This window comes from Bradyrhizobium sp. LB14.3, from assembly GCF_040547985.1.
GTDB lineage: Bacteria > Pseudomonadota > Alphaproteobacteria > Rhizobiales > Xanthobacteraceae > Bradyrhizobium.
The window spans coordinates 1-56336 of the sequence record NZ_JBEPQT010000028.1; the positions used below are offsets into that span (position 1 = coordinate 1).

Genomic DNA, 56336 nt, shown 5'->3' on the forward strand with positions numbered 1-56336 from the left:
AAAGACCCAGCGGTCGGGACGAAAAGCTGGCAGCAATCAAACAAAAAGCGGAACATCCGCCTTGACACACCAAATCCCCATGTGAGCAATCCAGAAATGCATCCGCGGAAACAGTCTGGATTGCTTCGACGCAAGGGCTCCTCGCAATGACGAATTGGAGAGAGGCGGGCCCTCACTCCGGTGCCGCCCCCACCGGCGGGCCGCCGGGCGGCCGGTGCAGGTATGTCAGCGAAACGTAGGCGCCGGCCCAGGAGCCGATCGCCGCGAAAGCCACATAGAAAGCGTTTTCGGTGTAGCTGATCACGGCGTAGGAGGAGAGCATGTACCAGACCGCGCTCCAGTTCGCCGCGGGCACGCGCTTGCGCGCGATCACGGCCGAGGTGAACATGACATAGACCGCGTCGGTGGCGGCCGTTGCGATGAACACGGCGCCTGCGGTGAGGGGATCGATGGCGGCCATTGCATTTCCTTCCGGGATAGTGAGAAGTTCGCAAAACTAAAGGGAGAGAAGCGGCTATGCAAAGCCCCGCCAACATTCTCAGGGATATCTGGATCTCCGTCGGCGGCGATATGGCCGCGCTCGAACGCGTGCGGCTGACCGGCGAGGAGCCGCAAATCCCGTCCTCGTTTCGCGTCGCCGTCGCTGGACAAACCACGATCGCCGCCGCCGGCCTCGCCGCCGCGGAAATCTGGAGATTGCGCAGCGGCGAGGTGCAGGATGTCACCATCGACATGCGCCACGCTGTCGCCGAATGCCGCTCCGAGCGCTATTTACGCGTCGACGACAAGCCGCCGCCACCCGCCTGGGACGCCATTGCCGGCGTCTACAGGACCGGCGACAACCGCTTCGTTCGCTGTCACACCAATTTCCCGCATCATCGCGACGCCGTCTGCAAGGTGCTCGGCTGCGAACCCGAACGCGAGAAGGTGCAGGCCGTGCTGATGCAATGGAAGGGCGAAGATTTTGAAACTGCGGCCTATGCTGCGGGCGGCGTCGTTGCCCTCATGCGCTCCTACGACGAATGGTCGGCGCTGCCGCAGGCCCGCGCGCTCGCCGAATTGCCGCTGGTCTCGATCGAGAAGATCGGCGAGGCTCCGCCAAAGCCGTGGCCGCAAGGACAGTCGAACGGCGATCGTCCGCTCGCAGGCCTACGCGTGCTCGACCTCTCCCGCGTCATCGCGGGCCCCGTGGCCGGCCGCACGCTCGCCGCGCACGGCGCGGATGTTCTGCTCGTATCAGGCCCCGAGCTGCCGGCCATCCCGTGGCTCACCATCGACACCGGCCGCGGCAAGCTCACCACCTTCATCGAGTTGAAGAGCGAGACGGGCAGGGCGCAGATGCGCGCGCTGTTGAAGGACGCAGACATCTTCTCGCAAGGCTATCGCCCGCGCGCGCTTGCGGCTCTCGGCTTTACGCCGGAGGACGCAGCGAAAATCAATCCCGGCATCGTCTACGTGACGCTGTCGGCCTATGGCCATTCCGGTCCCTGGGCAGAGCGGCGCGGCTTCGATTCGCTGGTGCAGACCACGACCGGCTTCAACCATGCCGAGGGACAGGCCGCCGGCCTCGACGGGCCGAAGGAATTGCCGGCACAGATGCTCGATCACGCCACCGGTTATCTGATGGCGTTCGGCGCGATGATGGCTAGGGCGCGCCAGGCCCGCGAAGGCGGTAGCTGGCACGTGCGCGTGTCGCTGGCGCAGACCGGGCGCTGGCTGTGGAATCTCGGACGGCTCGAAGGCGGCCTGAACACCCCGGATATTTTGGGCGAGGCCGTACATGCTGCATTCATCGAGAGCATGCCATCTGGTTTCGGCACGTTGAAGGCGGTGCGTCATTCAGCACTGCTGTCGAAGACGCCCGCGCAATGGAGCCGTCCGGCGATGCCGCTTGGCAGTCATCCGGCACAATGGCCGGCACGAAACTGACACCGAGCTTACTTGGACCTGACGCGTTGCAGAATTTTAACGCAAACCGAAAGGCGCGCCGCGTTTTTTAGGTTGTTTGAAATCACAATTCGGCACTATTAGCGCGACCGATGAGGCAGGCATCCGCCGGTATCATCGCAGACATGACCGGGCCCCATGGTAGTTGGAAATACCAAGCGATTGCAGGTGCTTACAAAACAGCGGGTGATCACATCCGTAGTTTTACTAGCTCTTGCCGGTGCCGGGGCCTACGGCTTCCTCTATGCGGGAGCCAAGGACAAGAGCCACTCCGAGATCTCCAGCCAGTCGCGCAGGAATGCGCAGAACTTCACACCGACGCCGTCGGAATGGGCGACGCTGACGATCGAGCCGGTCAAGGCCAAGACCTTCCGGGCCGAATATGTCACCGAGGGCAAGGTCGCGGTCGACGAGGACCGTTCGACGCCGGTGTTCTCGCCCTATGCGGGGCGGGTGACCAAGCTGCTCGCCAAACCGGGCGAGATGCTGAAGCAAGGTCAACCGCTGTTCACAATCGAAGCCGCCGACACCGTGCAGGCCCAGAACGATTTCATCGCGGCGATGACTTCGCAGAACAAGGCGAAGTCGGCGATCGATCTTGCCGACATCCAGTTCAAGCGCGCCAAGGACCTCTACGAGGGGCATGCCATCCCGCTGAAGGACTATCAGCAGGCTGAAGCGACCCAGGTTCAGGCGCAGAACGACATGCGCTCCTCGGCGACGGCGCTGGAGGCCGCGCGCAACAAGCTGCGCATCCTCGGCTTCACCGACGAGACCATCAAGACGTTCCAGGACAAGGGCGTCATCAATCCGGAAGTCACGATCCATTCGCCGATCGCGGGCACGGTCGTGCAGCGTAAGATCGGTCCCGGCCAGTACGTCAATTCCGGCGCCAGCGATCCGGTGTTCGTCGTCGGCGATCTCTCCACGGTCTGGCTCACCGCCTTCGTGCGCGAGAGTGACGCGGCTGCCGTGTGCATCGGGCAGGACATCACCGTCAACGTGATGGCGCTGCCGGGTCGTCCGCTGACTGCGAAAATCAACTACGTCGCCGCCGCGATCGACGCCAACACCCGCCGTCTGCTGGTCCGCGCCACCATCGACAACAAGGACGGCCTACTCAAGCCGGAGATGTTCGCCAACGTCACGATCTATTCGGCCGGCGACCGCGCCGCGCCGGCGGTACCGAAGCAGGCCTTGATCTATGAAGCCGACAAGGTCCGCCTCTGGGTTGCACGCGAGGACAAGTCGGTCGAGCTGCGTGAGATCAAGATCGGGCTCATTAATGGCAACCTCGTCGAGGTCACCAGCAATCTGAAGCCCGGCGAGCAGGTCGTCACCAAAGGCAGCCTGTTCATCGACCGCGCGGCGTCCGGCAGCTGATCGACGACCCAAGAAAAATTGAAGACCTGAATGGATCGCCTCGTCGCCCTTGCCGTCAATCGACGCTTCCTGATGGTCGGCATGTTCGTCGCCGTGCTCTTCGGTGGCCTCATTGCGTTCAACCAGCTCAACATCGAGGCCTACCCCGATCCGACCCCGCCGATGGTCGACATCGTGACGCAGAGCCCGGGCCTGTCGGCGGAGGAGATCGAACGCTACATCACGATTCCGATCGAGACCCAGGTCGCCGGTCTGAAGAACCTGACGACCATTCGCACCATCTCGCTCTACGGCCTCTCCGACGTCAAACTGCAATTTTCCTTCGCCTACACCTATGACGAGGCGTTGCAGCAGGTCTTGAACCGCCTGGCGCAGCTCGCGCCACTACCCGGCAACGTGCAGCCGCAGATCTCGCCGCTCAGCCCAATTGGCGAAATCTTCCGCTACCGTCTCGTCGGTCCGCCGAATTACAGCGTGCTCGACCTCAAGACCATCCAGGACTGGATACTCCAGCGCCGCTTTCGTGCCGTGCCTGGTGTGATTGACGTCACCGGCTGGGGCGGCAAGAGCAAGACCTACGAGCTCCAGGTCGACTTCAACAAGCTGGTCGCCAACGGCCTGACGCTGCCGCAATTGCTTCAGGCGGTCGGCAATTCCAACGTCAATGTCGGCGGCAACACCGTCAATATCGGTCAGCAATCGGCCGTGGTGCGCGGCGTCGGCCTGATTCGCTCGATCGACGACCTCGCCAACACCATGGTGGCGCAGACCAACGGCAACCCGGTGCTGGTCAAGGACGTCGCCACCGTCACCGTCGGCCAGAAGCCTCGTCTCGGCATTGCCGGCCTCGACGATTCCGACGACATCGTGCAAGGCATCGTCCTGATGCGCCGCGGCGAGCAGAGCTCGCCAACCATCAAGCGCGTCCACCAGCTCGTTCAAACCATCAACGACTCCAGCATCCTGCCGCCGGGCGTGCGCATCGAGCGCATCTACGACCGCGGGGATCTGATTGAGCTCACCACCCACACCGTGCTGCACAACATGGTGGTCGGCATTCTGCTGATCGTGCTGCTGCAGTGGATCTTCCTCGGCGATCTCCGCAGTGCGCTGATCGTCGGCGCCACGATTCCGTTCGCGTTGTTCTTTGCCGTGATCATCCTGGTGCTGCGCGGGGAATCGGCGAACCTGCTGTCGGTCGGTGCGATCGATTTCGGCCTGATCGTCGATGCTACCGTCATCATGGTGGAGGCGATCTTCCGGCGCCTGACGCAGACGACACCGATGTCGGAATCCGAGCAGATGTCGTCCGAGACGCTGTTCGGCATGAAAAGCCACGCCATCCTCAGCGCGGCGGCCGACGTCTCACGTTCGATCTTCTTTGCCGCGGCGATCATCATCGCGGCCTTCCTGCCGCTGTTCACGCTCTCCGGCGTCGAGGGCAACATCTTCGGGCCGATGGCGCGCACCTATGCCTACGCGCTTGCAGGCGGCCTCCTTGCGACGTTCACGGTGACGCCAGCGCTGTCCGCGATCATCCTGCCGGCTCATGTCAGGGAGACCGAGACCAGGGTGATGCGGATCCTGCATCGGCTCTACATGCCATTGCTGAATTGGGCGGTCGCCAACCGCGGCATCATGCTCGGTGGCGCGCTCGGCCTCGTGCTGATGACGGTTGCGCTCAGCCGGTTGCTCGGCCTCGAATTCCTGCCCAAGCTGGAAGAGGGTAATCTCTGGATCCGTGCGACGCTGCCGCCGACCATCTCGCTCCAGGAAGGCAACTCCTACGTCAACGAGATGCGCAAGGTGATCCGCGCGCGGCCTGAAGTGGAATCCGTGGTGTCGCAGCACGGCCGCCCCGATGACGGCACCGATGCCGCCGGCTTCTTCAACGCCGAGTTCTTCGCGCCGCTCAAGCCGGCCAGCCAATGGCCCGGCACCCGCGACAAGGAAGAGCTGACCGCGCAACTGCTCAAGCAGCTCGACGATCGTTTCCCCGGCGTCGAGTTCAATTTCTCGCAATATCTCCAGGACAACGTCTCCGAAGCCGTCTCGGGCGTGAAGGGCGAGAACTCGATCAAGCTGTTCGGCAGCGATCTCCAGGCGCTGACCGACACCGCCAACAAGATCAAGTCGGTGCTGGCCACCGTGCAGGGGGTCACCGACCTTGCGGTGTTCACCTCACTCGGGCAGCCGACCATCCAGATCGACATCAACCGTGCCAAGGCTGCGCGCTATGGCCTTGCACCGGGCGACATCAACGCCACCATCAAGGTCGCGATCGGCGGCGACACCGCCGGCGACATCTACGAGGCCGGAAGCGACCGCCACTTTCCGATCATCGTTCGCCTTGCGCCGGAATTCCGCAGGAGCGCCGAAGCGATTCAGAATTTGCGGATCGGCGCCCCCGGGCCGAACGGCACCGTCACGCAGATACCCCTGAGCGAGGTCGCCACCATCAGCCTCGTCTCGGGCGCGGCCTACATTTATCGCGAACAGCAGGAACGCTATCTGCCGATCAAGTTCTCGGTGCGTGAGCGCGACCTCGGCAGCGCGATCCGCGAGGCGCAGCAGAAGATCGCCGATCAGGTGCAGCTGCCGCCCGGCGCGCACATGGACTGGGTCGGCGAATTCGGCAATCTCCAGGACGCGATCCGGCGATTGTCGATCGTGGTGCCGATCTCGCTCGCGCTGATCGGCGTCCTGCTCTGGTTCAATTTCGGCTCGATGACCGACACGCTACTCGCCATGAGCGTGATCCCGATGGCGATCTTCGGCGGCGTGCTCGGTCTCTTGATCACCGGCACCGCCTTCAGTGTCTCCGCGGCGATCGGCTTCATCGCGCTGTTCGGCATCGCCGTGATGGACGGCATCATCATCCTGTCGCAGTTCAACCAGTTGATCGACGAAGGCATGGACCGCATGAGCGCGGTGATCCGCACCGGCGAATTGCAGCTCCGACCCGTGCTGATGACCTGCGTGGTCGCGGGCGTCGGTCTGCTGCCGGCTGCGCTGTCTGGAGGCATCGGCTCGCAGGTGCAGAAGCCGCTCGCGGTCGTCGTCGTCACTGGCATGATGCTGGCGCCGATCGTGATCCTGGTGACGCTGCCGGTGCTGATCTCCTTCTTCTCCCGCCGCGCACGCTGACCCGTTCGAGCTGGAATCGCGTTCCGCTTCGCGGCCATGTCCGCGCGGCGAAGTCTCAACCAGTCTGGCGAATCAAAATCCGTAGAGCCGCGCCGGATTGTCGACCAGGATTTTCTTGCGCACATCCGCATCCGGTGCCCACACCGGAAGCTGATTGAGGAGACGCCCGTCGTCGATCTGGTAGAGCGGCGCGACGTCGGTTGGCTTGCGTCCCTCGACGCGGCTCGAATCCGGATGCGGCCAGTCGGTGCCCCAGACGATGCGGTCCGCGTTCGCGGTGATCAGCGCCTGCGCGAACGGCACAATGTCCTTGTAATCCGGCGCGAGCGTTGACGAGCGATAGGCGCCCGAAATCTTGACATAGGCCTTCCCCGACTTCACCAGCGCGACGAGATCGGAGAAGCCCGGCTGCTCCAGGCCGCGCGAGGCTTCGAGGCCGCCGAAATGGTCGAACACGACAGGCACCGGCGCCGTCTCGACGAGGTCCTTAATCGCCGAGATCATCGGCAGCGTGGTGTAAAGCTGCACGTGCCAGCCGCGCGCCTTCATGCGCTCGACGGCGGCGGTGAAGCGCGGTCGGCCGACATTGGGGTCGTTGACGCCGCCGGTCGCGAGATTGAGGCGGACGCCGCGGAAGCCGTCCTGATGCATCGCGTCCAGCGCGCTCTCCGGCGTCTTGTCGTCGATCACGGCGACGCCGCGAGCATTGGCGCCGCGTGCTTTCATGCCGAACAGGGTCGACGAATTGTCGGTTCCGTAGACACTTGGGGTGACAATCACCACGCGTTCCATATTCAGCGACTTGTGCAGCGCGGCCATCTCCTCCGGAGATGCCAGCTCGGGCGTGTAGACACGCCCAGCGAAGAACGGAAACTTTTCGGGATCTCCGTGGATGTGGGTGTGGCAGTCGCAGGCATGCAGCGGAACGTCGAAGTTAACCGGCGTCGCGGGCTGTGCCGCACGGGCGTGGGCTTTGTTGGACATGGCAACTCCGGCGGCAAGGGAGGCAAGCAGGACGCTACGTCGGCTGAGCATGGTTTCTCTCCCCGCTTCGTCATTTGGAGGTAGTGACACTATCACATCAGTCCGGAAGCTGCTCCGCTTCGCTGCATAGCTGCTCGACGAGGCCCGCAAGCGGGCGTGAGCCGTCAACGCGCACCACCGGGGAGGGCAAGCCCGCGAGCCACGCTTCATCCTTTGCAAGACTGCGGCCTTCGCGATCTCCGGCTTCGTAGTGCGATGCCCATTCGACAAAAGATTCAGTCTCATCATGGCGCCAGCCGCCTGGCGCGACGGCGTCAGCGCCGAAATGGGCGGCCTCGCGGGCGCGCAATCGCGTCAGCCGAATCTCGCGCGGCGTGCTCACGAAGACGACCAGATCGAAAAGCGGGACAAGCTCCTCGCCCCAGCCGGTGACGGTTCCGCTCAGCACCCAATCGAGACGCGGCAGAAACATTTCACGCATCAGGCGCAGACGCTCGGCGGCGGGGCGCGTGGTCTGGTAGGACGGCGCGGTCGGCAGCCAGAAATAATCATCGCTGTCGTGATGCGGCAGCGCAAGCCGGCCGGCGAGCGCGCGGCCGATCGTCGTCACGCCGGAGCCTGAAGCTCCCATCAGATGGATGCGGCGGCTCTTCATCGGCACCAACCCAGACGATTTGGAATTATTGCCCAGACGGCGTGCGCAGGCCGTGCCAGGCGTCGCGGACCTGTTGGTAGTGCACCTCGGGCAGATAGTCCGGCGTGTTCAGGCTCAAGGTCTTGACATCGAGATGGCCGACGGCGCTGAGCAGCGTGTAGGAGGCGATCACGCGATCGCGGCTGGCGCCGATCAGGCGGGCCTTGGCCTGGATCAAATCGGCCTGCGAGTTCAGCACGTCGACCGTCGTGCGCTGTCCGCCGGCGGCCTCGCGCTGCACGCCCTGGAGTGCGACGGTTGCCGCCTTCACCTCGGACTCGGAAGCGGACACCGCGATCTTGGCGCCTTCGTTGGCAACCCAGGCGCTGGTCGCCGCGGTGCGCGCCTGGTTGCGCACCTGATCGAGCACGAGCCGGCTCTGCGCCGTGATCTCCTTGGCCTGCCGGGTCTGCGCAGCAGCCTGGCCGCCGTCGTAGATCGGCGCAGTGACGTTGGCGACGATCGAGGCCTGGTCCTCGGCGAAGGTGCCGAGCGTCGGGTCGTTGTTGCGGCTCCGGCTGGCGCTGCCCTGGATGCTCGCGCTCGGCAGCAGCGCACCTTCTGCGACGCGGATGTTGGTGGAGGCGACATCGACATCGAAGCCCGCCGCCATCACCGCCGGGTGCTGACGGATAGCCATCATCAGCGAGTCTTCGCGGCTCTTCGGCAGATAGCGGTCGACGACTTCGGCGGCTCGAAGCTGCGACGGTGCATTGCCGATCACCTGCGCGTAGATCGCCTGGCTCACCGCCAGCGCGACTTCGGCGGCGTTGAGATCGGAAAGCCCGCGGTTGAGCCGCGCCTCGGCCTGGGCGCTGTCGGTCGGCGTGACATCGCCGGCGTTGAGGCGGCGCTGGGTGACGGCGAGCGTTTCGCGCAGGAACGAGACGTTGGAGCGCTGCGCCTCGACCAGCGACTGGTTGGCGAGCACGTTGGTGTAGGCGGTGACCGCGTCGAGCAGCACGCCCTGGCCGACATTGCGCAGCGCCTCGCGGCCCGACTGCACCTGGAGTTCTGCGGCGCGCACGTTGTTGGCGGTGCGGAAACCGTTGAACAGGGTCTGCGTCACAGTGACGCCGATGATCCACGGCTTCAGATTGGCGGTCTGGATGGTGTTGTCGGGCAGCAGATTGCGCACCGATTGCAGGCCGGCGCTGAGGCTTGCCACGATCTGCGGCCGATAGCCGGCGAGCGCCTGCGGCACGTTCTCGTCGGTGGCGCGCTGACGCGCGCGCTCGGCATTGAGCTGCGGGTTGGTCTGATAGGCCTTGGCGAGCGCCTCCGGCAGGGCTTCCGCCCATGCGGCGGAGGGCAGGGCGCAACAGAGCGCCAGCGTGGTCCATGTCGCGAGCACAGGAGCCACGCCCGATCGATGCCGCGTCATCACGCGACCAACTCTGGCGGCACGCCCAATCATGTAAACCCGCAAATCCCGGCTGTCCGCCCCCGCCGACGGCGGCTCTCTTAACTGTTTAACCAGCCGACGTCCCGCAGGCAAACTGCCGCGGGGAAAACCCCCATGTATTCCGTGCTTGTTGCATGTGCGTCACACACCAATCCCCTCCAGGATGCGTTATAGGGAGCTTGGCGGCTTCCAATCCGTCAGGTGCCTGTCATGTAGTCCGGACCCCACGGATGATGCCGAAGCTCTTCTCCGATTCCGATGCTCTCGCGGAGGAGATCGTTCGCGATGTCGGAACCGATTTGGTGGTCGGACTGCCGCTCGGCCTCGGCAAGGCCAATCATGTGGTCAACGCTCTCTATGCGCGTGCCTGTGCTGATCCTGACCTCAAGCTGACACTGCTCTCGGCGCTGACGTTGGAAAAGCCGAGACCGAAGGGCTTGATCGAGCACCGGTTCATCGCGCCCGTGATCGACCGATTGTTCGGCGGCTATCCCGATCTTGCCTATGCCGATGCGCTGCGCGAAAGCCGGTTGCCGGCCAACGTCGAAGTCGTTGAATTCTTCTTTCTGGCGGGACGCTGGCTGCACGTGCCGGCCGCGCAGCAGAATTACATCTCGGCCAACTATACCCACGCGGCAAGCTATCTGCTGGCGCGCGGGCTCAATGTGGTGACGCAACTGGTGGCCAAGCGCGTCGTCGACGGGGTGCCGCGCTACAGCCTGTCTTGCAACACTGACACGACGCTGGACGTGCTGCGTGAACGCCGCGCCGGGCGTGCATCGTTCAAGCTGATCGCACAGGTGAATTCCGAACTGCCGTTCATGCCGGGCGCGGGCGACCTTCCGGCCGATGAATTCAGCGCCGTGCTGGAGAGCGCTGCGACCGACTTTCCGCTCTTTGCGCCGCCGTCGGAGCCGATCTCCAACGTCAAATACGCGATCGGACTGAATGCGGCATCGCTGGTACGCGATGGTGGCACGCTTCAGATCGGCATCGGACAGATCGGCGATGCACTGGCGCAGGGTCTGATCCTGCGCCATCGCGACAGCGCAGCCTTTCAAAAAATCGTGGCTCGGCTGTCACCCGCACGACTGTCTGTCGCGCAGGAAGCCGGAGCCTTCGAGGTAGGGCTTTATGGCGTCAGCGAAATGCTGACCGAAGCCTTCATCGGCTTGATCGACGCCGGCATCCTCAAGCGTGCCGTCGACGGGGTGGTGCTGCACGGCGCCTTCTTCCTCGGACCGAAATCTTTCTATCGTGCGCTGCGCGAGATGTCGCCTGACCAGATCGCGCGCATCCAGATGATGCCGGTGTCGTTCACCAACGAGCTCTACGGCGAGGAGGAACGGAAGCGCCGGGCGCGGATCGATGCGCGCTTCATCAACAACACGATGATGGCGACGCTCTTGGGCGCGGCCGTCTCCGACGGCCTCGACAACGGGCAGGTGGTGAGCGGCGTCGGTGGGCAATACAATTTTGTGGCGCAGGCTTTTGCGCTCGAAGGGGCGCGATCGGTCCTGACGCTCGAGGCGACGCGCCAGGCGGGCCGTTCGCTCAAATCCAACATTCTCTGGCGCTATGGGCACGAGACCATTCCCCGGCACCTGCGGGATATCTTCGTCACCGAATACGGCGTTGCCGATCTCAGGGGGAAGTCGGATGCCGACGTCATCGCGGGGATGCTGGCGATCGCGGATTCGCGCTTCCAGGGCGAGTTGGTGCGGGTCGCGAAGGACGCCGGCAAATTGCCGCGCGGCTATGAGATACCGGCGGCCCACCGCGAAAACCATCCAGAACGGATCACGAGCGCGCTCAAGCCCGCGCGCGATGCCGGGCTGCTGCCGTCGTTCCCGTTCGGCTGCGATTTCACTGAGGTGGAACAGCGCCTCATCCCGGCGTTGGAGATGCTGCAAGGCGCGCAACGCTCGCCGCAGGCGTTGGCGAGCTTGCTGTGGCAGGGATTGATACGAACGCCCGACGGTGCCGATGAGGCGTGTCTCGCACGCCTCGGTCTTGATCGCCCCGCGACCTGGGCCGAGCGTGGATATCGCGCGCTCGTCAGCGCGGCCCTCGCACAGAGCCGCGAGACGTAGCCGTTTTACCGGTTCTTGTTCACCGGCTTGCGCTTCTCGATGAACGCCGCCATGCCCTCGGAGCGGTCCTCCAGCGCGAAGGTCGAGTGGAACAGGTTGCGCTCCACGCTCATGCCCTCGGCGAGCGTGGTCTCGAAGGCGCGGTTGACCGCTTCCTTGGCCATCGCGACCGCGGGGCGCGACATCGCGGCGATCTTCTCGGCCGCAGCCATCACCTCGTCCATCAGCTTGTCGGCCGGCACGATGCGGCTGACGAGGCCGCTGCGCTCGGCTTCGGCTGCATCCATCATGCGGCCGGTGAGGCAAAGGTCCATCGCCTTGGACTTGCCGATCGCACGGGTCAGGCGCTGGGTTCCGCCGATGCCGGGGATGGTGCCGAGCGTGATTTCGGGCTGGCCAAATTTCGCGGTGTCGGCGGCGATGATGAAGTCGCACATCATGGCGAGCTCGCAGCCGCCGCCGAGCGCATAGCCCGCGACCGCGGCGATCGTCGGCTTGCGGCAGCGTGCGAGGCGGTCGCCGCCGATCGCGGCAAAATCCTCGGAAAACATGTCGATGAAGCCTTTCGGCTGCATCTCCTTGATGTCCGCGCCGGCGGCAAACGCCTTCTCGCTGCCGGTCACGACGATACAGCCGATGGCGTCATCGGTTTCGAGGTCGTCGACTGCCGCGGCAATCTCGCGGAAGACGCCGAAGGAGAGCGCGTTGAGCAGCTTCGGCCGGTTCAGCTTGACGATGCCGACCGCGCCTTTGCTTTCGACGATGATGTGTTCGAACGTGCTCATGCTCCACCCACGCTTTTTGATTGAGCGGGCAATGTGCCCGCTGGCGCGGTGGGCTTCAAGTGCCAAAGATATCGGAAAAGTCGGCCGGAACACGCCGAGATGCGCGTTCCGGACGAGGTCCCGCGGGCCGGCAATCAGGCTGGATTCAAGCCATGAACATGCGCGCGGCGGAAGCCAGCGTCAGCAGTGTGCCGACGCCGATGAAGATCTTGCCGATCAGGGAGCTCTGGTCCCAGGCCGAGCTCTGCTGGCTGCTTGCCATCACCGGCGCCGGTCGGGGCTGCGCATCGGTTGCGGCAATCACCGCCTTTTGCGCCGGCGGGTTGTCCTGTTGCAAGGCGCGGTCGATGTCGTTGAGCTGATCGGGTGCGACGACCTGGCTCTCGGCGTTCGGGGCGGCGGTATTATCGGCCGCTGCCTGGACGTTGTCGTTGGCGCGGCCCGTCATTGCGGAGGCCGCAGCCGCGGTCGGCGTATCGGCGGCGGCGAGCTGCGCATTGGCGTTGGCGACTTCCGGCGACATCTGCCGCGAGGCCGGAACGTTGCTATTGTCGGCCTTCGCATCGTCGGGCGTTGCCGCGGCGTCCTTCTTGTCGGCCTTGTCGCCGGATTTCTGCGCCGTCTTGATGGTGTCGCGATGGCGCGACGTCTGGCGCCGCTGCTTGCTCGGCTTGACTGCGTCCGCCTGGTTGCCTGCGCTGTCCGGTTTGCTGCTTGCGGCTGAACTCGGTGCCGCCTGTGCAATGCCCCCGAACAGCAAGAAAAGCCCGGCCAGGAGAATCAGGGCCGCGCGCCCGCTGGCTTTCTTCATGTTGACGATCTCCCCAATTTCGCCCGTCCCGGAAGCGAACAGAGACCCCGGGGCGTGACGACAGCGCGGCAAAAAATGGGAATCTTCGGGCTACACGGGGCAAAAGCGGGGCAAACTAGGCCCCTCGCGACCGGCCGCCGGGTGCGGACAGCACCGATCGGTGTTATGAGCCGTCCCAGATTTTACGGCCATATCGGTCGCGTGGCCCAGCACAGATCACGAGTTCGTGATCTCAAAGGTGCCGCCGTAACAAATTGAAAGAACGGCCGAATTGCATGGTGAGGGCGCGCGTGCGCGGACGTGAGGACGAGTGGACCGGCCTGATGCGGTCGGCCATGGCAGGCGATGACGCGGCGTATCATCGCCTGTTGAGGGCGGTCACGCCTGTACTGCGCGCAGCCGCGAGGCGCGGCCTGGCGCGGGCTGGGCAGCCTCCCGACCAGGCCGAGGATATCGTGCAGGAGATTTTGTTGGCGGTGCATTTGAAGCGGCACACCTGGGACAGCGAGGCCCCCTTCGCCCCGTGGCTGTTTGCGATCGGCCGCAACAAGCTGATCGACATGCTGCGGCGGCGGGGCCGGCGAATTTTCGTCAACATCGACGATTTCGCCGAGACTCTGCCGGGCGAGGCGCCGCAGGAGACGGCCTCTGCGGGCGAGGTCGCCAGCCAGCTCAACACGCTGCCGCAACGCCAGCGCGACGTGTTGCAGTCGATCGCGGTCGACAGCACCTCGATCAAGGATACGGCGGCGAAATATTCGATGAGCGAGGGCGCGGTGCGGGTCGCGCTGCATCGCGGCCTTGCGGCGCTGACTGCCAAACTGCGGGACCACTAGTCATGGATACCGATCAACTCATTCGCTCGCTCGCGGCCGATAACGCCCATCGCGCGCCGCGTGTCGGCGCGATGCTGACCATGGCGTTGCTGGTCGCCGCGCCTCTGTCGATCCTGATCTTCGCGACATTTCTCGGCGTGCGTCACGACGTGATGAGCGCGATGCACAACCCGTTCTTCGACATGAAGTTCGCGGTCACGCTGTCGCTCGCGATCCCCGCGATCATCGTCAGCCTGCATCTGTCGCGCCCCGAAGCGTTGCTGCGTGGTTGGGGCTGGTTGCTGCTGCTTCCCGTCGGGCTGCTCGCGGTGGCGATCGGCAGTGAGGCGATGATGGCGCCGGCCATGCCAATGACGATGCGATTGATGGGCAAGAACTCCAGGGTGTGTCTGTTCGCAATCCCAGCGATGTCGCTGCCGCTGCTTGCCGGTGCGCTGTTCGGCCTGCGCCACGGGGCGCCGTCGCATCCCGCGCTCGCCGGTGCGCTCGCCGGCCTGGTGTCGGCCGGGCTCGCCGCGACGCTGTACGCCTCGCACTGCACCGACGATTCCCCGCTCTTCGTCGCGACCTGGTACACGCTCGCGACCGCGCTGGTGACCGCGATCGGCGCGCTGGTGGGGGCGAGGGTTCTGCGGTATTAGCTCGCCGGCCTCAGGCCGCCGGCGTCGGGCCCTGCTGCATGCGGTGGAAGCGCAGCACCTGCTGCGCGGTCGAGCCGCGCAGGGCTTCGTAAGCGTCGCGCAGCGTCAGCATGTCGGTCTGCGAGCCGCCTGAGAGCTTCTCGCGCAGGGCGATGATCGCGCGCACGCTCGACCATTGCATGGCCGCGACCTTGGCGAGGATCATCACGCCCTCGGTCCGGCTTTCGATCATCATGGTCTCGGCGGTCTCGACCGCGACGCCCGCAAGCGCCGCGAGCCCCGCATTGGTCTCGTCGAACTTGCCTTGCTCTGCGAAGGCGGCGACCTGGAATTCGGTGAGGCGGCCGTCCTCGTGCAGCGACTTCACCAGCGCGCGCGCCATTTCGGTCTGTCGGGTCATGGCGGCGGCGCGGATCCGCTGGGCCGCTTCCTGGACCACGCTGGAGACTTCGTCTGCGAGATCCGGATGCGCGGCCTCCAGCTTCCTGCGCACGCTCAAGGAGGCCTTCGCAATCAGCTTCAGATAGTGATGGCGGGGCAAATCGGGCCGCAAGCCGATGCAAGTGGCGAGGTCGTCGTCGCGTTCGGCGCGGGTGACGAGGTCGATGAGACTTCCCTCGGAGAGCCGCGCGCCCGGATTGCTGACGGTCGATTGCACCACGCCCTCGTCGCCGCGGGTCACCAGCACGTCGGTCAGTGCTTCCGACAGCACCCGCCGCAGCGAGATCGCCTTGAGATGTGCCTGCCCTCTGGTGCGCGCGATCTCGATCAGGGTCGCTTCGTCCAGTCGTTCCGATTTCGACAGCACGGGGCCGGAGACCTCGATCACCTCGTCGAGCGCGAGCGTGCGGATGATCTTCGGCGGCGCAGTCGCGATCGGTGCGAGGCGGTCGGCGAGCAGCGCCCTGGCAGACGTCTCGATCTGCTCGATCAGGCATTGGAATATGTCGTCGAAAACGCGGACGTGGTCGTCTGAATAGTCCACCGCATTGCCGATGAAGAGATCAGTGACGCGGCGCAGCGTCTCGACCCGGCGCGCAACGGTGCCGTGCGAGAGCGCAGCTTGCAGTTCCTCGAGCAAATTCTCGGATGATTTTGGGGATTTCGATCTCATTGCCCTGTCCTGGAGCGTTCGGCCCGGCGATTGCTTCTGTCGCGCCGGGAAAAAATGGATTGGTCAGCTCGTTGCGATGCGGTTGCGCCCTTGTGCCTTGGCGGAATAGAGCGCGCTGTCGGCGCGCACGAGAAACGTGTCGGCAGTATCAACGTCGCGGAGCGTCACGACGCCCGCGGAAATGGTCACGCGCATGCCCAGGGAGAATGCGCTCCAGTCCAGATCTGCGACGATGCCGCGCAGCCGATCGAGCATGCGCGACGCCGCCGCGCCATCCGTTCCCGGCAGCAGCAGCAGAAATTCCTCGCCGCCGTATCGGCCGAAGCAGTCGGCCGGGCGGATATTGGCGAAAATGGTGATCGCGAAGGTGCGCAGCACCTCGTCGCCGACGGGATGGCCGTGGGCGTCGTTGATGCGCTTGAACCAGTCGAGATCAATCAGTGCGATCGCGCAAGGGGTCGACGTCTGCCGCGATTTTTCGATCTCGGCGTCGAGAAGCCGCATGATGCAGCGGCGGTTGTAGGAGCCGGTGAGCTCGTCGAGCTCGGCCAGTTCTTCGATACGCTGATAGGCGACCTTCAGCTCGATGCTGCGTCGGTACAGGATCTTGCGCAGTGTGGCGCCGAACAGGCCGAGGAAGGCGCACTGGCCGATCACCAGCACGAAGCAGAGCATCGAGGCGGTCCGCTGGAGCCGCGTAGCAACGGGCATGCCGATCGGCAGGTCGGAGGCGAGGAAGACGGCGGCGAGGCCGGCGGTCGCGATTGCCCAGGTCAGCATCGCCTGGGCCGAGGTCATGCGCAGCGTGCCGAAGGCGAAAATCAGGAACAGCACGCTGAGGAAGGCGACGCCAATGGTCGGCACCGACAGCAGGAACACGAATTGCAGCGCCATATGCGCCGAGATCTGGAACACGGTGAGATAGTGGTCGGTTTGCCTGTCGCCCACGCCCGCTTCCGACATCACGACGAAGATGCCGATGATCGAGAGACCGCCGACCCAGAACAACGATGGAACGTTCATCGCAACGGCGCCGTCGTAGCCGTAGAGCAGCAGGACGAAGGCGCCGAGCGAGTAGCTGGCGACCTGGCCGATATACATCTGGCGGCGCTGCCGCGCCCGGCGCGCCCGCACCTGGGGCGCAGCTGCATCGGGCACGAGGACGAGATCCGCGACCTCAGCGGCATTCCTCTCGGGAAAGGACGTCGCGGCCGTGCTCATGGTCCCGCCAATGGTAGTTGTCAGCCCAAAAATCTACATGGCAAGCCTTTAGGTTTGGTATCCTCCGAAACCGAATCCGCACTGCCCAGCGCGGGAGCGGAGGACGGTCGCGACCGGCTGAGGATTTGTCGTCGATTAGGGATCGTGTGCGATGCGGTCGAGCCAAAGCATGGCTTTCGGAAGACATATGTCGTGCAAGGCTGCTATGGTTCCAGCCATGTCGGGCTGTCCAAATTGGGACGGCGTTGCGCAGGAAAGTGCTTCATTACTATGTTACCGTTATTGAGCGAGGCGGCCAGCCGCGGGTGGCAAAAGGAAATTTCGCGCATGTGGGGTAGATCACACAGCCCCCCGTATGACTGCGGTAGGCTAAAGAATTTCGCTCCTCCCGTCGAACCGTCTGCCGCATCGACCCGACCAACCTTGCGAGACGGCCGTTGAGCGTGACACAGGCGGCTTCGGACGAGGTCCTGATCGCCAGGATCGCTCAAGGCGACCGGCTCGCCATGCAGGTGCTGTACGGGCGGCACCATGTCAGGGTGTATCGTTTCGGCCTCCGGCTCGTGCGGGACGAGCAGGCGGCGGAAGACCTCATCAGTGAGGTGTTTCTCGACGTCTGGCGTCAAGCCGGCAAGTTCGAGGGCCGATCCGCCGTTTCCACCTGGCTGCTGGCAATCACCCGATTCAAGGCCCTGTCTGCGCTCCGGCGCAGAAAGGATTTTGAGTTGGACGACGACGCCGCGAACGCGATCGAGGACACGTCCGACAATCCGGAAACGGTGGTGCAGAAGAAGGATACCAGTGAAGCGTTGCGGGAGTGTCTGACGGGCCTCTCGCCGGACCATCGGGAAATCGTCGATCTCGTCTACTACCACGAGAAGTCCGTGGAAGAGGTGGCCGAAATCGTTGGCATCCCGGAGAACACTGTGAAGACGCGCTTGTTCTATGCGCGCAAGAAATTGGCCGAACTGCTGAAGGCAGCCGGCATTGAGCGAGGCTGGCCATGATGGCATTGAGCAAGAAGATGCTGGAGCGAGAACCCAGTGAGATCGAGATGCTGCTGCCGTGGCACGCCGCCGGCACGCTGAACGCGCGCGACGCCCGCCGCGTCGAGGAAGCGCTTGCGAGCGATCCCGACCTCGCCAGGCAATATGCGGCGATCCGCGGCGAGTACGAAGAGACCATTCATCTGAATGAGAGCCTGGGTGCTCCGTCGGCGCGCGCGATGCAGAAGCTGTTCGCCGCCATCGACGCCGAGCCGGCGCGGGCCGCCGGTTCGCTGCCGCTGTCGGCACGCATCGCCACCTTCTTTGCGAGCCTGTCGCCGCGCACTCTGGCCTGGTCGGCGAGCCTCGGCGCCATGGCGCTGGTGCTGCAAGCCGGAATCATCGGCGCCGTGCTGACGAAGACCCAGACTGCGACCTTTCAGACCGCTTCGCTCTCGACCAGCGCGCCGATCACGCGCGAACTCGGTGCGACTGCCGCGCCGTCGCGCGCGCTGGTGCGCTTCACACCCGAGGCGCGCGTCGCCGACATCACGACATTGCTCGACAGCTACCAGGCTTCGATCATCGGTGATGCCAAGGGCGGCATGTTCCGCCTCCAGTTCGACAAGGCGATGAGCCAGGACGAACTCACCTCGCTGCTCGGCAAGATGCAGCGCGAGAAGTTCGTCAATTTGGCCGTCGCGGCACCCTAGACGCGCCGCTGAACCGATGATGCGCAAGTCCGAGAGCAGGTTACGCGCCGGGGCCTACGCTTCGTCGGTCGGAGCTACGCTGTTGCTCGCCGCCTGTCTCGGGGTCGAGGTTGCGCAGGCGCAGGCGATCATGCGCACGCCGACGATCAGCGTCCCCTCGCGCATGCCGACCATTTCTCCCAGCATCGCCGCGCGCGTCGGTCCGGGTGTTGCCGCCCGAGCGGTGGTCGTCGGCCGCGGCCCCGGGCCCGGTCCGATTGTGACATCGAGGATTTCGGCGCGGATGGTACCGACGCCGGTGCTGCCTTATGCGCGCTACTCCCCGAACCTCTATCCCGCCTGTACCGCGCCCTATCGCGACGCCAGCGGCGAATGCCTGGCGCAGCCGAGCGCAGGCGGCGACGGCGCGGGCAAATCGGGCAAGAAGACCGCCGGCAAGGGGCGCGGCAACAACACGCCGGCCGCCGTGGACTTGCGCACCTTCGCCGACCAATTCGTCGCCGAGATCAATGGGGCGCTGTCGTTGGCCGAGGCCGACGAGCTCGCGCGCCGCCATGGCCTGACACGCGTGTCCTCCGAGAATTTTCCGCTGATCGGGGCAACCTTTGGACTGTTCCGCATCACCGACCGCCGCGCTTACGAGACCGTGCGGCGCGAATTCGCCGCCGAGGGCAGCGTGCGCTCGGTCCAGCCGAACTTCCGCTACGTACTCCAGGACCAGAAATCGTCGGTGCCAAGCGAGGGAGATCCTGCGCAATATGCGCTGGCCAAGCTCCGCCTGCCGCAGGCACATGCGCTGGCGCATGGCGCCAACGTGACTGTTGCCGTAATCGATTCCGGCATCGACGCCCAACATCCGGAACTTGCCAATTCCATTGCCGAAAATTTTGATGCGCTCGGCAGCGCCGAGGGCCCGCACGTTCACGGCACCGGCATTGCCGGCGCCATCGTGGCGCATGCCAAGCTGATGGGCAGCGCGCCCGAGGCGCGCATCATCGCCATCCGCGCCTTCGGCGGCACCACCGGCGGGGCCGAGAGCTCGTCCTACATCATCCTGCGCTCGCTGAACTATGCCGCCGAGCACGGCGCGCAGATCGTCAACATGAGCTTTGCCGGTCCCAAAGACGCGGTGATCGAGCGGGCTATCGCGGCGACCGCCGCGCGTGGCCTGGTGCTGATCGCGGCTGCCGGCAATGCCGGCGCGAAGTCGCCGCCGCTCTATCCGGCGGCCAATCCCAACGTGATCGCAGTCAGCGCGACCGACCAGCAGGACCGGCTGTTCACCGCCTCCAACCGTGGCAATTACATCGCGGTCGCGGCACCCGGTGTCGACATCTTCCTGCCGGCGCCTGACGGCAAATATCAGATGACGTCGGGCACCTCGTTCTCGGCCGCCTATGTCTCCGGCGTCGCGGCGCTGCTGCTCGAGCGCAACTACGCCTTGAAGCCGGAAGCGCTGCGCATGACGCTGGCGAAGACAGCGCGCGACCTCGGTGCACCCGGGCGTGACGATCTTTTCGGCGATGGCGAGACCGATGCGTTTGCCGCGGTCATGACCGTTCCCGCCAACGGCGCGACGCCGGTTGCGGCTGCGTCCGGTACAACAAAACGTGAAGATATCGAGAAGCGTCGCGACGAGCCTGGCCTCCGCGCAATAGAGCAACCCTCGTTGTCGAGCACCGGCGATAAAGCCACGATTTCTCAGGCGGATAGGCCGGCGACGCGATAGCGGCTGCGACAACTTTGCGCGCGGTGCGAAGGTCGAAAAATCAAACGCCGCATTGAACGTTCGGCCCGCTGCCACGACCAAATTATGTGGGAGCGGTCATCCCTCCCCATAAGTCATATTAGGCGCGAGCGCCCATCCACCCCAAGCGCCCATATGGCTCGACCCGTCCGGTTGTCCCCCCGGACGGGTCTTTTCTTTTGGGGCATCCGATTTCTTGAAGCCCTGCGCGAGACCAGCTTCTGGTTGAGAGATCGCGACTCGGTCATCGGCATCGCACCGCAGGCGCGCCATGCTTGTGCGAAGCTTGACTCCAAAACCCCTTGAATCTCCGCACGACTACGGAGTTTGACGACGAAAAGGCTGTCGTTGCTGGACAAGTCGGAACTTTTCCACAAAATATTCATGTCGCGTCTAAATTGATTCGTCTGCGTTGCGTCGCGTCCGTATTTTTCTCCTGACGGGCTGGGTTATGACACATCGCCAAGAGGCTGTTCGCGACGTGGCTATTGGCCGCGACATTGCGGCACGCTGGTGCACTCTCGCCGAGCAGCGGCTGGTGCATCTCTCCGAAATGTTCGAGACCGGGCGCTGGCGCCGCTATCACTCCGAGATCGCATTTCTCGAAAACATCCAGGAGGCCAAGCGCGCCGTTCAGACCTGGCGCGCGCTTGCCACCGGCGCTGATGTCGCCACGGCGGCCGCCAGCGTGTCGCCCGCATTCGGCTGGTCGCCCGCGACGATGCCCCGCATGCTCCCGCGCGAGCTACAGGCGCAGGTCATGCAGCCGAAGGCCGTGCACATCGCTCCCGAGACCGCCGTGCCGGTAGGGCTCGATCCGACACCGGACGTTCTCGCCGAAATCACCGAAGCCCCGATCGTGCCGCTTGCCGCGCCTGCAGCGATGGCACCGCTCAAAGTGCCCGCTGCCATGGCGCCGCCTACCGCGCCCGTCGCGATGACAGGACCCAAGATACCGGCCGCGATGGCAGCGCCCAGGGCGCCTGCTGCGATGGCGGCGCTTCTGCCGCAGTTCTCTCCGCCCGCCACCGAAATTGTCGCAGCCCCCGAGCGCCTCGTTGAGTTCACCTTCAGCCTCGACGGCCTGGAGGCGAAGTATCCGCTGCTGCGGAACGCGTTCTAAGGCGAACGTTCAAGAGTGCCGCCGCAATGTCTCCCGTCATCCTGAGGCGCGAGGCATGGGACGCAACGCGGCCCATGGAGAGCCTCGAAGGATGCACGGCCCGTCTGCCGACCGCATCGACGCTTACGTCGGGGGCCTAGGCGCTCCCGCGCGCCGTCGCGCAAGCTGGCTCACCGATCTCCAATCCGATCGAATAAGCGCTTCCTTCTTGGCGCGGCTCCATCCTTTGAGCTGCCGCTCAGCGGCAATCCCGTCAGTGATCCGATCGAAATACTCCGACCACACCAGGACGACAGGTCGTCTCGAGTAGGTGTACCCCTGATAGGCGCCGGCATTGTGCCCGTCGACGCGCCTCGATAGGTCGTCGCCGGTGGCGCTGCCAATGTAGAACGAGCCATCCGCACATCGCAGCATGTAGACATAGATGCCCACAACGTCCTCCTTCGAGGCTCCCCGCGCGGCGCTTCGCACCGCACGGCTCACACCTCAGGATGACGGCCGCGTGTTTGTTGTCAACATTGCATCAAGACCCAGCGCTCCGTTTTTACCCCGTCATCCTGAGGCGCGAGGCATGGGACGCAACGCGGCCCATGGAGAGCCTCGAAGGATGCACGGCCCGTCTGCCGATCGCGCGCCTACCGCCGCACCGCATTCCCGCCGACCACCAATTGCGCAAACCGCTGGGCGCCGTCCGCCGACAGATCGGACGTCACGGCGCGCGCGTGATCGAGGCCGACCACGGCGCCGCGCGGGGTTTCCGAGATCATGTTGTTGTTGACGAGCGCGGTGCCGGCGCCCGGCACGACGGATACGCCGACGCCAGCCAGCGCCTTGCGGATCACGTTGCCCGTGATCGCGACGTCGCGGAGATATTTGCCCCAGCCGGCGACGATACCGTAGGACGGCGCATTCTCGATCACGTTGCCGGTAACCGACGCATCCGCCTCGATGTAGATGCCGACGCCGGCATCGTCGTCCGGCGCGGTGCCGATTGGGCGTTTCGGGATCAGATTGCGGATGATGTTGCCCTGGACCACGGCGATGCGGCCGCCTTCGTTGAAATTGCAGACGGAGACGCCGACGGCGGCGCCGTCGACAATGTTGTTGGCGATTACAGCGGCCTCGAACGCAAACTCCGAATAGAGCGCGACCTCGCGCACGTCGCTGACACTGTTGCCGGTGATGTGGATGTTCGATGCCGAGTTGCCGCGCACCGCGGAGTAATCGCAGTTTTTGATGCGATTGCCGCGCACGATGACGTTTCCGGCGCGGAAGGCATTGATTGCGTTGCCGTACTGGCCGGAGCCGCCGGGGCCGGCTTTGATATCCTCGATGCGGTTATCAGCGACCAGCGTGCCGTCCTCGCCGATGGCCGTGCGCAGGATCTCGATGCCGTTGTCATTGGTGCCGGTGATGGTGTTGCGGGAGACGCTGAGACCCTTGGCGTCGAACGACACCACCGCCGTCACCGCGATGTTGGTAAAAAGGTTGCCGGAGATGTCGCCCGAGACCTGCTCGAGCCAGACGCCGCTGCCGCCGGCGCCCGTGATCTCGCAATCGGCGATGCGGACGTCGCGCCCCCCGAGCACGTGGATCAGCCCACGTCGTGCCGGCAGCGGAATGCCGCCGCCATCGAAGGTGATGCCGGTGAGGCCGATCGAATCGGAGCGGTCGCTCTGGATCGCCGAGGCTCCGCCAGTGAAGATGAGCTTGGTCGCGCCGCGCACGCCGATCAGTTGCGCGCCATTCGGCAAGCGCAACAGTCCGGTGCGGTAGACGCCGGGTGGCAGCGCCAGCGGCGTCTGAGCCCGCGCGGCCTCATCGATCGCACGCTGGAGCGCACGGGTCTGATCCTCGCTGCTGCCGGGTCGCACACCATACTGCGTGGCATCGCGGCCGAGCAGCGACGTCACCGGCGCCGCGCGCGCAGCATCGGCCGGCATGGCCAGCGCGCCGGCGATGCCTGCGGTCGAAGCTCCGATGAGATGGCGACGATTGAGGTCCATGACGCGTCCTCCGGCGGACGCGGGGGTCCGCGATGGTTAGGTAGCGCAGGGCGGCTGGTGGCGTGAGGATTGTTCGCGGTAGGGTTAAATGTTTACGCAGTCGTGTTCCGCCCCTTTCGTGCCAACTGCACCATCTCCATCAGCATCGCCTCGCCGGCATCGACCAGTTCCTCCAGCGTGATCCGCGGCGCGCCCTTGCGGCGCACGGCGCCACTGCGCGCCAGCAGGGGAATATGGACGAATGCTGCCAGCCGCGGCCCGCCGCCCTTGACGTTCTCGATCGAGCGCCAGCTCAGATAGTTGCAGAGATAGGCACCGGCATCGCGCGAGGGGCGGGCGTCGATGCCGGTGAGGCGCGCGGCGCGCAGCAGCCTTGCCGTGTGTGGACCGAAAATCATCGCGTCCGCATTGGCGGCGATGCCGCGCTTGCTCGATCGGGTGTTGGCGGCGTCGGGCCAGAGCATGGTGACGGCGTTGCGCGCACGGCTCTCGATGCGCAGATAGGGCGTACGTGCGGCGAGGCCGAACATCAGCATCGCATCCGGCTTCTCTTTCGCTAAAACCTCCGGCAATTGCCGGTCCACCGCGGCATAGGTGACCGGGAAGATGTGGCTGGAGATCGCGGCATCGTCGAGTGCGGGACGGCGCAATTGCGCCAGCCGGGCGACCAGCGGCTGCGTCGGGTTGTAGGGCGCGCCGGGGAAGGGGCCGAAGCCGGTGAGGAGAATGCGGAGCTTGTCGCTCATTGCAGCAACTCCAAAATCTGCTCGGCGGCGATCGCCGGCGTGACATGGCCATTGGCCACCTCGGTCTCGATCTTCCGAACCTTCGTCCGCACCGACGCTTCGCTGCGCAGCCGTGCCAGCATACGCTGCTCCAGCATCGACCACATCCATTTCACCTGCTGCTCGCGCCGTCGCGCGGCGAACTCGCCGGATGCGTTCATCGCCTTGCGGTGATCGAGGACCTTCTGCCAGAGTTTTGCAATGCCGCCTCCGGTCAGTGCCGAATAGGTTTCGACCGGCGGATGCCAGTGCTCGGAGCGCGGCGTCAGGATATGCAGCGCGCCGCGATAATCGGCGGCGGTGATGTTGGCGCGCTTGAGATTGTCGCCGTCGGCCTTGTTGATCGCGATCATGTCGGCGAGCTCGACCAGGCCTTTCTTGATGCCTTGCAACTCATCGCCGCCGCCGGGCAGCATCAAAGCGAGGAAGAAATCGGTCATGTCGCAGACTGCGGTCTCGGATTGGCCAATGCCGACGGTCTCGACCAGCACGACGTCGAAGCCGGCTGCCTCGCACAGCAGCATCGCCTCACGCGTCTTGGCGGCGACGCCGCCGAGGGTACCCGAGGATGGCGAGGGCCGGATGAAGGCGTGGTCGGAGGCCGAGAGCTGCGCCATCCGCGTTTTGTCGCCGAGGATCGAGCCGCCGCTGCGCGCCGAGGACGGATCGACAGCGAGCACCGCGACCTTGTGGCCCTGTTCGATCAGATGGGTTCCGAGCGCATCGATGGTCGTGGACTTGCCGACCCCGGGCGAGCCGGTGATGCCGACGCGGGCCGCCTTGCCGGTGTCGGGCAGGAGCATCTGCACCAGCTCACGCGCCAGCGCCTGATGGTCGCCGCGCCGGCTCTCGACCAGCGTGATGGCCCGCGCTAGCGCCGCGCGGCTGCCGACGCGGAGGTCTTGGGCGAGGGATTTGATGTCCAGCGAAGGCTTTTTCTCAACCATGCCCTGCTTTACAACGCCCGCGCGGGGCAGGCGAGGGTTGCTCGCCCGATATCACCGGGATGTCGCCGCCACTTCCGTCCGTACCGGTTTCAGCTTCCGCCACGCCCAGACCATCACCGGCCACAGCAGCGCCCCGATCGCCATGGCGGCGAGGATGGCGGCGACGGGGCGCTCGAAGAACGGCAGGATGCTGCCGTCGGACTTGATCAGCGAGGTCACGAAAGCCTGCTCGACCATGGTGCCCATGACGATGCCGAGCACCATCGCGGCGACGGGATAGCCGTTGGCCTCCATCACATAACCGATGATGCCGAAGGCGGCGACGGTGACGACGCCGAACATGTTGTTGCCGATCGCGAACGAGCCGACAGCGCAGCACAGCATGATGATCGGCATGATTGCGGAGCGCGGTGCCAGCAGGATGTAGGCGGCGATCCGGATCATGGCGATGCCCAGCGGGATCATCAAAATGTTCGCGATGATGAACATCAGGTAGATCGCGTACATGCTCGACGCTTTCTCGGTGAACAGCGTCGGCCCGGGATTGAGCCCCTTCATGTAGAGCACGCCGATCGCGATCGCGGCGATGGTGTCGCCGGGAATGCCGAACAGCAGCGAGGGCACCCAGCCCGAGGCGATGCTGGCGTTGTTGCTGGCGCCGGCCTCGACCAGGCCTTCGACATGGCCGGTGCCGAATTTTTCCGGCTCCTTGGAGAAGCGCTTGGACATCGCATAGGAGACCCAGGCGGCCATGTCGGCGCCGGCGCCGGGCAGTACGCCGATGATGATGCCGACGATGTTTCCGCGCGTCATTTGCCAATGATACTTCTTCGTCAGCATCCACTGGCCGGCCATGATGCTTCCGAATTTGCGCCGCGGCAGCGGCGGCGGCTCCGGCGTCAGCATCGCGCGCATCACCTGCGCCACCGCGAACACGCCGACCAGTGCCGGGATCGGCTCGATGCCGCCGAACAGGTCCGTGAGGCCGAAAGTGAAGCGCGGCACGCCGCCGGGATTTTCGATGCCGATGCAGGAAACCAGCAGGCCGAGGAACATGCCCGCGATCGCCTTGACCGGCGAGGAGCGCGCCACCAGCGTCGCGCACATCAGGCCGAGCAACGCCAGCCAGAAATATTCGAAGGTCGAGAACGACAGCGCGATCTCGGCCAGTGGCGGCGCCAGGATCATCAGCGACAGCACGCCGGCGATGCCGCCGACGGCCGAGAACCAGACGCCGGCCCCGAGCGCCAGCTCGGCCTGCCCCTTGCGGGTCATAGCGTAAGCCTCGTCCGCATAGGCGGCGGAGGCTGGCGTGCCGGGGATGCGCAGCAGCGCACCCGGGATATCGCCGGAGAAGATCGCCATCGAGGACGCTGCGACGATGGTCGCGATCGCCGCGATCGGCGAGAGATAGAAGGTGACGGGGACGAGCAGGGCGGTTGCCATCGTCGCCGACAGGCCCGGCAGCGAGCCGATCACGAGCCCGTACACGGAGGCTGCGAACATCGCGATGATGACCTCCCAGGTGGAGATCAGTGCGAACGCTTCAATCAGGGTTTTCAGCATGGGATCACCAGGGCGTCGGCAGCAGGCCGGCGGGAAGCGGCACGCGCAGCAGCTTGCCGAAGATGAGATGGATGGCGAAGGGCGACAGCGCGGCGAGCGGCAGCGCCAGCTTCCACTTCGCCCCTAACGCGGTCGAGGTGACATAGACCATGATCGCCGCGGTGATGATGAAGCCGAGCCGGTCGGCCGCGACCACGTAGAACAGCAGCAGCGCCGGCGGCAGCAGCGCGCGCAGGCTGTAGAACTTGCCCTGCGGCGGCGCTGCGGCGGCGGCTTGGCCGTCCTCGAGCGGGATCAGCTCTTCCTCCTCCTCGAAGGTGTGACCGATGCCGAACACGATCGCGAGCCCGCACAGCGCAAGGCCGATGCCGATCACGAGCGGAAACACGTTGGGGCCGACCGGCTGCCCCGGCACCGGCGGCAGCAGCCAGCCGCCATAGGCAGAGGCTGCGCCGAGCACGACGAGAAACGATCCCGTGACCGAGTCGGGAAGACGCATGGGAGGAGTCCTATGAAAGATGTTCTCCCTCTTCCCGCGCGCGGGAAGAGGCGATCAGCGCGTGCAATCCCGGCATCATCCCGGTGCCGGATGCCGGATCACGCCTTGCTCAGACCCGCCGCCTTCATCGCCTCGCCCATCTGGGCGTCGCCCTTGTCCATGAAGCTGCCGAACTGGCCGGCATCGCCCCACACCGTGCCGAAGCCGCGATTGCTCATGAAGTCCTTGAACTCGGCGGAATCATAAACCTTTTTCAGCGCGGCGGTGAGCTTCGTCGCGATCTCCGGCGGCAGGTTCTTTGGCGCGCCGATCCCGCGCCAGGCGCCGGTCGCGTAGTCGATGCCCATCGCCTCCTTCAGCGTCGGCACGTCCTTGAAGATCGGATTGCGCGCCGGCGCCATGATGGCAAGGCTCCTGGCCTTGCCGGCCTCGATGATGGCGCGGGCTTCCGGCACCGAGCAAGTGGTGAGGTCGAGGCCGCCGGCGGCGAGATCCTGCATTGCGGGCGCGGCACCGTTCGACGGCACCCAGGCGACCTGGTTGGCGGGCAGGCCCATTGCCTGCATCCAGCCGACCAGCGCGAGATGCCAGATGCCGCCCTGGCCGGTGCCCGAGGCCTTGAACTTGCCGGGAGGGGCCGCCTTGATCGCCTCGGCGAGCTCCTTCACCGTCTTGTAGGGCGAGGAGGAGGAGACCTGGATACCCGGCGGGTCCTCGTTCATCAGCGCCAGCGGGGTGTAGCTCTTCGGCGCCAGCTCGGTCAGCCCCTGCCAGTGCATCATCGAGATTTCGACCGTGAGCATGCCGATGGTGTAGCCATCGGGCTGCGCGGTCGCGATCGCGGTATGGCCGACGACGCCGGACCCGCCGGTGCGATTGACGACGTTGAAGGGTTGGCCGAGATCCTTTTCCAGAAGGGCTGCGACAATCCGCGCAGTCGCGTCGGTGCCGCCGCCCGCGCCCCAGGGCACGATCACGGTGACGGGCCGCGCCGGGTAGGCTTGCGCAAATGCGGGAGTGAGGCCGAAAGCGGCGGATGCCGCGACCGCGGCAGTTGAGGCCGCAAAGGTGCGGCGCGTAATCTTGGACATGAATGCCTCCCAGCGGCGCCCGTGATACCGGGCGCTCTTGTCAATGGCGGCATTCTAGTCGGCTTTGCAGCGCCGCTGCAAGGTAGCGCTACCAGCGCGTTGTGAGCAATGCGGCGCTGCTCAAACGATGGTCACTGCGGCTCTTCCGCGTCAGCCTTCGGGCGCGCGCCGCCGAACATGCGGGTGCCTTCCGCGGTGAGATAAGGCTTCAGCGTTTCCCACGGCGCGAATGCGACATATTCGCCCTCGGCGTAGGGTCCGACTGCATAGGGCGGGTAGTGGAAGGTGAGCCCGGAACTCTTGCCCGCATCGGTCGAAGGCGCGAGCGTCACAGCGCCGATCTTGAGCAGGCTCGGCTCCACGCTTTTGAACCATTCATCGGTCGTGGTCTCGCTAGTATCGCGCTTCTTCTTCTCGAACTTCAGCGAGGCGATCACGGCCTTTACCATCGCCTTCATGGTTGGGCCGCTGTCGGCGGTCTCGGTGAAGAACGGGCGGATCGAGATGCGCTTGTTCTCTGCCTTATCCCACAGGATCGTGTTCACGTCCGAATTGGGATGGGCGCCGTGGGTATCCATGTAGTCGTTGCGGAGAATGCTGACATAGCGCTCGGCGACGACGGAGCGGATCGCACATTTGCGCTCAAAGTCCCAGCCGCCGTCCTTGAAGAACTGCGGATCCTCTTTGCGCGAGGCGGCAGCTTCAGCCGCGTTCTTGGCGAGCCACTTTTTGCCCTCAGCGAGACAATCCGCCGCCAGCGTCGGGGCAGCCTTGATCTTGTCGTCGAGGAAGACGCGCGCCTCGATGCTCTTGTTTTTGATGACGGCGTCAGGCTTGGGTTGGCGGCCCAGCTAAGGCTTATACCTAACTGGATGAGAATTAACGATGCTATCGTTCGCGGAATACCGAGAGAAAAGAGCATGAAGCGATACCGATTCGTTGTGAGTTCCTATGGCTGTTTGCGAAGAATGTCCTGAAGCAGGATATCCATCTTAGCTAGCACTTCATCGAGGGGCAAAATCTCGCAGACCTCGTTGGAGAATGAATCGACTGCGGTAAGAAAGGTTTGAATTTCGCTGACCGGCCTGGGGACCTCTTTGAATTGAGTTGAAGAGGCAACCAAAATGTACTTGCCCACGCAAGCCATCGTGAGGAAGAGCAGTTGCGTGGCGTATGCCCGCAGAACCGCTCCTCGCTGTATGGTATTGATCTCCGTGGATGAGTAAGTGAAGAAGTGGGTATGATGATCGAATTCAAAATGAGTATATTTTGATAGTACCCCATATAGTTGGCCGCTCGCGGGCACAAATTTCTTGAAGTGATTCAGGCAGTGAATCGGGCGTATCGCTTTCACGTCTTCCGATTCTTTTAGAGACAAGAGCTTTGCGCAAAAGGCAAACTGCTCCAACGCTGATCGCAAGATCGTAGCCACTTCGCAAAGATAGCCAAGTTCCGACAGGCGCTTCGATGCGTCGAGCGAACCCATTGTTCGAAAAAAGAATTGCCAAGACAGATTGTCTTGGCTGGTATCATCCGCGTCCTTGACTTGCTCTTTTCCGAGCGAAAGATACTGGTTTAGATACTTTTGACCTTCGCCATAGAGGCGGTCAATTCGCTCGGTCAGCCCTAACCAACGAGTCTCCAGTGCATCTTTCGCGTAGCGCTTCTCTGCGTAAGAAAGACCGATCTGCATCCGGCCGGCTAAAAGCGCGGCTAGAAGAATTCTTCGAAATTGAAGGTCCAGTCGGCCTGCTAGGCCTATCCGTGGAAGACGTTTGCCGCCTATTGTGTAGTGCGCAACAAAATCAGGCAGCAAGGGAAACAGAGACTCGTAGCGCTCGATAGACTCAAACGAGTGCCATGGCTGCTCACCCTCCGGTTCGGAGTTCACTCCGCCGCCTCGCTATGCCCGAGCCGGGCGTTCAGCTTGCGGATCAGCTCCTCGGCCGCGTCCGCGATCACCGTGCCCGGCGGGAAGATCGCTTCGGCGCCGGCCGCATAGAGCGCGTCGTAATCCTGTGGCGGCACCACGCCGCCGACGATGATCATGATGTCGTCGCGGCCCTGCTTCTTCAGCGCGGCCTTCAATTCCGGTACCGCCGTGAGGTGGGCGGCGGCGAGGGAGGAGACGCCGAGAATGTGCACGTCGTTCTCGACTGCCTGCCGTGCGGCTTCGTCGGCGGTCGCAAACAGCGGCCCGATGTCGACGTCGAAGCCGATGTCGGCGAAGGCCGACGCGATCACCTTCTGGCCGCGGTCGTGACCGTCCTGGCCGATTTTTGCGACCAGGATGCGTGGGCGGCGGCCTTCGGCTTCCTCGAAGGCGTCGATCAGCGCCTGAACCTTCTCGACCCGGTTACCCATGCTGGACGCCTCCCGCTTGTAGACGCCGGTGATCGACTTGATCTCGGCGCGGTGCCGGCCGAACACCTTTTCCATTGCGTCCGAAATCTCGCCGACGGTCGCCTTCGCGCGCGCGGCGTCGATGGCGAGCGCGAGCAGATTGCCGTTGCCTTCGCCGGCCGAGCGCGTGAGTGCTGCGAGGGCGGCGTCGACGTCCTTCTGGTCGCGTTCGGATTTCAGCCGCGTCAGCTTGTCGATCTGGAGCCGGCGGACATTGGTGTTGTCGACCTTGAGAATGTCGATCGGGGCTTCGTCCGTCGGCTTGTACTTGTTGACGCCGATCACGGCCTGCTTGCCGGCATCGATCCGGGCCTGGGTCTTGGCCGAAGCCTCCTCGATGCGCAGTTTCGGCACGCCGGCCTCGATGGCTTTCGCCATGCCGCCGAGTTCCTCGACCTCCTGGATATGGCCCCACGCCTTGGCGGCGAGATCACGCGTGAGGCGCTCGACATAATACGAACCGCCCCAGGGATCGATGATGCGGGTGGTGCCGCTCTCCTGCTGGAGGAAGAGCTGGGTGTTGCGGGCAATGCGCGCGGAGAAATCGGTCGGCAGCGCCAGCGCCTCGTCGAGTGCGTTGGTGTGCAGCGACTGGGTATGGCCCTGCGTCGCCGCCATCGCCTCCACGGTGGTGCGCATCACGTTGTTGAAGACATCCTGCGCGGTCAGGGACCAACCCGATGTCTGGCAATGCGTGCGCAGCGAGAGCGAACGCGGGTCTTTCGGATTGAACGGCTTGAGCAGCTTCGCCCAGAGCAGCCGCGCGGCGCGCATCTTGGCGACTTCCATGAAGAAGTTCATGCCGGTCGCCCAGAAGAACGACAGCCGCGGCGCGAAGCGGTCGACGTCGAGGCCCGCCGCCAGGCCGGCGCGAAGATATTCGACGCCGTCGGCCAGCGTATAGGCGAGCTCGAGGTCCTGCGTCGCGCCGGCCTCCTGCATGTGATAACCGGAGATCGAGATCGAATTGTATTTCGGCATTTTCTGCGAGGTGTATGCAAAAATGTCCGAGATGATCCGCATCGAAGGCGCGGGCGGATAGATATAGGTGTTGCGCACCATGAACTCTTTCAGAATGTCGTTCTGAATTGTCCCTGAGAGCTTTTCCGGCGCCACGCCCTGTTCGCCCGCGGCGGCGACATAGAGCGCGAGGATCGGCAGCACCGCGCCGTTCATGGTCATGGACACGCTCATCTGGTCGAGCGGAATTCCCGCAAACAGCGTGCGCATGTCGTAAATGGAATCGATCGCAACGCCGGCCATGCCGACGTCGCCGCCGACGCGCGGATGGTCGCTGTCATAGCCGCGATGGGTGGCGAGATCGAAGGCGACCGAGAGGCCCTTCTGTCCGGCTGCGAGGTTGCGGCGGTAGAATGCGTTGGAATCCTCCGCCGTGGAGAAGCCGGCATATTGCCTGACGGTCCAGGGCTGGTTGACATACATGGTCGGGTAAGGGCCGCGCAGATAGGGCGCGATGCCCGGATAGGTATCGAGGAAATCAAGCCCGGCGAGATCGGCCTCGCCATAGGCGGGTTTCACCAGAATGCCCTCGGGCGTCAGCCAGGGCTCGGCGCTGCCTGATGGCGCGGCGCTTGTGGTCCGCTCGAAGGCGATGTCTGCGAAGTTCGGAATGCGGCTCATGGTTTCAACCATATCATAGGCGCTCAATCATGGTCCGGATGCTGATGGCTCACGATGGTCGCCATCTTCTCCGGTCCGTAATTCTGCTGCGTGGTCTGGCTCGGCAAATTGGAGATGCCGACCACCCAGCCCAGGCGGGATTCGGTGCCGAACTGCCGCGTCGGCACGATCTGGTCGGGGCGGTCGAAGGCGCCGGTCATGATCTCGATCCGGTCGCCGTCGATGCGGCCAAAACTCAGCGGCGTGCCGCAGGCGGCGCAATAGCCGCGGTCGGCGATGGAGGAGGAGCGGAAGAACGACGGCTTCCCCTTGGTCCAGGAAAAATCCGTCCGGTTGATGTCGGCGAACGAGGCGAACGGCGCGCCGCTCGCCTTCTGGCACATCCGGCAGTGACAGATCGAAACCTTGTAAGGTGCTTCCGTCAATGCAAAGCGGACCGCGCCGCATTGGCAGCCGCCGGTGAGAACGGGTTTGCCTGCTTCCGTCATGGCTGCTCCATCCGTCGATAGGCGTCCTGCAATGTCGCAAGCGCATCGCCACCGGCGAAGACGAAGCCCGTGACGCCGGCGGCACGCAGCGCCGCCTCGGTATCCGTCGGGCGGCCTGCCAGATAGATAAGTCTGCTACCTGCGGTTTGCAGGGCCTTCGCCGTTGCTTCGGCATGTTCCGCATAAACCTTGTCACTGGAACAAAGGCAGGCGAACTCGGCGCCGGAGGCCTTGAACGCGACAGCTAACTGGGATGGATCGGCAAAGCCCTCGCTGTCGACGGCCTGAATGCCGCCGGTCTCGAACAAGCTTTTGGCAAAGGTCGCCCGCGCCGTGAAATCGGCGGGCGTGCCGAGATTGGCCAAAAACACTTTTGGGCGCGCGCCGCGCGCCTTCAACGCCGCGTCCGATTTGTCGCGCAGCGCCTCGAACGGTTCCGCCAGCCGGATCGGCGACAGCGCGTCGAACTTGTATTTTTGCTCGCCGTAGGGCGCGAGCGCGACCGGCGTCCCGTTCAGCACCGCCGTCTCGCGCTCATGCAGGTTCGGGAACTCGCTGGCGCCGGTCAACACGTCGCGGCGATTTGCGATGCTGGCCTCACGCGCTTTTCGCGCGGCCGCGACCTTGCCCTGGAACACGCCTTGCTGAAGAGCGGCAAAAGCGCCGCCGGCTTTCTCGCTCTCCTGGAACAGTGCCCAGGCCGCGTCGCAGAGCTGCGCCGTCAGCGTCTCGATGCCGCCTGCGCCCGCCGCCGGATCGCTGACCCTGGCGAGGTTGCTTTCTTCCAGCAGCACGGCTTGCGTGTTGCGGGCCACGCGCCGCGCGAACGGATCGGGCAGACCCAGCGCCAGCGTGTGCGGCAGCACGGTGATTGCGTTGGCGCCGGCGAGTCCCGCCGCAAACGTCGCCATGGTCGCGCGTAGTATGTTCACATCGGGATCGCGCTGCGTCAGCATGCGCCAAGCGGTATCGGCGGCGACGAACAATGGCCTTGGCGTCAGCCCGCACGCCGTCTCAATGCGCGCCCAGAGCAGCCGCAGCGCGCGGAATTTTGCCATGGTGAGGAACTGGTCTGCATCCGCCGCAAGCCGCGCATAGACCATGCCCTGCGCCTGCTCCAGCGGAACGCCGGTGCCTTCAATCGCGCGCAAATAGGCGACACCGCAGGCGAGCACAAAGGCGAGCTCCTGCGCCTCGGAGCCGCCGGCATCGTGGATCACGCGTCCGTCGGCCGAAGCAAACGGCCCCTTGAAGCCGAGCGCGACGAGGCCCTTGATGCCGCCGGTCACGGCAGGAACGATCTCCTCCCAGCTATAAGGGTTGTGGCCCCACACCGCGCCCGCCGCGAGCGGGTCGAGCCCGAAGCGGATGTCGCAGGCACCGGGATCGATGCCGTTGCCCTTCACATATTCCGCGAGATGGATCGCCGCCATCCGCGATTGCGGACCGATCTCAAGCTCGAGGCCGATGCCGGCATCGAGATGGACGTCCTTCAAGATCTTTGCGACTGCGTCTGCGGTCGGTTCCAGCCCGAACCCGTGGGCGCCATTGCCGCCGGCGAACACCAGTGCAAGCCCCGTCGCGCCATTTTCGAGATCGGTCAGAGCTTGCGCATTCGCCGCACTTGCATCGGGATGGTCGATCCGCTGCATGATCTGCCAGGGCGCCGCCGCCAGCCGCCCCACCACGGGCGCAACGCCTTTGGCGCGCGGATAGAGCGGTTCGATCCTGACACCGTCATAGGTCTTGCCGACCAGCTTTTCGAACGGCGCGCCCTTCAGCACGCCATCGACCAGCTTGCGCCAGTCTTCGACGGTCGCCTTGGGAAAATCCGCCGCCAGCGGCAGGTCGTCAGTCACGGAGGTCATACGGCCAAGGGCTCCCGGAAATCTTGTTGTGCGCGGGCGAAATTGCCACGGCCGGCCGTCCCTGCAAACGGTTGTTTTTGGTTAACCGGTATCCGGAAGCCGCTCAATGCCTTGCGCCGAGACGCTGGCTAGCCCGTCGCGCACACGAATGCCGGCGATCACGCGGTCGGGCGCAATCTCGGCCAGCGGCACCAGCACGAAGGCGCGCACGAACAGGCGCGGATGCGGCAACGTCAAATCGGGCTTCTGAAACGACACATCGTCATAGGCGATCATGTCGAGATCAAGCGTGCGCGGGCCCCAGCGCCGCTCCTTGTCGCGCGTGCGGCCGAATTTCTGCTCGACCTTCTGCATTACGAACAGCAGCGCGTGCGGATCGAGATCGGTCTCGATCTCGACGCAGGCGTTGATGAATGGATCCTGGTCTTCGTCGCCCCAAGGCGGCGTCGAATAGTCCGACGAGCGCGCGATCATCGCAGCTTGCGCCATGCCGCAGATATGGGCGATCGCCTTTTGGAACGTCGCGCGGACATTGCCGACATTGCCGCCGAGTGCGATCAGCACGCTTGCCATGTCAGGGCTGCCGCGAGCGCGTCAGCATGATGCCGACGTCGTCGAAGATCGCGGCGATCGGCGCATGCGGCTTGTGCACGGTAATCTTGACCGCACGGATGCGCGGAAAGTGCGACAGGATGGCGTCGGCCACCGCGCCGGCCGCGCGCTCCAGCAGCTTGTAATTGGTGTTCTTGAACGCGGCCGTCGTGGTCGCCACGACGTCGGCGTAGGACACGGTGTCGGCTAGCCGGTCGCTGCGCGAAGGCTCCGACAGGTCCGTATAAAGCTCGAGGTCGATGACAAAACGCTGGCCGACCTCGGTCTCGTGCTCCATCACGCCGTGACGGGCATGGATCGACAGGCCGGTTACGAAGATCGTATCGGTCATGGCTTGCTCTCGATTGCATGCGCCACTCGCAGGGCCTGCAAGGTCTCGGCGACATCATGGGTCCGGATGATTTTTGCGCCGCGCTGCGCGGCGATCAGATGCGCGGCGATCGAGCCGGCGAGCCGCTCTTTCGGCTCCGACGGCGACACCGAAGCGATGAAGCGCTTGCGCGACGCGCCGACCAGGACCGGCAGGCCGAACATGTCGAACTCACGCAACCGCGCCAGCGCGGTCATGCTCTGCTCGGCCGTCTTGCCGAAGCCGATGCCGGGATCGAGCACGATCTTGTCGCGGGCGATGCCGGCTTGTGCGGCGATGTCGAGCGAGCGCTGAAAGAACACGGTCATGTCCGCGATGATGTCGATAGCGGGAACGACGCTGTCGCGGTTGTGCATGACGATGACGGGGACGCCTTTGGCGGCCACCAGCGGCGCCATGCCGGCGTCGCGTTGCAGGCCCCAGACGTCGTTGGCGATCGCAGCGCCCTGAGCGAGCGCGAACGCCACCACCTCCGCCTTCATGCTGTCGATCGAGACCGGCACGCCGAGCGACACGACGCCTGCCAGCACCGGCTTGAGCCGTACCAGTTCGTCTTCCGCCGTGACCGGCCGGGCACCCTTGTAGGGTCGGGTGGACTCGGCACCGATATCGATGATGTCGACGCCTGCCTCGATCATGGCCCGCGCCCGCGCGATTGCCTGCTCGGGCGCGATGAATTCGCCGCCGTCGGAGAAGGAATCCGGGGTGATGTTGAGCACGCCCATCACCGCCGGGATCGGCCGCTCGAGAAGCGTCCGCAGCACGTCAGGCCCGACTGAACCGGCCGCCGGGACGGATGGGGAAAGCGAGGCATTCATGCGCGTCGCTTTGCGCGGTCGGGAAGGGGGAGTCAAGAAGGGAGGGGAGCGCAAATACGTGCCACTCTATCACCATTCTGAGCTGGCCGCTTCTTCAGCGGCCCTCGAAGGGCGACGGCCCGACGCTCTCCGAGTGGTGGCAGCGGTGGCCGTTCATCCTTCAAGGCTCTCCACAGGACGCGTCGCGTCCCGTGCCTCGCACCTCAACCGACAACCGCTTCGCGGTTGCGCGGGGATGACGGAGCTACCATCAATACGAAATCTTCGGCGGCAGCTTCTTCGCCTTGGCGATGATGTCGCCGACCGACTTCTCGGAAGGAAGGATGCGGAGCAGCTTTTTCTTTTCGTTGGCATCGCGCATGCTCTGGGCGAGCCTTGCCGGATTCCGATAGGAGAGCTCGCGCACGGTGGTGACGCCGGCGGCGCGGACCAGTCCGACCTTGGCCCTGCCCATGCCGGGGATACGCATGTAGTCGGAGACGTTGGCCCATTCCAACAGCAGCTGCTCGCTGATGCCGGTCTTGGCGGAGAGCGCCTTGCGGCCCTTCACGGTTGAGGCCGCTTCGAGCAGCGCGTCGGTTGTGCGGATACCTTGCGCCTTCAACTTGTTGGCGGCAAAGGTCGACAGGCCCTCAATCTCGGAGATCGGATATGTCATGATACTCGATATGAAATGCGCAAGCTTCAGGCGAACTGGCTGAGGCCCGGTGTCCCCGCGATGATCTTGCCCATCTGATCCGCTCCGATTTTGTCTCGGCCGAAGCGAAAAAGTTCACGGGCGACGTTCTGAATCTCGGACATGCCAAGTCCCAGGCCCATCAGGCGCGTGCCGACGGCCATCAGGCCGCCGCCCATCAGCCGCGACAGTCCGCCGCCGCTCCTGGACGCCTCGATTGCGGCCTCCGCACCGGGGATATGATCGATTAGGGTCTGGACACTGTCGGAAGGCCCCTCGTTGCGGAGGAAGCCCAGGATAATGCCGATCGTCTTTTCAGCGTCAGCACTATCTATGCTGGCGATTGTCGCCAGCCGTCCGATCAGCTCGTCCATATGGCCTGCCCCTCAGCCGGTTCACATGCCGGGTATTGTTTTCGAAAATGATCTTGAGCCGGTGCGATGTGAAATACAAGCGATGAACGCCACCAACGTTCCGATTCACTCTCGAACGCGCGGCAAGTGTTGCAGCTATGCAAGAGCGGAGATGGAATCGGCGAAAAAATGCCGCGGTGCAAATGCGTCGTTCCTACTTTCGACGGATGCTGCTCGCATGTTTCCGATAATGTCGCATGCTTGGAGCGCGTTGAATGGTTTTAATCGGCGCGCAACATGCGTTAAAGTACGGAACTGGTGCATTCGAGTTTCGATACGCGAAACACGGCAGAGAGATCAGAGAGAATAATGACCGCACAGGACAGCAAGCTCGGCGACACCGACGACAAGATCTTCGTCGGCAAGGGAGACGAGCAGGCGTGGCTGACGCTGGCGCTCGCCAATCGCCACGGCCTCGTCACGGGTGCAACGGGAACCGGCAAGACGGTGACGCTGCAAGTCATGGCGGAAGGATTTGCGCGCGCCGGCGTTCCGGTCTTCGCCTCCGACATCAAGGGTGACCTCTCCGGCATCTCCGAGGTTGGCGAAGCCAAAGACTTCATCCTCAAGCGCGCCACCGAGATGGGGCTGACATTCCAGCCCGACCAGTTCTCGACGGTGTTCTGGGACGTATTCGGCGAGCAGGGCCACCCGGTGCGGGCGACCGTCACGGAAATGGGCCCGCTGCTGCTTGCACGCATGCTCGACCTGAACGACGTGCAGGAAGGCGTGCTCAACGTCGCCTTCCGCGTCGCCGACGACAACGGCCTTGTCCTGATCGACATGAAAGATTTGCGGGCGCTGCTCGATGCCATCGTGCCCGACAGCGGCAAGAAGGGGCCGGACGCCGCGGCGGATCCGCTCGCCGAGATTCGCAAAGCCGCGCAGGGTTTTGGCAACGTCACCAAGGCGACCGTCGGCACCATCCAGCGCCAGCTTCTGGTGCTGGAGAACCAGGGCGGCACCAAATTCTTTGGCGAGCCGGCGCTGACGCTGAAAGACTTCATGAAGACCGACCGCGACGGTCGCGGCATGGTCAACATCCTCGTCGCCGACAAGCTGCTCCAGAGCCCACGGCTTTACGCGACATTCCTGCTGTGGATGTTGTCAGAACTGTTCGAGGAGCTGCCGGAGGCCGGCGATTTGCCAAAGCCGAAGCTGGTATTCTTCTTCGACGAGGCGCATCTGCTTTTCAACGACGCGCCCAAGGCGCTGATGGACAAGATCGAGCAGGTGGTGCGTCTGATCCGCTCCAAAGGCGTCGGCGTTTATTTCGTGACGCAAAACCCGGTCGACGTGCCCGACCGCGTGCTCGGGCAATTGGGCAACCGGGTGCAGCACGCGCTGCGCGCCTTCACGCCGCGCGACCAGAAGGCGGTCGCCGCCGCGGCCCAGACTTTTCGGCCCAACCCGAAGCTCGACACCGCCAAGGTGATCATGGAGCTCGGCAAGGGTGAGGCGCTGGTGTCCTTTCTCGAAGGCAACGGCACGCCCGCGATGGTCGAGCGGGTGATGATCCGGCCGCCCTCGGCCCGGATCGGACCGATTACGCCGGCAGAGCGGAAGGCGATCATGGATGCAAGCCCGGTGAAGGGCAAATACGACACCGCCGTTGATGATGAGTCCGCCTACGAGATGATCCAGCAGCGCATTGCCGGCACGGCCGCGCCTGCCGATCCAGGCGCGGCGGGCGGTGAAGGCGGCGGCATCCTCGGCCAGATCGGCTCGATCGTCGGCACCATCTTCGGCACCAACGTCAAGCGCGGCCGCCTGTCGACGGGCCAGGTCATCGCGCGCGACATGACCCGATCGGTGACCAACCAGGTGATCGGGGGGATGGCGGCCAATATCGGCAAATCGGTCGCCGGCAAGCTCGGTGGCTCGATCGGCCGCACGCTGGTCCGCGGCGCGCTCGGCGGCTTGCTGCGGCGCTAGGCATGTTGTCGCCATTTTAGGCCCTTCGCCGCATCAGGCCGTTTTCGGGAAGTTGCCTGATGCGCGACGGGAACAAATTCGGGTGAGGGGCTCTCCAAGCGTCCATCGGTCTGCTAGGTGCTATGGCCCATGACTGGACCACACCGTGACCTCACCTGAATCTTTCGCCGAACCCGGCGCACTCCGAACCCTGGCGCTGCGTGCGCCGCTCGACCTGCTCTTCCTGCTCTGCTGCTTCATCCTGGCCGCCGACGTCCTCGGTCCCGAGATCTTCGGGCATGGCAAGACCAAGGATTACGGGCTGTGGTACTGGGCCGGGCAGCAGGTCTTGCAGGGCGGGCCGCTCTATCCCGACGACATCCATGAGTACTTCGAGTTCATCTACCCACCGCTGCCGGCAATCCTGCTGGCGATCCCGAGCTGGTTCGGCAAGGTCGCGCTCTACACCGTGCTGTCGATCCTGAATATTGTGGCGTGGTGGTACACGGGAATGTTTTCCAACGCCATGACCGGCTCGGGCCACAGGCCCGGCCCCTGGCTGGAGGCGCTGCCCGCTTTCGTCACCGTGACTTTCGTGTTCGACATGTTCGATCTCGGCCAGCCGAACCTCGTCCTGCTGGCGATGATGCTCTACGGCTTCTGGAGCTTGCAGCATCAGCGCTCCTGGCTTGCAGGCTTCATGTTCGCGCTCGCCACCGCCATCAAGGTGTTTCCCATTGCGGTGCTGCCCTATCTGGTCTGGCGACGGAAGTGGGGGGCCGCCGTTGCAACAATTGCCTTCACCGGCATGCTTCTCTATGTCGTGCCGGCACCCATTCGCGGCTTCGAGCGCAATGCCGCCGAGCTCAAGACCTGGTATCAGGGCATGGTCGGGTCGAGCTCGGAAAAGGGATTTGGCCAGCGCGACGAGCAGAACTGGTCGTGGGTGAACCAGTCCCTCATTGCTGTCACGCACCGGCTGGTCCGGCCGATCAACTACAATCAGGAAGATGCCAACAAGCCGCCGCGCACGATCAATGTCATCGACGTCGATTACAGGACGGCGAACTGGATCGTGCTGGTGCTGTCGGCGTTGCTCGGACTCGCCTTCGTCGCGGTCATGCCACGGCAGGGGCGGCGAACGGCGCGGTCGGACGCCGAAGAGCTCGGCATCCTGTTCTGCCTGATGACGGTGGCATCACCCCTGGCGCGGCAATACTACTTCATGTGGCTGTTCTTCCCGATGACGGTGCTGATGCATCGCGCCGCCTTCGACGAGCGGGCGAACGTACGCCTGGGAACCTGGCTCGCCCTAGGCGCCGCCGGCGTGCTCATGCTGCTGTCGCTGCCGTGGTTTCCCAATGTCTTTCAAGCCTGGGGCAATAACCTCGTCGCCACGGCGGTCCTCGCAGGTAGCCTCGCATGGCACATCCGCCATCCGCCGGATGCGGCTGGTCCCAAGGCCGCGGCAGCGCTAAAAGCCAAGACATCTTGAACGCAGGGAACACGACCATGGCCAATGCACAGCTTCAATCCGTGCTCGACCACATCGACAAGGATTTCGACAACAGCCTGGAGCGTCTGTTCTCGCTGTTGCGGATCAAGTCGATCTCCGCCGATCCCGCCTTCGCGGCGGATTGCAAGGCGGCGGCCGAACATCTGGCCAAGGACATCGCGAGCCTCGGCGTTGCGACTGAAGTGAGGCCGACCGCCGGCCATCCCGCGGTCGTCGGCAAGAGTGTCGCCGGTGGCCGGCCGCATGTGCTGTTCTACGGTCACTACGACGTGCAGCCCGTCGATCCGCTCGATCTCTGGCACCGTCCGCCATTCGAGCCTGTTGTCACCGACCATGCCGACGGCCGCAAGATCATCGTCGCGCGCGGCGCCGAAGACGACAAAGGCCAGGTCATGACCTTCGTCGAGGCCTGCCGCGCCTGGAAGAAGGTGACGGGCTCGCTGCCGATTGACGTCACTTTCCTGATCGAAGGCGAGGAAGAGGTCGGCTCGAAGAATTTCGTGCCATTCATCGAAGCCAACAAGGCCGAGTTTGGGGCGGACTACGTGCTGGTCTGCGACACCGGCATGTGGGATCGCGACACGCCGGCTATCACGACATCGTTGCGCGGCCTGCTCTATGAAGAGCTGAAGATCACCGCCGCCAATCGCGACCTGCACTCCGGCGTGTTCGGCGGTACGGCGATGAACCCGATCCGGGTGCTGACCAAAATTCTGGGCAGCCTGTTCGACGACGACAACCGCATCACCATCCCCGGCTTCTATGACGGCGTGAAGGACGCACCGCCGGACATTCTCGCGCAGTGGAAGAAGCTCGACTTCACGCCGGCGACGTTCCTCAAGCCAGTCGGGCTATCGATACCGGCCGGCGAGAAGGGCCGGCTCCTGGTCGAGCAGGCTTCCACGCGTCCGACCTGCGACGTCAACGGCATCTGGGGCGGCTATATCGGCGAGGGCTCCAAGACGGTGATCCCGTCACACGCATCGGCAAAGGTGTCGTTCCGATTGGTCGAAGGCCAGGATCCCGCGAAGATCCGCAAGGCTTTCCGCGAGTATGTGTCGGCGCGGATTCCGGGAGATTGCAGAGTTGAATTCGGCGACCATTCCGCCGGGCCTGCGATTGCGCTCGACTGGAACATGAAGCCGCTCGCCGCAGCCAAGACCGCGCTGACCGAGGAATGGGGCAAGGAGACCGTGCTGATGGGATCGGGCGCCTCGATCCCGATCGTCGCCGACTTCAAGCGCGCGCTGGGGCTCGACTCGCTGCTCGTCGGTTTCGGCCTCGACGACGACAACATCCACTCGCCGAACGAGAAGTACGATCTGCGCAGCTTCCAGAAAGGCATCCGCTCCTGGGCCCGCATCCTCGCCGCGCTCGCGGAGGTGAAGTAGGGACGCCCCCTATCCCCGTCATTGCGAGCGAAGCGAAGCAATCCAGTATCCCTCCGTGGAAACAGTCTGGATTGCTTCGTCGCAAAAGCTCCTCGCAATGACGAGCAGAGAAGGCCGCACCAAATAAAAACGCCGCCCGGAATTGGGCGGCGTTTCATTCGAAAAGGTGTAGAGGTTAGTTGACCGCTACCTTACACCAAATCCGGAAAATCTCAAGACCGGTAGCCCGGAAGCTCGCGGTCGAGCTTGCGGAGCAACGGCGGCCACACCAGGTTGGTGGCGCGCAGCTCGGCGCGGTCGCGGTTGGCGAGCAGCTCGGTGTTCTTGTCGATCGCGATGTCGTCGACCGGATAGACCGGCGTGCCCAGCGCGCGCGTACACACCTGCATCGAGCAGGCGCGCTCGAGGTGATACATGCGCTCGAAGGCCGAGGCGACCGAGCGGCCGACCGTCATCGTGCCGTGGTTGCGCAGCAGCATGTGGTTATGGTCGCCGAGATCCTTCTGGAGCCGCGGCCGCTCGTCATGGTCGAGCGCGATGCCTTCATAGTCGTGATAGGCGAGGTCGTGGGTGACGAGCTGGGCGGTCTGGTTCAGCGGCAGCAGGCCTTCGGCGCTGCTCGACACCGCGGTGCCGTCGAGGGTGTGGAGATGCAGCACGCAGATCGCGTCCTCGCGCACCTCGTGGATCGCCGAATGGATGGTGAAGCCAGCCGGGTTGATGCTGTACTCGCTCTCGGAGAGCTGGTTGCCGTGCAGATCGACCTTGACGAGGCTCGACGCCGTGATCTCGTCGAACATCAGCCCGTAGGGATTGATGAGAAAATGATGCTCGGGGCCGGGTACGCGCGCGGAGATGTGCGTGTCGACCAGATCGTCCCAGCCGTAGAGCGAGACAAGCCGATAGCAGGCGGCGAGATTGACCCGTTGCTGCCACTCGGCCTCCGTCATGTTCGAGGGCACTTCCTTCAGACGCGCTTCCGCTGGCGACATGGCCTATCTCTCCGAACACCGTTGTTGCGGAGCGGAAGCGTAGTCTTGGTGATGGTCGGCGGCAAGGCGCTGAAAGCGCGGCAGTTAGGCGTGGCCCGCATAGAGAAAAATTATTACGGCGCCGGGATCGAGAGCAGGCTGGAAATGCTGCTGCCGCGGATGTCGTAGACGCGGGCGAACACCACGTCGTCGCGTTTGATCTCGACCAGCACGGGCGCGGTGAGGCCCTTGCAGTAGAACTCACCGAGCGTCATGGCGAAATCGGCGGCATGGGAATCCCAGCCGATGGTGAAGTCGGGGCCGAGCGCGACCTGGGCGGGGCGCTGCGGGCCGCACACGGCGACCTTCCATTTGCGGTTGCGCGGCGGCACTTCCTGGCGCTCGACGAGCTGCTCACGCAATTCGTCGGAGGCCTGCTTCAGCGCGAGACCCCAATAATCCAGCATGAAGCGATCGTCGGCGCCGCGCACGGTGCCGGCGATGTGGTTGAAGTGGGTGTATTGATACGGATGCAGCCGGATCATCTCGGCGAGCGAGAGCGCAAGGCCAAAGCAGAAGGTCGCGAGCACGACCGGCTGCCAGGTGCGGTGATTGGCGCGCAGGCGCTCCATGGCCCAGCCAAAGGCGACGCCGCCGAGCACCGCCATCGGCGGGATCACGAAGACGAAGTGGCGGATGCCGTTGTACAACGCCGGCCGCTTCACCATCGCGATCGCGAGCGGCAGGGTCGCGGCGAGCGTCAGCATCAAGAGGATGGTCTTGCGGCGGGCGGGAATCTCGCGGCGCGGCAGCATCGCGAAGGTGCCGATCACGGCGCCGAACATCAGCACCAGCATCACTTCGGGCAGTTGAAGCGCGAACAGCGTCGGCAGATAGGACCAGGGCATGTCGGGCACGGACACGATCGCGCCGTCGAACATCTCCTTCCAGGGCTTCTCGAAGAAGTGCGAGAAGTAGGTCAGCGCCTCGAAGGGATTGCCGGGCTCCATGATCGACCACGGCCAGATCAGCCCCATCACGAGGTAGCCGAGCACGAGGCCGGGCAGCAACAAATAGACGACATGAGCGAAGCGGCGGACCGATTCGCGCAGACCCTCGCTACGCAGTTCCTCCAAGAACAGCGGCATGAAGCCGATCACGGCATAGACCAGCGCAAGGCCGCCAAGGATGCGGGTGCCGAGCGAGAGGCCGGCGCCAAGGCCGACGATCAGGATCGTGCGCGGCGAAGGCTGCGGATATTCTTCGGCGAGGCGGACCAGACCCAGCATCAGGATGATCATGGCCACCGCGAAGGGCGCATCCTTCGGATTCATGAACATGTGGCCGTAGAAGATCGGGCAGAGTGCGAGCAGCAGGAGCGAGGCAAGTCCCGCAAGGGGGCCGCTGATGCGGCGGCCGAGCCGCCACGTCACCGCAAGCCCGATCACGCCGACGACCGCGCCGACCAGACGCCGCGTCTCGAACAACTCGAGCGGAATCACCTTGTGCAGGAGAGCCGCGACCATGTCGAAGCCGCCGCCATACATATAGAGGTTGGCGAAGGAGAGTGCCGCGGTGTCCTTGAAGCCGGAACCGAACATGCGCAGCAACAGGTCGGCATATTCAGCGTGGGTGTAGTCGTCCCAGCCGAGCCCGTAGTCGCGGAAGGTCAAGCCTGCAATGACGGCGACCGCAGCCAGCACCAGCATGGCGAGATCGTCGCAAGTCCGTTCAACCGAGCGCCGCAGAGGCGTGTCGATCGCCGAAGTCGTGATGGATGTCATGGCTATTGGTGACCCGGAATCCCCGCTTGGCCCTGCTGGTGCGCGCGGGCCTGCTCCCCGGAATCCCTATAGCGCAGTTCCATTACCAAGTAATTGGGCATTATGGCTAAATTCCTGATGCGACGCAGCAAATCCGACCAACTTGAGAGCTACTTAGAACTAGCGATCCGTAGCTGAAGGGAATGTGAATAAGTGCCTGATATCCTTCCCTTCAGGAACAGAGGCTTCAATTCGACGTTGGCGTGGAACACGGTATGACGGTATCGTGGCGTGACGGGTGTCGCGTATGGCTGCGCGGCCGGGGGTGAGTTAGATGGCGTTGGTATTGTTGATCGCGGGGATTTTCGCCGTTCTGGCGGGCCTCCTTGCGATCTTGTTTGGCTTTACCGTCAGGGAATTCAGTCTCGGCAGCACCCTCATAATCTCAGGTACGGTCGGCGTCTGCTCCGGGATGTTACTGGCCGGCCTCTACGTCGTGATCGCGGAACTGAAGGGCATCGCGCGCCGGCTGGCTGGATCAGTCGCACCGTCCGATGTTCGGGTCAGCCCCGTCCTGCCGGGCCCCGGGATGCCTGGAACGCCCGCGCCCGAGCCGGTGGGCGCAGCGAAGATCGAGCCGACGCCGCCATTGCCTGCCTCAGGGCCGCCGCCGTGGCAGAACGAAGCGGCCGCGCGAGAGCGTCCGCGCGTCGAGCCGTCGCCGGAGCCGGAAGTTCCGGTCCTGCCTGAGGCTGCGGAACCGCCGCGCCGGCGTAACCTGATGTTCGCCTCGACCTCCCGCAAGGAGCGCGAGCGCGCGGAGGCGAAGGGCGGCGAGGGCGTGCCGCCGCTGCCGCATGCGGAGCCGCCGGCGGCGCCTGACGCACCGGATGGTCCGCCTGCGAGCTTTGACGACGCCTGGCCGAAGCCGGACCGTATGAGGCCTCAGGAGCCGCCGGCCGCCTCGCGGCGCCCGCCGCCGCGCTCGCCGTCGACCTTCGCGGAGGCTGCTCCTCCACCTGCACCCGAGCCGGCTCCAGCGGTCGAGCAGGCGCCCGTGACCGTGCTCAAATCCGGCATCGTCGATGGCATGGGCTATTCGCTCTATTCCGACGGCTCGATCGAAGCGCAGATGCCCGAGGGCATGATGCGCTTTGCCTCGATCGACGAGCTGCGCGCCCATCTCGACCAGCGGTCCTGAGATCTGCTGCAGGCAAGTAAAGCGTGGCTATTCTTGTCGCACCGCCAGTAAATCAGTCCAGCCTCGTCAGTCATCTCATTTCAGCCGAACGTATTGTTGACACGGAATACTTCCGCGTCGTCAATCCCGTGAGACGCAAGGTCGAGAAAGGTCGGGCCCATGTCGGATGCCGGGGCTAAGAATTTCATTGAGCTGACGGCGAGCATCGTGTCGGCCTATCTCAGCAACAATCCGACGCCTGCGGCTGAGATTCCGAACCTGATCAGCCAGGTGCACGGTGCCCTGGTGCGGGTGTCGTCAGGCCGCACCGAGACAGCGCCGCTCGAGCCGGCGAAGCCGGCGGTCTCGCTGAAGAAGTCGATCGCGCCGGATTATCTGGTCTGTCTGGAAGACGGCAAGCGCTTCAAGTCGCTAAAGCGCCATCTGCGCACCCAGTACAACATGACGCCGGAGCAATACCGCGAGAAATGGGGCCTGCCTGCCGACTATCCCATGGTCGCGCCGAACTATGCGGTGGCCCGCTCGCAGCTTGCGAAGCAGATGGGACTGGGGCAGCAGCAGCGGAAGCGGAAGTAGAGCCGCTGTTACATCAGCTCACTCGGCCCTCATCCTGAGGAGCCCGCAAAGCGGGCGTCTCGAAGGACGGCCGCGAGCGAGAGCGGGGCCGTCATGGTTCGAGACGCGCGTTCCGCGCTCCTCACCAGGAGGGTCCTCATGACGCTTCCGCGAGCGCTTCTTTCGCGTCGGTCTTGATACGTTCGACCATCGAGCGCAGGCCGTTGGAACGCTGTGGCGTCAGATGATCGCGAAAGCCGAACTCGTCGAACACGGCAATGGCGTCAGTCGCAAGAATCTCCCGCGGCGTGCGGCCGGAGTAAAGCGACAGCACGATCGCGACCAGCCCGCGCACGATGTGGGCGTCACTGTCGCCGCGATATTTCAGGATCGGCGCGCCGCCATGGCGATGATCGATCAGCTTCTGGAGCCAGACCTGGCTGACACAGCCGTTCACCTTGTTCTCGGCCGAATGCTCAGCCTCGGACATCGGTTCCAGGGTGCGGCCGAGCTCGATGACGTACCGGTAGCGGTCGTCCCACTCGTCCAGAATCTCGAAATTGTCCCTGATTTCGTCGATCGTCGTCATGCTGGCCCGTGTTCCCGTTCAGGCCAATATAGGGACGCAAGGCCGTGAAATCGATAGGGTTTGGGGGCTAATTCGCTGGCGCAGGCGGCGGGCCGCGCCATTCCAGCGCAAGGTCGTCCTGGGACAGGGTGTCGCGCGGGGCTTCGCTCGTAGCAGTGTCGCCTTCGCCGGCCAGCGCGATCGAGCCGGTGTGGTCGGGCGCCTTCTTGTCGGGCTTCTCGAGCTGCTCTTTCTTGTCGTTGATGATCTGGTAGATCTTGCGCGCGCCGTCCTGTGCGCGCTGGCCGATGATGGTTGCGGCCTGTCCGCCGACCTCGCAGGCCGCGGGCTGGCGCTTGCAGAACTGGGTCATGTCGGAGACGGCCGCGGTCGCAGCCTGCACCGCGTCGGCGGCGCCGATCTGCGGCAGCTTGTCCGATTCGGGCGTCTTGTCCCGCGGCAGGAGCACCAGCACCAGCCCGAGCCAGAATGTGATGCGAAGCAGAAAGCGCATCTTGCGACCTGTATGTTAGATCCCGCCGCGGCATCTCCGCGGATGTCGGACCTAGCAACTCTCGATAAATCGCAAGTGATTGCCTTCCGCTTAATTCGCAGAAAATTTACGCAAAAATCTTCGAAATCGAGGGTCTCGTAAATTTTCGATTGACGCCCACGCCCGTGATTCTGCCGGCACGCCCATCCACCATTTCGAAACCATGCGGATCACGGTGAAACCCTGTGTTCACCATTCTTGCCGATGACGTCGTCAAATCGTCTAAAAAGCCCCGCGATGACACGGTGTCCGGCGGCACGCCGCATCGCCTTAGTGTTCGTTTAAGGTCGCTCTGACACGGTGACCTCACGATAAGGAGAGGCGTTCCGGCACGTCTTCTCGACGAGTAAGCCGAAGCGCGAGATCCGTGACAGTTTTGAGTATCATCCGCGATTGTCTCGATGCGCTGCTGCATCCCTCCGCGCGTTACGACGCGCTGACGCGAGCACGCCATCGTGCCTTCATGGCGCCGCGTCTGCTCGGCAGCCTGGCCGCCTTTGCCGCATTCCCGGTCTATCTCGCCATGCGCGGCGCGCCGAGCGCGATCGAGGTCGCCGCCTTTGCCTGGCTGATCGCGCCGATCCTGTTGTCCTGGTTCCTGTCGCGCACCGGGCGCTATGAAGGCGCGCATGTGCTGTCGTCGCTGGCGCTCGCGGGCCTGATCATGGCGGTTGCGGTTACGACCGGCGGCATCGAATCATTCGCCGCGATCTGGCTGGTCGTGGTTCCCCTCGAAGCTGCGTTGTCGGCCTCGCGCCGTGTCGCGGCCTTTGCCTCGCTGCTTGCACTGTCCTGCGCCGGCATCCTCATCCTTGTCAGCCAGCTCGGCTGGCTGCCGATTGGCGACACCAGCGCCGCGGAGCGCGGCGTGCTGATGGCGTTCGGCGTCGCCTCGGCGACCCTCTATGCCGCAGGCCTCGCCTTCGGGGCGGAATCGCTCGCGCGCACCAGCTTTGCGCTGCTGTTGCGTGAGGAAGAGCGTTACCGCCTGCTGGCGCGGAACATGAGCGACGTCATCTCGCGGCATCGGCGCAACGGCGCGGTGCAGTTCATCTCGCCGGCGGTGGAAGCCATGCTCGGCGTGCCCGTCGCGCAACTGCTCGGCCACGGCCTGTTCGACCGGGTCCATGTCGCCGATCGTCCGGCGTATCTGACGGCGCTGTCCGATGCCGCGCGCGGCGACGTGCGCAGTGTCGAGTTCCGGTTGCGCCGGGAGCCTGTCGGCTCGGAGCGTGGCCAAATTGATTTCATCTGGGTCGAGTTGCGCTGTCGCCCGCTCGATCAGGATGCGGGCCGTGATGCCACGCGCGAGGCCGATGTCGTCGCCGTGATGCGCGATGTCACCGACCGCAAGCTTTCCGAGCAGGCGCTCGATCGGGCGCGCAGCGCCGCCGAGGAGGCCGACGCCGCCAAGACGCGCTTCCTCGCCACCATGAGCCACGAACTGCGCACGCCGCTCAACGCCATCATCGGCTTCTCCGAGATGATCGCGCAGGAACAGACCTTGATGCTGGGCGCGGCCCAGCGCAGGGAATACGCCCAGCTCATCAACGATTCCGGCCAGCATCTGCTCTCGGTCGTCAACGGCATCCTGGACATGTCCAAGATGGAATCGGGCAATTTCGAGATTGCCTCCGAGCCGTTCGCGCCGCGTGCATCGGTGATGCATTGCTGCAATCTGCTGGCGCTGAAGGCGCGGGAGAACGGCGTCGATCTCGTCACCGATGCGCCGCAGGACCTGCCTTTCATGACCGGCGATCCGCGCGCCTTCAAGCAGATCGTGCTCAACCTCGTCGCCAACGCCATCAAATTCACCGAGCGCGGCGGTCAGGTCACCGTAACAGCCGCGGTGTCGGGCTCGCAGCTTGCGCTAGGCATCAGCGACACCGGAATCGGCATCGCGCCTGACGATCTCAAGCGCGTCGGCGCGCCGTTCTTCCAGGCCGGCAAGACTTATCAGCGCCGTCACGAAGGAACCGGCCTCGGACTTTCGATCGTGAAGAGCCTCGTGGCGTTGCATCTTGGCGAATTGACGGTACAAAGCAGGCTTGGCGAGGGCACCGCCGTCACCGTCAAGCTGCCGCTCGTCTACACGCCGCCACAGGCCAAGACCTCTGATCAAAAGACGTCTGATGAAAAGACTTCCGATCAAAAGACGTCTGAGGCGAGCGAGAGCAAGATCGCGACGCTGACGCCGGTGCCGCGTCAGGAATCTCACGACCAAGTTCAGGACCAACCCGCTCTGGTGAAGAAAAGTGCCTAAGAAGTCTGCCAAGGACGAAGCCGCTCCGCGCCGCCGTGGCGCCAAGGCCGCGGTGATCGACGTCGAAACCGAGCGCAATCTCGTGGTGCGAGTGCTGCTGCACAGCCCGAAGGATACGCTGGCCGGTCTCGTCGCCGTTGCCGCCATCAGCGCGATCGTTGCCAATGCGCTGTTCCTCCAGACCGGCCGGCATCCGGCGCCGATGTTCGGCACCGTGATCAATCTTCCTGCGCCGTCATCCCTGCCGTTGTCGAACCCCTTGCCGCGTCCGCGTCCCGTCGGCGCCGATACCTCGCCGCTCGAGCCGAGAGCGACGGAGTTTCGTGCCGAGCCCAGACCTGCGGAGAAGGCCCCGGAGAAGCCGGTTGAGGCGACCGCATCGACGCCGCGCTCAGGCGATCCCATGACCAATCTGGTCAAGCAAACGGCGTCGGTGCCGCCGTCCGTCGCCATCGCGCGTCCGCCCGCGCCGATTCCGGTGCAGCAGAGCCCGGCCGCGCGGCGTATCGCCGGTGTGCAGCGCGCGCTGTCCGAATACGGCTACGGGAATTTGAAAGTCACGGGCGCGATGAGCGGCGAGACCCAGTCCGCGATCCAGAAATTCGAGCGCGAGCACAAGATGCAGGTCACCGGTCAGGTGTCCGACCGCCTGCTGCGCGAGCTCGGCGCCGCGATCGGCCACCCCGTCGAATAAGCATCAGGCTTCGCAGGGTCCGAAGCCCGAAGGCTGGTGCTCATTGCAGCCCTGGCCTATCGTGCGCCCATGCGATTAAAATCAAACATCTGGGTCTCAGCCTATCTGCGCCGGTGCCAGACCGAGGGCGTGTTCGGCGCGGTGCGCCGTCGCGGGGCCGAGGAGGCGGGCGCGGTGTTCGTGAAGGTGTCGCTGCTCGACGGCAATGCGATGCTCTACGCACCGGCGCCGCAGACCGTCTATGACGATGGCCGGCCGGTCGATCGCTTCTTCGTGCCGGTTGCGCCGCAGCCCTTGCCTGAGCACACCATCGAGGAACGGCTGACCAAGGAAATCCGCTTCGATCAGGACGTCTGGATCGTCGAGACCGAAGACCGCGCCGGGCGGCATTTCCTCGAGCTGGCGAAGGCCTAACGATCCGACCCGTCGGTGCCCGTCCGCACCGCAGGCGCGGAGCCGGGCTGCACGCCCGGGCGCGTCTGGCTTGCGCCCGCACGCGCGCGCTGACGATCGCTGTCATGCAGCGACGGCTGGTACTTCGCGCGGGTGACGGCGAGTGTCGAGCCGCGCCAGGCGGCCAGCAACACCAGCGCCGAGCGATCGCTGAGGCGATCGTAGAGCCGCGACAGCCGGTACACGTCGGTCACGGAGTTGCCGATCTCCGGCTTGAAGAACAGCAAGATGCGCTGGAACACAGGACTCGGCATGTCGAGCGCGCGCGCCGCGACAGCGAGCGCTTCACCGCTTGCATCGTCGACGATCTGGGCTGCGACGCGCGAGGGCAGGATCAGGCTGTCGCCGAGCTCGAAGGTGAAATTCTCGACATCGCCCGCGATCGCCGCCATCTCCAGGATCTGGATCGCGCGCTTGGCACGCACGGTCGGAATCCGCGGCGCGGCCTTCAGCGGGGTCTGCGCCAGATTGTGCAGGATCAGCGCGCGCTCGGAGGCGCCGGCGTGGAAGAACATGTCGTGGATCTCGGCCGCGTCCTTTGGCTGCATCGCCATGTTCGAGGCCATGCGCTGCTCGGCCTCGGTTGGCGTGCGAACCGGGGAGGGGGCAGGCGGAGCTACCGGGATTTCGCGCGCAAGCGGAACCCTGCGGCCCTCCTGCGCGGCCGACAGTCCGAGCTTCTGCATGATCGGGGCGGGCGTCGAGGGATAGATCGCAAGCCGCGCCTTGACGGCCGCGCGCGTCGCGTCGTCGACCTGGTCGATCAACCGCATGGCAAGCTCGACGAACTGGCGCTGCTCGTCGTCGCTGTGGGTGCTCGACTGAACATAGAGGTCGGTCAGCACGCGCAGCAGCGTCGGACGAACATCGACGCCTTCGCGACGGGAGAGGGACATCAGTCCGTCGAATCCTGGAAACAGCGACTTGGTCATGGAGAGATACGCGACCTGGAAAAGATACTGGCAGTCAGCCTATCGCGGGCTCCTTTAAAGGCTCGTTAAGGAAAACGAGGCGTGAAGCCCGATGCGCGTTTTGAAGCGTTCCGTGCCGCAAGGGGACGGTAGGTCCGGCCCGTGCGGTTACGGTCCGGCCGGCACGTTTACACCCCGTTAACCATGAACTGATCTTAATGAATGCATGTTGCATAAGCGCGCCGGGTCGCGCGGCAATTGATAGAGAGCTGATCATGGGGACCATTATCGAATTTCCGGCCGGTCGCCGGGTGGGCGCGTCGGGTGACGTGGTTCCGCGCGCGGACATGGGAACGATTCTGATTCTCCCCGTGATCCGCATCGAGCGCGAGAGCGATGAGCCCAGCGGCGATCACGGGCCGGAGCAGGGCACAGCGCCGGGGCGCCGTCGTCGTCGCCGCTAACATCCGGCCTTTTGCAATGCCGGAAAACCTCCGCCAGATCCGGCCCGTCGTAACGGCCATCCTGCTCGTATCGCTGGGCGCTGCGCTCGCCGCCTGCAGCGGCGGTGATTTCGGCCGGACCCGCGCCGACATGCGCAGCGACGACATGCATCGCTGGCTGGGCGCTGAAGTCACCTCCAGCGTCGGCCTGAAGCCGTCGCAATTCCAGCTCACCGACGAAGAGCGCCAGCTTCGCGACCTCGCCTATCCCCTGATCGAGCCGCCACTGTCGCGGCCCGCCTGGAAGAGCGTGTTCGGCGACTACAAAGCGCTGCCCTCGCCCTGGCGGCAAAAGATCGTGTTCGACCGCACCATGTACGGACGCACGCTGATCGACGAGCCGCACCGTTCGCATTCCTCGCGCTATGCGCAGCTGATCGAGGACGTGCGCAATGACATCACTCGCTTCGAGCCGTTCTTCGGCTCTGCGATCCGCGTCATCGACCTCGACAAGAAGCGCAACGCCAGCATGGCGCGCGTCTCCAACCTCTCGCCGAAGGAGAAGGAGGACGCGGTCGAGCGCATGCAGGAGAATTCGCTGATCATCCAGTGGGTGCAGCAATGCCTCGAGCAGCGCGTCTCGTCGTATCGCTGGGGTCTGGAGCGGCTGGTGATCCAGGCGCCCGACGGCATGGCCGCCGATGCCGATCGGCTGATCGGCGAACTCGCCGCCCAGACCGCCAACCCGCCGGTCGCGGCCCAGCCGCCGTACGGCCGCGCGGTCGTCTCGAAGGGCTAGAATTTCTCGCGAACCTACTTGGCCTCGACCACCTCGCCATCCTCTTTCACGAACCGGCCGACGGGATTGTCCAGGAGATCGATGACGGCTTCCGAGGGCCGGCACAAGCGTGTGCCCCTGGGCGTCACCACGATCGGACGGTTGATCAGGATGGGGTGCGCGAGCATCTGGTCGATCAGCTCGTCGTCCGTCCATTTCGGCTCGTCGAGGCCGAGATCGCGATAGGGCGTGCCTTTCTCCCGCAGAAGCGCGCGAGCGGAGATGCCCAGGGCCTTGATCAGCTCGACCAGCTTTTTGCGGGATGGCGGCGTCTTCAGATATTCGATGACGACGGGCTCGGCGCCGCTCTGCCGGATCATCGCCAGCGTGTTGCGCGAGGTGCCGCAGGCGGGGTTGTGATAGATCGTCACGCTCATGATCGGGCCTCCACGACAGTTGCGGGCTCGCGCGCATCGGCATAGCGAATAGATGGTGTCGTCATTGCCGGACCTCAACCGCAGTGGCCGCCTTGCCAGCGCCTGCCTCGTACCAGCCTCTGGTCGCCTTCACGATGCGGACGACGGATAGCATCACCGGCACTTCGACGAGAACGCCGACCACAGTTGCAAGCGCTGCGCCGGAGTCCAGACCGAACAAGCTGATCGCGGCAGCGACTGCCAACTCGAAGAAGTTGCTCGCGCCGATCAGCGCTGCTGGAGCGGCGACGCACCAGGCCACGCCAAACCGCCGGCTGAGCCAATACGCCAGGCCCGCATTGAAATAAACCTGGACGAGGATCGGCACCGCGAGGATCGCGATCACGCCCGGCTGTCTGACGATCTGCTCTCCCTGAAAGCCGAATAGGAGAACCAACGTCGCCAGAAGCGCAACGAGCGAAAGAGGTTGCAGCGTCCGCAGGCTGCGGGCGAATGCAGCTCCCCCCTTTTGCAGCAGCATCCTTCGCCACACTTGCGCGACGATCCCGGGGACCACGATGTATAGCAAGACCGACAGGAGCAACGTGCCCCAGGGGACGCTGATGGAGGCCACCCCGAGCAGCAGTCCCACGAGCGGTGCGAACAGGAAAACCATAATCACGTCGTTGAGCGCGACTTGGCTCAAAGTGTAGTGAGGCTCGCCTTCGCACAGGTTGGACCATACGAACACCATGGCGGTGCAAGGCGCGGCGGCCAGCAGGATCAGGCCCGCGATGTAGGACGAGATCTGGCCCGCCGGCAGCATCGGTGCGAACACATGGCCGATGAACAACGAGCCCAGCAGTGCCATCGAGAATGGCTTTACGGCCCAGTTGATGAAAAGGGTAACGCCCACGCCGCGCCGATGCTCACGGACTTGGCCCAATGAGCCGAAATCAATCTTCAGCAGCATCGGCACGATCATGAGCCAGATGAGCGCCGCAACCGGCAGGTTGACCTTGGCAACCTCAGCGGTCGCGACCGCAGCAAAGAAGCCTGGCAAGACATGTCCCAGCGCTACGCCGGCCACGATGCAAAGCGCAACCCAGAGAGTAAGGTATCGTTCGAAGAGTCCCATGGGCTACGCCACATCGCGCAGCGCCAGCGGATGCGCCGCGGCTTTCGGCCTGCTGCCGGCGGAGAACGCCCGAAACCGGCCGGCACCGTCCTTGCGGAGGATCGACTCGGCGAAGCTCGAGCGCGCCGAATTGCCGGTGCACAGGAACAGCACATTGAACATCTGGTCAGGCACGGCTTCGCTCCTTTCGTTTTGGCGAGCAGCAGGCTTGAAGGCTATCGACGACCGGCTCGCAAACTTCCGGCCGCCCGCCGCAGCAATCCCGGAGCAGGAAGACCGCAACGTCCCGGAATTCGGCGAGGTTGGCGCGGTAGACGATCGAGCGGCTGTGTCGCTCGGAGGTGACAAGGCGCGCGCGTGTCAGGATCGACAGATGGGCCGACAGCGTGTTCGGCGGGACTTCCAGCAGGCGGGCGAGATCGCCGGCCGGAAGGCCGTCGGGCTCGTGCCTGACGAGCGTCCGGAAGGCCTCCAGACGGGTCGATTGCGAGAGGGCTGCGAGCGCAAGAACGGCTTCTTCGATTTCCATATATCCAGATTTATGGAAATATTGGGGGAAGTCAATCCGGAAATCCGTGCCGCTCCAGACAGATTGTATTGAAGTGGTATTTCGAACATTCTAGAAATACAGGTGACAGCAACTGGCGATCGGCGCATGATGGCGCTCATGAAGATTGACGACGCAGCAGCACGCCTGGAAGCCTTGGGCAACCGGACACGGCTTCAGATTTACCGAGCCCTGGTCCGGGCTGGACGATCGGGCATGCCCGTCGGTCGCTTGCAGGACAAGCTGAAGATCCCCGCATCGACGCTGTCCCATCACATCAAGTCTCTGGTCGCGGTCGGGCTCATCAGTCAGGTTCGGGAATCCACGACCCTGGTCTGTCACGCAAACTACGACGGCATGCGTGGCTTGGTGGACTTCCTGGTGTCCGAGTGCTGTGCCGACGAAACCGAATGCAAGAATGCCAAAACGGCGGCGTGATTTTTTGGTC

The 56336-nt window shown here is 64.4% G+C and carries 54 protein-coding genes and 1 pseudogene; 21 read left to right on the plus strand and 34 right to left on the minus strand.

Annotation, left to right across the window (positions count from 1 at the left end):
- Window positions 1-172: 172 nt before the first annotated feature.
- Window positions 173-460, minus strand: a complete 288-nt coding sequence (locus ABIB00_RS32330) for a hypothetical protein (protein ID WP_247349873.1) — start codon at window positions 458-460, stop codon at window positions 173-175.
- A 56-nt stretch (window positions 461-516) separates the two neighbouring features.
- Here ABIB00_RS32330 and ABIB00_RS32335 point away from each other — a divergent pair, with 56 nt between their 5' ends.
- From ABIB00_RS32335 to ABIB00_RS32345, 3 genes are all read left to right on the plus strand, one after another.
- Window positions 517-1929: a CoA transferase gene (locus ABIB00_RS32335; protein ID WP_354107151.1), complete on the plus strand. Its 1413-nt coding sequence runs from the start codon at window positions 517-519 to the stop codon at window positions 1927-1929.
- A gap of 156 nt (window positions 1930-2085) precedes the next feature.
- Entirely contained in the window at window positions 2086-3330 is a 1245-nt protein-coding gene (locus ABIB00_RS32340) for an efflux RND transporter periplasmic adaptor subunit (protein WP_247349875.1), read from the plus strand.
- Window positions 3331-3360: 30 nt separating this feature from the next.
- Window positions 3361-6477 (plus strand): efflux RND transporter permease subunit, encoded by a 3117-nt coding sequence (locus ABIB00_RS32345; protein ID WP_247447796.1) that lies wholly within the window; start codon window positions 3361-3363, stop codon window positions 6475-6477.
- 72 nt (window positions 6478-6549) lie between these two features.
- On the opposite strand, the gene ABIB00_RS32350 is transcribed toward ABIB00_RS32345, so the two are convergent.
- The 3 genes from ABIB00_RS32350 to ABIB00_RS32360 are packed head-to-tail and all read right to left on the minus strand — an operon-like array spanning window position 6550 to window position 9572.
- Window positions 6550-7512, minus strand: coding sequence for an amidohydrolase family protein (locus ABIB00_RS32350; protein ID WP_354107152.1), 963 nt, complete (start codon window positions 7510-7512; stop codon window positions 6550-6552).
- A 46-nt stretch (window positions 7513-7558) separates the two neighbouring features.
- The gene (locus tag ABIB00_RS32355; protein ID WP_354107153.1) at window positions 7559-8116 is read right to left on the minus strand and encodes a P-loop NTPase family protein; all 558 of its coding nucleotides are present in this window, start codon (window positions 8114-8116) and stop codon (window positions 7559-7561) included.
- Window positions 8117-8141: 25 nt separating this feature from the next.
- Window positions 8142-9572 (minus strand): TolC family outer membrane protein, encoded by a 1431-nt coding sequence (locus tag ABIB00_RS32360; protein WP_247447794.1) that lies wholly within the window; start codon window positions 9570-9572, stop codon window positions 8142-8144.
- Window positions 9573-9793: 221 nt separating this feature from the next.
- On the opposite strand from ABIB00_RS32360, the gene ABIB00_RS32365 reads away from it, so the two are divergent.
- Window positions 9794-11653 carry an acetyl-CoA hydrolase/transferase C-terminal domain-containing protein gene (locus ABIB00_RS32365; RefSeq protein WP_354107190.1) on the plus strand — a complete coding sequence of 620 codons (1860 nt, stop codon included), beginning with the start codon at window positions 9794-9796 and terminating at the stop codon, window positions 11651-11653.
- Window positions 11654-11658: 5 nt separating this feature from the next.
- On the opposite strand, the gene ABIB00_RS32370 is transcribed toward ABIB00_RS32365, so the two are convergent.
- Both ABIB00_RS32370 and ABIB00_RS32375 read right to left on the minus strand, forming a co-directional pair.
- Window positions 11659-12438 carry an enoyl-CoA hydratase gene (locus ABIB00_RS32370; protein ID WP_354047089.1) on the minus strand — a complete coding sequence of 260 codons (780 nt, stop codon included), beginning with the start codon at window positions 12436-12438 and terminating at the stop codon, window positions 11659-11661.
- Window positions 12439-12583: 145 nt separating this feature from the next.
- Complete coding sequence (locus tag ABIB00_RS32375; RefSeq protein ID WP_354107154.1) at window positions 12584-13249, minus strand: hypothetical protein; 666 nt, start codon at window positions 13247-13249, stop codon at window positions 12584-12586.
- A 290-nt stretch (window positions 13250-13539) separates the two neighbouring features.
- Between ABIB00_RS32375 and ABIB00_RS32380 the strand changes: the two genes are divergently transcribed.
- Both ABIB00_RS32380 and ABIB00_RS32385 read left to right on the plus strand, forming a co-directional pair.
- Window positions 13540-14085, plus strand: coding sequence for a sigma-70 family RNA polymerase sigma factor (locus ABIB00_RS32380; RefSeq protein ID WP_247447791.1), 546 nt, complete (start codon window positions 13540-13542; stop codon window positions 14083-14085).
- A gap of 2 nt (window positions 14086-14087) precedes the next feature.
- On the plus strand, window positions 14088-14726 hold the full coding sequence (locus ABIB00_RS32385; protein WP_247349884.1) for an NrsF family protein: 639 nt from the start codon (window positions 14088-14090) through the stop codon (window positions 14724-14726).
- A gap of 10 nt (window positions 14727-14736) precedes the next feature.
- Here the strand turns inward: ABIB00_RS32385 and ABIB00_RS32390 are convergent, their stop codons facing one another.
- Together ABIB00_RS32390 and ABIB00_RS32395 are read right to left on the minus strand one after the other, a co-directional pair.
- Window positions 14737-15840 (minus strand): DUF2336 domain-containing protein, encoded by a 1104-nt coding sequence (locus tag ABIB00_RS32390; protein WP_354107155.1) that lies wholly within the window; start codon window positions 15838-15840, stop codon window positions 14737-14739.
- Window positions 15841-15903: 63 nt separating this feature from the next.
- Window positions 15904-17061 carry a GGDEF domain-containing protein gene (locus tag ABIB00_RS32395; protein WP_354107156.1) on the minus strand — a complete coding sequence of 386 codons (1158 nt, stop codon included), beginning with the start codon at window positions 17059-17061 and terminating at the stop codon, window positions 15904-15906.
- A 437-nt stretch (window positions 17062-17498) separates the two neighbouring features.
- On the opposite strand from ABIB00_RS32395, the gene ABIB00_RS32400 reads away from it, so the two are divergent.
- From ABIB00_RS32400 to ABIB00_RS32415, 4 genes are all read left to right on the plus strand, one after another.
- Window positions 17499-18068: a sigma-70 family RNA polymerase sigma factor gene (locus ABIB00_RS32400; RefSeq protein ID WP_247349887.1), complete on the plus strand. Its 570-nt coding sequence runs from the start codon at window positions 17499-17501 to the stop codon at window positions 18066-18068.
- Window positions 18065-18760, plus strand: a complete 696-nt coding sequence (locus tag ABIB00_RS32405) for a hypothetical protein (RefSeq protein ID WP_354107157.1) — start codon at window positions 18065-18067, stop codon at window positions 18758-18760. The genes ABIB00_RS32400 and ABIB00_RS32405 overlap by 4 nt, the downstream gene beginning before the upstream one ends.
- A 16-nt stretch (window positions 18761-18776) precedes the next feature.
- A complete protein-coding gene (locus ABIB00_RS32410) occupies window positions 18777-20489 on the plus strand; it encodes a S8 family serine peptidase (protein ID WP_354107158.1) in 1713 nt (570 codons plus the stop codon).
- Between the two features lie 499 nt (window positions 20490-20988).
- Window positions 20989-21630: a TIGR03809 family protein gene (locus tag ABIB00_RS32415; RefSeq protein WP_354107191.1), complete on the plus strand. Its 642-nt coding sequence runs from the start codon at window positions 20989-20991 to the stop codon at window positions 21628-21630.
- Between the two features lie 123 nt (window positions 21631-21753).
- On the opposite strand, the gene ABIB00_RS32420 is transcribed toward ABIB00_RS32415, so the two are convergent.
- From ABIB00_RS32420 to ABIB00_RS32500, 17 genes are all read right to left on the minus strand, one after another.
- The gene (locus ABIB00_RS32420) at window positions 21754-22062 is read right to left on the minus strand and encodes a GIY-YIG nuclease family protein (RefSeq protein ID WP_247349891.1); all 309 of its coding nucleotides are present in this window, start codon (window positions 22060-22062) and stop codon (window positions 21754-21756) included.
- Between the two features lie 203 nt (window positions 22063-22265).
- Window positions 22266-23636 carry a TIGR03808 family TAT-translocated repetitive protein gene (locus ABIB00_RS32425; protein ID WP_354107159.1) on the minus strand — a complete coding sequence of 457 codons (1371 nt, stop codon included), beginning with the start codon at window positions 23634-23636 and terminating at the stop codon, window positions 22266-22268.
- Between the two features lie 92 nt (window positions 23637-23728).
- Window positions 23729-24382: a pyroglutamyl-peptidase I gene (locus ABIB00_RS32430; RefSeq protein ID WP_354107160.1), complete on the minus strand. Its 654-nt coding sequence runs from the start codon at window positions 24380-24382 to the stop codon at window positions 23729-23731.
- Window positions 24379-25368, minus strand: a complete 990-nt coding sequence (meaB, locus tag ABIB00_RS32435) for a methylmalonyl Co-A mutase-associated GTPase MeaB (RefSeq protein WP_354107161.1) — start codon at window positions 25366-25368, stop codon at window positions 24379-24381. The genes ABIB00_RS32430 and meaB overlap by 4 nt, the downstream gene beginning before the upstream one ends.
- A 51-nt stretch (window positions 25369-25419) precedes the next feature.
- Window positions 25420-26934 (minus strand): tripartite tricarboxylate transporter permease, encoded by a 1515-nt coding sequence (locus tag ABIB00_RS32440; RefSeq protein WP_354107162.1) that lies wholly within the window; start codon window positions 26932-26934, stop codon window positions 25420-25422.
- 4 nt (window positions 26935-26938) lie between these two features.
- The gene (locus ABIB00_RS32445) at window positions 26939-27433 is read right to left on the minus strand and encodes a tripartite tricarboxylate transporter TctB family protein (RefSeq protein ID WP_247349896.1); all 495 of its coding nucleotides are present in this window, start codon (window positions 27431-27433) and stop codon (window positions 26939-26941) included.
- Window positions 27434-27531: 98 nt separating this feature from the next.
- Window positions 27532-28524 carry a tripartite tricarboxylate transporter substrate binding protein gene (locus tag ABIB00_RS32450; RefSeq protein ID WP_247447780.1) on the minus strand — a complete coding sequence of 331 codons (993 nt, stop codon included), beginning with the start codon at window positions 28522-28524 and terminating at the stop codon, window positions 27532-27534.
- Between the two features lie 131 nt (window positions 28525-28655).
- Window positions 28656-29375 (minus strand): RsiV family protein, encoded by a 720-nt coding sequence (locus ABIB00_RS32455; protein WP_502917920.1) that lies wholly within the window; start codon window positions 29373-29375, stop codon window positions 28656-28658.
- Between the two features lie 98 nt (window positions 29376-29473).
- The gene (locus ABIB00_RS32460; RefSeq protein WP_354107163.1) at window positions 29474-30415 is read right to left on the minus strand and encodes a hypothetical protein; all 942 of its coding nucleotides are present in this window, start codon (window positions 30413-30415) and stop codon (window positions 29474-29476) included.
- Window positions 30412-32568 carry a methylmalonyl-CoA mutase gene (scpA, locus tag ABIB00_RS32465; protein ID WP_354047332.1) on the minus strand — a complete coding sequence of 719 codons (2157 nt, stop codon included), beginning with the start codon at window positions 32566-32568 and terminating at the stop codon, window positions 30412-30414. Before scpA ends, ABIB00_RS32460 begins: the two co-directional genes overlap by 4 nt.
- A gap of 23 nt (window positions 32569-32591) precedes the next feature.
- Window positions 32592-33056 (minus strand): GFA family protein, encoded by a 465-nt coding sequence (locus ABIB00_RS32470; RefSeq protein ID WP_354107164.1) that lies wholly within the window; start codon window positions 33054-33056, stop codon window positions 32592-32594.
- Entirely contained in the window at window positions 33053-34924 is a 1872-nt protein-coding gene (locus ABIB00_RS32475; protein WP_354107165.1) for a methylmalonyl-CoA mutase family protein, read from the minus strand. Before ABIB00_RS32475 ends, ABIB00_RS32470 begins: the two co-directional genes overlap by 4 nt.
- 81 nt (window positions 34925-35005) lie before the next feature.
- Entirely contained in the window at window positions 35006-35497 is a 492-nt protein-coding gene (folK, locus tag ABIB00_RS32480) for a 2-amino-4-hydroxy-6-hydroxymethyldihydropteridine diphosphokinase (protein WP_354107166.1), read from the minus strand.
- A gap of 1 nt (window position 35498) precedes the next feature.
- On the minus strand, window positions 35499-35867 hold the full coding sequence (folB, locus tag ABIB00_RS32485) for a dihydroneopterin aldolase (RefSeq protein WP_247349902.1): 369 nt from the start codon (window positions 35865-35867) through the stop codon (window positions 35499-35501).
- Window positions 35864-36724 carry a dihydropteroate synthase gene (gene folP, locus ABIB00_RS32490; protein WP_354107167.1) on the minus strand — a complete coding sequence of 287 codons (861 nt, stop codon included), beginning with the start codon at window positions 36722-36724 and terminating at the stop codon, window positions 35864-35866. Before folP ends, folB begins: the two co-directional genes overlap by 4 nt.
- Window positions 36725-36974: 250 nt before the next feature.
- Window positions 36975-37382 carry a DUF4332 domain-containing protein gene (locus ABIB00_RS32495; RefSeq protein ID WP_211394090.1) on the minus strand — a complete coding sequence of 136 codons (408 nt, stop codon included), beginning with the start codon at window positions 37380-37382 and terminating at the stop codon, window positions 36975-36977.
- Between the two features lie 26 nt (window positions 37383-37408).
- The gene (locus ABIB00_RS32500; RefSeq protein WP_247349904.1) at window positions 37409-37774 is read right to left on the minus strand and encodes a DUF2267 domain-containing protein; all 366 of its coding nucleotides are present in this window, start codon (window positions 37772-37774) and stop codon (window positions 37409-37411) included.
- A 348-nt stretch (window positions 37775-38122) separates the two neighbouring features.
- Between ABIB00_RS32500 and ABIB00_RS32505 the strand changes: the two genes are divergently transcribed.
- The 3 genes from ABIB00_RS32505 to ABIB00_RS32515 all read left to right on the plus strand — a co-directional run bounded on the left by ABIB00_RS32505 (window position 38123) and on the right by ABIB00_RS32515 (window position 42634).
- Window positions 38123-39748 carry a helicase HerA-like domain-containing protein gene (locus tag ABIB00_RS32505; protein WP_354107168.1) on the plus strand — a complete coding sequence of 542 codons (1626 nt, stop codon included), beginning with the start codon at window positions 38123-38125 and terminating at the stop codon, window positions 39746-39748.
- A 145-nt stretch (window positions 39749-39893) separates the two neighbouring features.
- Entirely contained in the window at window positions 39894-41222 is a 1329-nt protein-coding gene (locus tag ABIB00_RS32510; protein ID WP_354107169.1) for a glycosyltransferase family 87 protein, read from the plus strand.
- 17 nt (window positions 41223-41239) lie between these two features.
- Window positions 41240-42634 carry a M20/M25/M40 family metallo-hydrolase gene (locus ABIB00_RS32515; RefSeq protein ID WP_354107170.1) on the plus strand — a complete coding sequence of 465 codons (1395 nt, stop codon included), beginning with the start codon at window positions 41240-41242 and terminating at the stop codon, window positions 42632-42634.
- 212 nt (window positions 42635-42846) lie between these two features.
- On the opposite strand, the gene ABIB00_RS32520 is transcribed toward ABIB00_RS32515, so the two are convergent.
- The gene (locus tag ABIB00_RS32520) at window positions 42847-43626 is read right to left on the minus strand and encodes a class II aldolase/adducin family protein (RefSeq protein ID WP_354107171.1); all 780 of its coding nucleotides are present in this window, start codon (window positions 43624-43626) and stop codon (window positions 42847-42849) included.
- A 113-nt stretch (window positions 43627-43739) separates the two neighbouring features.
- The gene (locus ABIB00_RS32525; protein ID WP_354107172.1) at window positions 43740-45389 is read right to left on the minus strand and encodes an ArnT family glycosyltransferase; all 1650 of its coding nucleotides are present in this window, start codon (window positions 45387-45389) and stop codon (window positions 43740-43742) included.
- 313 nt (window positions 45390-45702) lie between these two features.
- On the opposite strand from ABIB00_RS32525, the gene ABIB00_RS32530 reads away from it, so the two are divergent.
- Window positions 45703-46569: a DUF308 domain-containing protein gene (locus ABIB00_RS32530; protein ID WP_354107173.1), complete on the plus strand. Its 867-nt coding sequence runs from the start codon at window positions 45703-45705 to the stop codon at window positions 46567-46569.
- Between the two features lie 159 nt (window positions 46570-46728).
- Window positions 46729-47145, plus strand: a complete 417-nt coding sequence (locus tag ABIB00_RS32535) for a Ros/MucR family transcriptional regulator (RefSeq protein WP_036005917.1) — start codon at window positions 46729-46731, stop codon at window positions 47143-47145.
- Between the two features lie 136 nt (window positions 47146-47281).
- Here ABIB00_RS32535 and ABIB00_RS32540 read toward each other — a convergent pair whose 3' ends face one another.
- Both ABIB00_RS32540 and ABIB00_RS32545 read right to left on the minus strand, forming a co-directional pair.
- Window positions 47282-47713, minus strand: coding sequence for a SufE family protein (locus ABIB00_RS32540; RefSeq protein WP_354107174.1), 432 nt, complete (start codon window positions 47711-47713; stop codon window positions 47282-47284).
- Between the two features lie 67 nt (window positions 47714-47780).
- Window positions 47781-48206, minus strand: coding sequence for a DUF5330 domain-containing protein (locus tag ABIB00_RS32545; RefSeq protein WP_247349913.1), 426 nt, complete (start codon window positions 48204-48206; stop codon window positions 47781-47783).
- A 406-nt stretch (window positions 48207-48612) separates the two neighbouring features.
- On the opposite strand from ABIB00_RS32545, the gene ABIB00_RS32550 reads away from it, so the two are divergent.
- From ABIB00_RS32550 to ABIB00_RS32560, 3 genes are all read left to right on the plus strand, one after another.
- Entirely contained in the window at window positions 48613-50508 is a 1896-nt protein-coding gene (locus tag ABIB00_RS32550) for a sensor histidine kinase (RefSeq protein ID WP_354107175.1), read from the plus strand.
- The gene (locus tag ABIB00_RS32555) at window positions 50501-51202 is read left to right on the plus strand and encodes a peptidoglycan-binding domain-containing protein (protein WP_354107176.1); all 702 of its coding nucleotides are present in this window, start codon (window positions 50501-50503) and stop codon (window positions 51200-51202) included. The genes ABIB00_RS32550 and ABIB00_RS32555 overlap by 8 nt, the downstream gene beginning before the upstream one ends.
- 69 nt (window positions 51203-51271) lie before the next feature.
- The gene (locus tag ABIB00_RS32560) at window positions 51272-51616 is read left to right on the plus strand and encodes a DUF1491 family protein (protein ID WP_247447761.1); all 345 of its coding nucleotides are present in this window, start codon (window positions 51272-51274) and stop codon (window positions 51614-51616) included.
- Here the strand turns inward: ABIB00_RS32560 and ABIB00_RS32565 are convergent.
- On the minus strand, window positions 51613-52587 hold the full coding sequence (locus ABIB00_RS32565; protein WP_354107177.1) for a DUF2336 domain-containing protein: 975 nt from the start codon (window positions 52585-52587) through the stop codon (window positions 51613-51615). The two genes, ABIB00_RS32560 and ABIB00_RS32565, sit on opposite strands and share 4 nt — an antisense overlap.
- A gap of 254 nt (window positions 52588-52841) precedes the next feature.
- On the opposite strand from ABIB00_RS32565, the gene ABIB00_RS32570 reads away from it, so the two are divergent.
- Both ABIB00_RS32570 and ABIB00_RS32575 read left to right on the plus strand, forming a co-directional pair.
- Entirely contained in the window at window positions 52842-53030 is a 189-nt protein-coding gene (locus ABIB00_RS32570) for a hypothetical protein (RefSeq protein WP_354107178.1), read from the plus strand.
- A 16-nt stretch (window positions 53031-53046) separates the two neighbouring features.
- On the plus strand, window positions 53047-53808 hold the full coding sequence (locus tag ABIB00_RS32575) for a hypothetical protein (RefSeq protein ID WP_354107179.1): 762 nt from the start codon (window positions 53047-53049) through the stop codon (window positions 53806-53808).
- 14 nt (window positions 53809-53822) lie between these two features.
- Here ABIB00_RS32575 and arsC read toward each other — a convergent pair whose 3' ends face one another.
- From arsC to ABIB00_RS32595, 4 genes and pseudogenes are all read right to left on the minus strand, one after another.
- Entirely contained in the window at window positions 53823-54224 is a 402-nt protein-coding gene (gene arsC / locus ABIB00_RS32580; RefSeq protein ID WP_354107180.1) for an arsenate reductase (glutaredoxin), read from the minus strand.
- Window positions 54225-54285: 61 nt separating this feature from the next.
- Window positions 54286-55341 carry an ACR3 family arsenite efflux transporter gene (arsB, locus tag ABIB00_RS32585; protein ID WP_354107181.1) on the minus strand — a complete coding sequence of 352 codons (1056 nt, stop codon included), beginning with the start codon at window positions 55339-55341 and terminating at the stop codon, window positions 54286-54288.
- A 15-nt stretch (window positions 55342-55356) separates the two neighbouring features.
- A pseudogene (locus ABIB00_RS32590) lies at window positions 55357-55515 on the minus strand (arsenate reductase/protein-tyrosine-phosphatase family protein); the annotation flags it as partial.
- Window positions 55508-55870 carry an ArsR/SmtB family transcription factor gene (locus ABIB00_RS32595; RefSeq protein ID WP_247447754.1) on the minus strand — a complete coding sequence of 121 codons (363 nt, stop codon included), beginning with the start codon at window positions 55868-55870 and terminating at the stop codon, window positions 55508-55510. The gene ABIB00_RS32595 and the pseudogene ABIB00_RS32590, both read right to left, overlap by 8 nt.
- A 138-nt stretch (window positions 55871-56008) precedes the next feature.
- On the opposite strand from ABIB00_RS32595, the gene ABIB00_RS32600 reads away from it, so the two are divergent.
- Window positions 56009-56326 (plus strand): ArsR/SmtB family transcription factor, encoded by a 318-nt coding sequence (locus ABIB00_RS32600; protein WP_247350255.1) that lies wholly within the window; start codon window positions 56009-56011, stop codon window positions 56324-56326.
- Window positions 56327-56336 lie beyond the last annotated feature (10 nt).

Coding starts and splice junctions, on each gene's coding strand:
- ABIB00_RS32330 (WP_247349873.1), bottom strand. CDS start 460: ATGGCCGCCATCGATCCCCTCACCGCAGGCGCCGTGTTCATCGCAACG.
- ABIB00_RS32335 (WP_354107151.1), top strand. CDS start 517: ATGCAAAGCCCCGCCAACATTCTCAGGGATATCTGGATCTCCGTCGGC.
- ABIB00_RS32340 (WP_247349875.1), top strand. CDS start 2,086: ATGGTAGTTGGAAATACCAAGCGATTGCAGGTGCTTACAAAACAGCGG.
- ABIB00_RS32345 (WP_247447796.1), top strand. CDS start 3,361: ATGGATCGCCTCGTCGCCCTTGCCGTCAATCGACGCTTCCTGATGGTC.
- ABIB00_RS32350 (WP_354107152.1), bottom strand. CDS start 7,512: ATGCTCAGCCGACGTAGCGTCCTGCTTGCCTCCCTTGCCGCCGGAGTT.
- ABIB00_RS32355 (WP_354107153.1), bottom strand. CDS start 8,116: ATGAAGAGCCGCCGCATCCATCTGATGGGAGCTTCAGGCTCCGGCGTG.
- ABIB00_RS32360 (WP_247447794.1), bottom strand. CDS start 9,572: ATGATTGGGCGTGCCGCCAGAGTTGGTCGCGTGATGACGCGGCATCGA.
- ABIB00_RS32365 (WP_354107190.1), top strand. CDS start 9,794: ATGCCGAAGCTCTTCTCCGATTCCGATGCTCTCGCGGAGGAGATCGTT.
- ABIB00_RS32370 (WP_354047089.1), bottom strand. CDS start 12,438: ATGAGCACGTTCGAACACATCATCGTCGAAAGCAAAGGCGCGGTCGGC.
- ABIB00_RS32375 (WP_354107154.1), bottom strand. CDS start 13,249: ATGAAGAAAGCCAGCGGGCGCGCGGCCCTGATTCTCCTGGCCGGGCTT.
- ABIB00_RS32385 (WP_247349884.1), top strand. CDS start 14,088: ATGGATACCGATCAACTCATTCGCTCGCTCGCGGCCGATAACGCCCAT.
- ABIB00_RS32390 (WP_354107155.1), bottom strand. CDS start 15,840: ATGAGATCGAAATCCCCAAAATCATCCGAGAATTTGCTCGAGGAACTG.
- ABIB00_RS32395 (WP_354107156.1), bottom strand. CDS start 17,061: ATGAGCACGGCCGCGACGTCCTTTCCCGAGAGGAATGCCGCTGAGGTC.
- ABIB00_RS32405 (WP_354107157.1), top strand. CDS start 18,065: ATGATGGCATTGAGCAAGAAGATGCTGGAGCGAGAACCCAGTGAGATC.
- ABIB00_RS32410 (WP_354107158.1), top strand. CDS start 18,777: ATGATGCGCAAGTCCGAGAGCAGGTTACGCGCCGGGGCCTACGCTTCG.
- ABIB00_RS32425 (WP_354107159.1), bottom strand. CDS start 23,636: ATGGACCTCAATCGTCGCCATCTCATCGGAGCTTCGACCGCAGGCATC.
- ABIB00_RS32430 (WP_354107160.1), bottom strand. CDS start 24,382: ATGAGCGACAAGCTCCGCATTCTCCTCACCGGCTTCGGCCCCTTCCCC.
- meaB (WP_354107161.1), bottom strand. CDS start 25,368: ATGGTTGAGAAAAAGCCTTCGCTGGACATCAAATCCCTCGCCCAAGAC.
- ABIB00_RS32440 (WP_354107162.1), bottom strand. CDS start 26,934: ATGCTGAAAACCCTGATTGAAGCGTTCGCACTGATCTCCACCTGGGAG.
- ABIB00_RS32445 (WP_247349896.1), bottom strand. CDS start 27,433: ATGCGTCTTCCCGACTCGGTCACGGGATCGTTTCTCGTCGTGCTCGGC.
- ABIB00_RS32450 (WP_247447780.1), bottom strand. CDS start 28,524: ATGTCCAAGATTACGCGCCGCACCTTTGCGGCCTCAACTGCCGCGGTC.
- scpA (WP_354047332.1), bottom strand. CDS start 32,568: ATGAGCCGCATTCCGAACTTCGCAGACATCGCCTTCGAGCGGACCACA.
- ABIB00_RS32470 (WP_354107164.1), bottom strand. CDS start 33,056: ATGACGGAAGCAGGCAAACCCGTTCTCACCGGCGGCTGCCAATGCGGC.
- ABIB00_RS32475 (WP_354107165.1), bottom strand. CDS start 34,924: ATGACCTCCGTGACTGACGACCTGCCGCTGGCGGCGGATTTTCCCAAG.
- folK (WP_354107166.1), bottom strand. CDS start 35,497: ATGGCAAGCGTGCTGATCGCACTCGGCGGCAATGTCGGCAATGTCCGC.
- folB (WP_247349902.1), bottom strand. CDS start 35,867: ATGACCGATACGATCTTCGTAACCGGCCTGTCGATCCATGCCCGTCAC.
- folP (WP_354107167.1), bottom strand. CDS start 36,724: ATGAATGCCTCGCTTTCCCCATCCGTCCCGGCGGCCGGTTCAGTCGGG.
- ABIB00_RS32495 (WP_211394090.1), bottom strand. CDS start 37,382: ATGACATATCCGATCTCCGAGATTGAGGGCCTGTCGACCTTTGCCGCC.
- ABIB00_RS32500 (WP_247349904.1), bottom strand. CDS start 37,774: ATGGACGAGCTGATCGGACGGCTGGCGACAATCGCCAGCATAGATAGT.
- ABIB00_RS32505 (WP_354107168.1), top strand. CDS start 38,123: ATGACCGCACAGGACAGCAAGCTCGGCGACACCGACGACAAGATCTTC.
- ABIB00_RS32515 (WP_354107170.1), top strand. CDS start 41,240: ATGGCCAATGCACAGCTTCAATCCGTGCTCGACCACATCGACAAGGAT.
- ABIB00_RS32520 (WP_354107171.1), bottom strand. CDS start 43,626: ATGTCGCCAGCGGAAGCGCGTCTGAAGGAAGTGCCCTCGAACATGACG.
- ABIB00_RS32525 (WP_354107172.1), bottom strand. CDS start 45,389: ATGACATCCATCACGACTTCGGCGATCGACACGCCTCTGCGGCGCTCG.
- ABIB00_RS32530 (WP_354107173.1), top strand. CDS start 45,703: ATGGCGTTGGTATTGTTGATCGCGGGGATTTTCGCCGTTCTGGCGGGC.
- ABIB00_RS32535 (WP_036005917.1), top strand. CDS start 46,729: ATGTCGGATGCCGGGGCTAAGAATTTCATTGAGCTGACGGCGAGCATC.
- ABIB00_RS32540 (WP_354107174.1), bottom strand. CDS start 47,713: ATGACGACGATCGACGAAATCAGGGACAATTTCGAGATTCTGGACGAG.
- ABIB00_RS32545 (WP_247349913.1), bottom strand. CDS start 48,206: ATGCGCTTTCTGCTTCGCATCACATTCTGGCTCGGGCTGGTGCTGGTG.
- ABIB00_RS32560 (WP_247447761.1), top strand. CDS start 51,272: ATGCGATTAAAATCAAACATCTGGGTCTCAGCCTATCTGCGCCGGTGC.
- ABIB00_RS32565 (WP_354107177.1), bottom strand. CDS start 52,587: ATGACCAAGTCGCTGTTTCCAGGATTCGACGGACTGATGTCCCTCTCC.
- ABIB00_RS32570 (WP_354107178.1), top strand. CDS start 52,842: ATGGGGACCATTATCGAATTTCCGGCCGGTCGCCGGGTGGGCGCGTCG.
- ABIB00_RS32575 (WP_354107179.1), top strand. CDS start 53,047: ATGCCGGAAAACCTCCGCCAGATCCGGCCCGTCGTAACGGCCATCCTG.
- arsC (WP_354107180.1), bottom strand. CDS start 54,224: ATGAGCGTGACGATCTATCACAACCCCGCCTGCGGCACCTCGCGCAAC.
- arsB (WP_354107181.1), bottom strand. CDS start 55,341: ATGGGACTCTTCGAACGATACCTTACTCTCTGGGTTGCGCTTTGCATC.
- ABIB00_RS32595 (WP_247447754.1), bottom strand. CDS start 55,870: ATGGAAATCGAAGAAGCCGTTCTTGCGCTCGCAGCCCTCTCGCAATCG.
- ABIB00_RS32600 (WP_247350255.1), top strand. CDS start 56,009: ATGAAGATTGACGACGCAGCAGCACGCCTGGAAGCCTTGGGCAACCGG.